Raw genomic sequence first — 50,045 nt, 5'->3', positions numbered from 1 at the left:
CGTGCTTGGATGGCTCCTACGGACCAACCCCACGAAAACTTCATCTTCCCTGAAGAAGTTCTGCCTCGCGGTAACGCACTTTAAAAAAATCTGGATTTGGATTTCAGATTAATTTAATTTTTTTAAATTAATCTGAAATCCAAATCCCTATTCCCCGGGGCAGGTGCGGTACTCCCGTGTCCTACTAGGGAAACAAAAAAACCCAAAATCCAAAATCTAAAATCGTTGGAGGTTCTACCGGGTGGTAACGCTCTCTAATTCCTACGCAAGCGGTCGCGACCAAGAATCCTCCGGGTTCGCTTGGTGGTCTGGCAACGCTCGTTTAATCAATCTCTCCGGCAAACTGCTGGGCGCACACGTCGCTCACGCTGGCTTGATCGTGTTCTGGGCCGGTGCAATGACTTTGTTTGAAGTCGCTCACTTTATCCCAGAAAAGCCCATGTACGAACAGGGCTTAATCTTGATGCCCCACATCGCTACTTTGGGTTGGGGCGTCGGCCCCGGCGGTGAAGTTACGGATATCTTCCCGTTCTTCGTAGTCGGCGTTCTTCACTTGATTTCATCTGCTGTTCTCGGTTTGGGCGGCATTTATCACGCCGTTCGCGGTCCGGAAGTTCTCGAAGAATACTCTTCTTTCTTCGGCTACGACTGGAAAGACAAGAACCAGATGACCAACATCATCGGCTATCACCTAATTTTGTTGGGTGGCGGTTGCTTGCTGCTGGTGGCTAAGGCGATGTTCTTCGGCGGTGTCTATGACACTTGGGCTCCGGGCGGCGGCGACGTGCGTATTATCACCAACCCCACTCTGAACCCGGCTGTGATTTTTGGCTACTTGGTTCGCTCTCCTTTTGGTGGCGAAGGCTGGATTGTCAGCGTCAACAACATGGAAGACATCATCGGCGGTCACATCTGGCTCGGCCTGATTTGTATCGCTGGCGGTGTTTGGCACATTTTGACCAAGCCTTTCGGCTGGGCTCGCCGCGCCTTAATCTGGTCTGGCGAAGCTTACCTGTCTTACAGCTTGGGCGCTTTGTCCCTGATGGGCTTCATCGCTTGCTGCTTTGTCTGGTTCAACAATACTGCTTACCCCAGCGAATTCTACGGCCCGACGGGCCCGGAAGCTTCTCAAGCGCAAGCTTTGACCTTCCTGATCCGCGACCAACGCTTGGGTGCTAACGTCGGTTCTGCACAAGGCCCCACCGGTCTGGGTAAATACCTGATGCGCTCTCCTACTGGCGAAATCATTTTCGGCGGTGAAACGATGCGTTTCTGGGATTTCCAAGGCCCTTGGTTGGAACCCTTGCGCGGTACTAACGGTTTGGACTTGAACAAAATCAAGAATGACATTCAGCCTTGGCAAGCTCGCCGCGCGGCTGAGTACATGACTCACGCTCCTTTGGGTTCTTTGAACTCTGTGGGCGGTGTGGCGACTGAAGTTAACTCGTTTAACTTCACTTCTCCTCGTTCTTGGCTGGCCTGTTTCCACTTTGTGATGGGTTTCTTCTTCTTGGTCGGCCACTTGTGGCACGCTGGTCGCGCTCGCGCGGCTGTCGCTGGCTTTGAGAAGGGTATCGATCGCGAAAATGAACCAGTGCTGTCTATGCCTAATTTGGACTAATCGATCGAATTTATTTCTGATTTGATTGTCTAATCGAAAAAGGCTCCTGCTCGGGCGGCAGGAGCTTTTTTTTTGCTCCAATATCTAGAAAAAGTGGCTTTGCGGTCGATCGACCTTTCTCTGAGTGACTCTGCAAGTCTTAAAACTTGACAAATTTACTCAGTTAGGGTAAAGAGCTTGCACTGCCGGGTCTACAAAGTTTATATTTAAAGTAGAAAAGTTTTAGCTTAATTCACGAGAAGCCCCACGTCTCAACCCAAAGGGTGAGCGTGGGATGAATCGTGGGGCGACGTAGGTACGGAGTCGCCCAATCTCTTACTGGGTAAACTGTCGATAAAGTCTTCTATTATCTGAGTCATCGTTTTTTCTTTTGAAACTGCATATAAACGCAGCTTATTCAATCGTCGCTCTGATGTCCGAATTCTGATGTATTTATCCTTCATTTTGTTTCCTCATTGTTTCCTCGCTTGGTATTATAATACAAGGAGTTTGCATAAGTAAAATGCTGAAAGCATTTAAGGTTAGACTATATCCAACGGCCGAGCAACAAGTGGCTCTATCAAAGTCATTTGGTTGCGCCCGTTGGTATTGGAATTACGCCTTAAATGCCTGCATTCAGCACTACCAGGAAACGGGTAAAACTTTAAAGCTGGCAACTTACAAAGGGATGTTGCCTCAACTGAAGAAAGACTTTCCTTGGTTGAAAGAGGATTGCTACTCTGCTGTATTGCAGTGTGTGGCAATCAATCTCAATAAAGCCTATACAAACTTTTTTCAGGGGATAGCCAAGTTTCCTAGATTCAAGTCAAAGCCGGATAAACAGTCAATTCAGTACCCTCAAAACGTCACTGTTAAAAATGATTTGCTCTGTGTTCCAAAAATCGGTGAAATCAAAGCAGTGTTTCACCGTGAAATCACTGGAATCATTAAGACAGTAACAATCAGTAAGACTCCATCGGACAAGTATTTTGCCTCTATTTTGTGTGAAACAGAAGACTCTTCTTGCCCGGATTCTGGAAACAAAACTTTAGGCATTGACTTGGGATTGAAGGATTTTGCCATTGTTCATGACGGTGAACAAGTAACCAAGTATTCTAATCCCAAGCACTTGAAGCGCCATGCAAAGAATCTTGCCAGGAAACAACAAAAGCTTGCTCGTAAAACTAAGGGGAGTAAAACTAGAGAGAGATATAGAAAACTTGTAGCTAAGGTTCACGAGAGAGTATCAAATACCCGCCAAGACTTTCTGCATAAATTGAGCAGGAAACTGGTAGACGAAAGCCAAGTCATTGCTGTAGAGAATCTCAATACAAAGGGTATGGTTCGGAACCGTAAGCTATCCAAGGCAATATCCGATGTCGGTTGGGGCATATTTGTCAACTTCCTTACGTACAAGCTAGAGCGCAAGGAAGGTAAACTCGTAGAAATTGACAGATTTTTTCCCAGTTCTAAAAAGTGTTCATGCTGTGGTCATGTTGTCGATCAATTGCCGCTTGATATCAGGGAGTGGGATTGTCCTAAGTGTGGAACTCATCATGACCGTGACGCTAATGCTGCATTGAACATCCGAACTGAAGGCATTCGGATACTGACTATCGACGGAGGGAACCCCGTTCTTGCCGTGCAGAGGCGGAGTAAGACCAATAAGCCGCAAGGTGGAAAGGCATCTGTCAATGAAGCCGGAAGCCCACACTTACTCGAAGAGAAGTGTGGGTAGTTCACTCCCACACAATTGAAAGTTGCAATGCTTTTTTGCAATTTTAAGGTAACTCGTTAGCCGTGCAAAACTAATCGACCATCGCCCTCAGAATATTTATATTTTATTAAATGGCGGTGGCCGAATTTTTTAACAGGCACAAAACTTTTGGGCGGCTTACTTTTATTACTGGGAAAGCAAAATATTAATAATGGACTCCTTAAAGATCCAAAATGTCAAGGTGAGTTACGATCGAGCAAATTTGCTCGAACGCATCGCCAACCGAATTCGCCGATCTCTAGAATTGCCAGAAATTCTGAGCGCCACAGCAGCGGAAGTTCAATCGTTCTTAGGAACAGACAGAGTAAAAATCTACAAATTTCATAACGACGGCAGCGGTGAAGTGATAGCCGAATCAATTAACGGTAACCGCTTGCCATCACTATTAGGTCTGCATTTTCCAGCAGACGATATTCCCCCTCACGCCCGCGAAATGTTCGCGCAGGTAGAGGTGCGATCGATCGTCGATATAGATTCCGGGCTGCTAGGCCAAAGTCCCCGCCGCGACGCGGTTTCCGGCCAACTGCTGTCCGACGAAATGCGCTTTCGTGCGATCGACCCCTGCCACGCTGAATACTTGACTGCACTCGGCGTCAAGGCTTCCTTGGTAGTACCAATTTTTCACGGCGAAGAATTATGGGGGTTGCTGGTATCTCACCACTCCGAATCCCGGAGTGTCGCAGAAAACGAACTGCAAGGCGTTCAGATGGTGGCAGATCAGCTCGCCGTCGCCATAGCCCAATCAACCATCCTCGCCCGAACCCAGGCGAAAGCGATGCGGGAAACTGCCGTCAACCGCGTCGCCGCAGCCCTTAACTCCCAGCCGGCAATGGAACTGCAAGCAGCTTTGGCAGAATCGGTAGCAGCACTAGACGCAGCCGGCGGCAGGCTGTGTATTTTCGCCACACCATTCATTTTCGACAGCAGCAAGGTTACGAGTATAGTGCCCTATTCGGAGAACTCCACTCGCGCACTCAAAGTCTACACTTGCGGCGAGGGGCCGAAGATGCAAATTTTGGCAAAATACCCGCACCTGGAGCAATACAGTGTCTGGCACGAATATTTTAAATCCGGCGAGCAACAGTTTTGGGCAATTCCCGACTTGTACAAAATTAGCAGTTTGAGAAGCCTGCAACCTGCATTTCGATCGACAAAAATTCGCAGCATTTTAATCGTACCGCTCAAAACCCGCCACCAACTATTCGGTTACTTGAGCATTTTTAGAGAAGAATTTGACACCGAAACTCTCTGGGCCAGACAGTTTGATAGCGACGAACGGCTCGCCCAATCTCGGATATCTTTTGAAGCGTGGAAAGAATCAAAAACAGCCCAAATTAGCGAATGGAAGGCTGAAGAAATTGAATTATTACAAACTTTTGGCAGCCACTTTGCTCAGGCAGTTAACCACCACCAACTACACCAAAAAATAGAGGCACTTAACACTAATTTAGAAATTCAAGTTCAAGAGCGCACAGCTCAACTGCAGCAGGTGACCCAACAGCAGCGAGTGCTGTTTGAAGTAGTGGCAAAAATGCGGGAATCCCTCGACTTGAACAAGATTTTTAGCACGATGTGCCAGGAAGTGCGGCGGGCTTTAAATGCAGATAGAGTAGGGGTTTACCGCTTCGATCCCGCATCGGAATTTAACGATGGCGAATTCGTGGCCGAAGATGTTTTGCCAGATTTTCTGTCAGCAATGGCAGTCAAAGTGCACGATGGCTGTTTTGGAGAAAGGTACGCCAATCTCTACTCTCAGGGACGAATTCACTCAATGTCCGACATCAGACAGGCCGGACTGCAAGATTGCTTTCGGCAAATATTGGAGCAATTTCAAGTCAAAGCTACTTTAGTTGCACCGGTCATGAAAGGCAACGACCTTTGGGGATTGCTGTGCCTGCACCAGTGTTCGGCTCCCCGCAACTGGGAACCCTCCGAAATTAACTTTGCTACCCAAATTTCCGCTCAGCTCAGCATCGCGCTAGAACAAGCAGATTTGCTGGCTCAAACTCAGCAGCAAACAGTTGATTTGCACTACGCCAGCGAGCAGCAACGGATACTGTTTGAGGTAGTTGCTAAGATTCGACAATCTCTCGATTTAGATACAATTTTTCGCACGACAGCTACAGAACTGCAGCGAATTTTAAATGCAGACAGAGTTGGGGTTTATCGCTTCGAGCCCGACTCAAAGTTTAATGAAGGCGAATTTATTACCGAAGAGGTTTTGCCTGGTTTTTGTTCGGTAATGGATGTGAAAATTCGCGATCGGTGTTTTGGGAAAAACTATGCGAATAAATACAGTCAGGGACACATTCAAGTGCTTGCCGACACCGAGAGTGCAGGACTCTCAGACTGCCACGCTGCTATTTTAGCTCAATTTCAAATTAGAGCCCAGGTGATTATCCCGCTGATTAAAGGCAGCGAACTTTGGGGTTTGCTGTGCGTGCACCAGTGCGGCTGTTCCCGAAATTGGAAAACTTCGGAAGTCCAGTTCGCTACGCAAGTCGCAGCTCAGTTGAGCGTAGCATTAGAACAAGCAGATTTGCTCGCTCAAACGCGCCAGCAAACGATCGCTCTGCAGAGAACCGCCGAGCAACAGCGGATACTGTTTGAAGTTGTAGCCAAGATTCGACAATCTCTCGATATCAAGGCAATTTTTAAGGCGGCAACCCAAGAAGTTTCTCAGTTTATGCAAGTCGATAGAATTGCTGTCTCTCGCTTTAATCCTGATTGGAGCGGCCAATATGTTGCCGAGTTTGTGAAAGATGGCTGGAGAAAATTGGTAGGGGAAGGTATCACTACGGTTTGGGAAAATACTTATTTGCAGTCAAACCGAGGCGGCAGGTATCTCAATAATGAAACTCTAGCAGTTGACGATATCTCTCAAGCTTGTCACTCGGAGTGTGACAGCGGTATTTTAGAGCAATTTCAGGTGAAGGCTTATGCGATCGCGCCGATTTTTGTAGGACAAGAACTTTGGGGTTTGCTGACAGCGTATCAACATTCGGGGCCCCGCTGCTGGGCAAGTTCAGAACTTAACTTTTTAGCTCAGATTGCCAATCAGTTAGGCGTAGCTATCCAACAAGCCGATTTGCTGGCTCAAACCCGACGCCAAGCAGAACAAATTTCTCAAAGCTTAAAGGATTTGCAGCACACTCAAGCTCAATTGATTCAGACTGAAAAAATGTCTGGTTTGGGGCAACTGGTGGCCGGGATTGCTCACGAAATTAACAATCCCGTTAATTTTATTTACGGCAATCTCAATTACGCTACTGAATATACTGAGAACTTGCTTAGTTTGCTGGAACTTTACCAGCAGCATTATCCCTATTCTAGCCCTGAAATTGGCGAATTGACCGAAGCAATTGACTTAGAATTTCTGCTAGAAGATTTGCCAAAATTGCTATTGTCAATGAAGGTGGGAGCCGATCGCATCCGTCAAATAGTTTTGTCTTTAAGGAATTTCTCTCGTCTTGACGAAAGTCAAATGAAGGCGGTTGATATTCACGAGGGCATTGACAGCACGCTGTTAATTTTACAGCACAGGCTGAAATCTAATCCGGACAGTGCAAACATTGTGCTAGTTAAAGAATACGGCATTTTGCCTCTGGTTGAGTGTTATGCTGGACAGTTGAATCAGGTGTTTATGAATGTAATCGGGAATGCGATCGATGCTTTGGAATCGCACAAGTTGCTCCCCGGTCAACCTGTGGCTCCTCAAATTAAAATCTCTACTGCTGTCGGTCAACTTGATGGCAATGTTCCTAGCGCGGTGATTCGGATTTCTGACAACGGCCCGGGAATTTCGGAATCTATGAGACAACGCATATTTGACCCTTTTTTCACTACTAAGTCGGTGGGAAAAGGTACTGGATTGGGACTGTCAATTAGTTACCAAATTGTGGTAGAGAAACACGGTGGCATTTTAAAATGCAATTCGGAATTGGGCAAAGGTACTGAGTTTGCGATCGAGATTCCGCTCCGACAGCAGTCAATCGATTTTAGATTTTAGATTTTAGATTTTAGATTGACCCCACGGATAAATGCTCTTTCTTGAGGATTTTCGATTTTCGAAAAGGGATTGATTCCACGGATAAATCACGTGGCGGGTACCATTAAGAAATTCTTGGTCATTAGTCATTAGTCATTAGTCATTAGTCAGCAGTCATTAGTCATTAGTCATTAATCATTAGTCATTAGTCATATCATGTCCGATCGAGGAACCGCGATTTTTGTAGGGGCGGGTTTACCAACAATACCTGCCAACAATCTCCCATCTCAAAAACCCGCCCTGACCGGGATATTATGGTTAATCGATTGGACATGATATCATTAGCCATTAGTCAGCAGTCATCATAGGAAATCTGGCTTTAATACCCATTTTATTCTTTGAGTCCGCGAAAGCACGTGCCTGCACGCCTGCGCTTGGGCAGACGAGACGCAAGTTTAGGATAGGTTTCAACCGCCGAGTCTCATTTAGCTACCCATGAAATCTTTGAGAAATTTCAATAAGATTACTGTACGTAAGTCGTCTTTCTCGAATGCCTTCAACTATCACACTTATGCCGAAGAGAGGTTTTATCTGCGGGGGTCGCCTGTCGAAAAATGCTAGGGTTTGGCAAAACTGTGAGATTCTTGGACTTGAGATTTTGGAAGATGGTTTCGGCATTCCATTGCTTTTCGGCATCTCTACGAACCTACTTCAAACCATTGTCGATTTTTACTAAGCACGCAAAAGCAATAGCTTTAACAATTTTTCAACCGTGGAATGCGGCGGACTCTGCCCGTTAAAAGAAATCGGCACTCGATGGGCGAAGTGTGTCAATAACATCGAATCGAGCTCGGATGGTCCACATGAGCGAGCAATAGTTCTCCATTGGGTTCATAAATTTTGCTCCAGAAATACCGAAGCTGTCACCAGCCACAAAGTAGGACTTCAAGAATAAATCATTAGAATAAAAAATTAAACAATGTGAATCCTTCTCGCCATCGATGGAAAGCCCGCTCGCACTTATGGTAAATTTAAGAGATACTGGCTTTCCATCAAAGCCAGATAAATAAAGGCTTGTAGTCGATCGACCAATACGCCATGCCCGATTCCGAATTTTCCGACGATCTCAAATGGACGCCTGAAGCCAAGGCAAAGCTGAAAAATATTCCCTATTTTGTCCGGGGACAAGCTCGCGTCCGCATCGAGAACTTAGCCCGCGAAGCCGAAACCTCAGTCATCACCGTTGACTTAGTTGAGCAAGCTCGCATCGAGTTTGGGCAATAAGGGATCGAAAGGTACGCTAAAGCTTTAGACTATTAATTGCGTTGTAAGGACAAGGACTTAAAGAAATAGTGCGCAAAATAGTTATAGCTGGCAACTGGAAAATGTACAAAACTAGGGCAGAATCCCTAGAGTTTCTTCAAGGATTCATGTCCTGCCTGACGGAAACCCCAGAGGAACGGGAAGTCGTGCTTTGCGTTCCCTTCACTTCCTTGGCTGTCCTCTCGAAAAATTTGCACGGCAGCCGGATCAGACTCGGTGCTCAGAACGTTCACTGGCAAGAGTCGGGAGCTTTTACTGGGGAAATTTCCGGGCCAATGCTTAGTGAACTTGGTGTGCGCTATGTCATCGTAGGACACAGCGAGCGGCGCCAGTATTTTGGGGAAACTGACGAAACGGTGAATTTGCGGCTGAAAGCTGCTCAGAAATACGATTTAATTCCGATTCTGTGCGTCGGGGAAACCAAGCAGCAGCGAGATGCAGGGGAAACTGAAGCTCACATTTTTTCTCAGTTGGAAAAAGATTTGGTTGGTGTTGACCAGCAAAAGTTGGTAATTGCTTACGAGCCTATTTGGGCGATAGGGACTGGCGATACTTGCGAAACGAAGGAAGCTAACCGAGTTATTGGTTTGATTCGCAGTAAATTGACTAATCCTGACGTGCCAATTCAGTACGGCGGCTCTGTTAAACCGGAGAATATTGATGAAGTTATGGCGATGCCTGAGATTGACGGGGTTCTGGTAGGCGGTGCGAGTTTGGAATCTGCGAGTTTTGCTCGAATTGTCAATTACAAGTTGTGAAAATTTAAGTAGGGGCTGGTGCTCGAGCCAAAAATTTGTCGGCAGTTGCTTAAATTTGCGCTCTCACCCGCCCTGACTGGGATAGTTGGGCGATCGAATTTGTACTAAATCTGCCCCTAAAAGACCCCTCGAAAGGGCGGGTTTTGTACAAAAATTGTTTATTCAGAGCCAGAGACTTTTTGCTAAACCAGCCCCTAAAAGTTATCTGTTATCTTTTCAAGTAGAGCGATTTAGAATAACTGATGACCGATCGCAAATTAACCATTAGAAATAAATCTTTCGAGTGGGGAAAACGCACTTATTTAATGGGCGTTTTGAACGTCACCCCTGACAGTTTCAGCGACGGCGGAGATTACTATACCATAGAATCTGCTTTAGCGCAAGCGGAAAATATGGTAAAATCTGGAGTTGATATTATTGATATTGGCGGTCAATCTACTCGGCCGGGTGCAGCGGAAATATCCTCTTCAGAGGAGATAGATCGCGTTATACCTGTGGTACAGATACTGCGGCAAAAAGCCGAGATTTTTGGCTCAGTTCCTATTTCGGTCGATACTACCAGAGCGCAGGTTGCCAAAGCTGCGGTTGAGGCGGGAGCTGATATTATCAATGATATTTCGGGAGCAACTTTTGACTCGGCAATGCTGTCAACCGTTGCTCAGTTAAAAGTGCCAATAATTTTGATGCACATTCGGGGAACTCCCCAGACGATGCAAAAACTCACAGATTATCGCGATTTAATTGGGGAAATTAGGGAATTTTTAGAGAGTCGAATTGCGGAGGCAGTGGCTGCGGGGATTGACAAATCTCACATAATTCTAGACCCTGGTATTGGCTTTGCTAAGACTTACAGTCAAAACTTGGAAATTCTGCAGCAGTTGGCCAAATTCCGCGGTTTGGACTGTCCAATTTTAGTAGGAGTATCGCGCAAAAGCTTCATCGGTCATATTTTGAATCAGCCATTGGCGAAACAAAGAATTTGGGGGACAGCGGCGGCTTGTACAGGTGCGATCGCAAATTCGGCAGATATCTTGCGAGTTCACGATGTCACAGAAATGCACGATGTTTGTCTGGTTGCCGACGCCATCTTCCGATATCAATCTTGAGAAGTTTGAGTATCGATAACTTTCATTTCCCCGCCGCGATCTCCCAAAGGGATATCAGGGATAGACTCCATCAAATTGTTGAGAGCTTCTGACATATTCTTCGGGTCCATAAACAGAATTTTGGCATTGTCGCTTTCGCCCAATTTTTCTTGAGCCTGTAAGTATTTTTCGGTGACTAAGTAATTCAAAACTTGCTTGCTATTCGGATGGGAGTCTAAAGCTTCAACTAAGAGCCTCATGTACTCCTTAGTGCCGATCGCTTTATTGACCATTGCTTGCCACTCGCTTTTAGTGGCGCGCTCCAATTCCATCGCTTCTTGCACCCTTTTCGGAGGTGTAATGCTTTGAATTTCCACCCGAATTACTTTGACGCCCCAAGTTTCAGTAGCTTCGTCCAACTTCTTGAGTAACTTTTTATTCATGTCATCTCGGGAAGCCAAGATGTCTTGCATTGGCAATCGAGCAATTTCAGCGCGAAACGTCGTTAAAACTAAGTTGGCGATCGCATTTTCAATTTGATCGATTCCATAATAAGCTTTCTGTAAATTCACAACGCGCCAATACACAACGGCATCGACTTCGAGAGCCACATTATCTCCCGTGATTGCTGACTGAGGTTTAATGTCTAAAACTCTTTCACGGCTTGTGTCCACGCAGACGACTTTTTCGACCAGGGGACTGATAAAGTGGAATCCGGGCTTTAGGGTGCGCTTGTATTGACCCAAACGTTCGACTAAAGCTTCGTCGCCGCCGCTGACTATTTTGAAGCTTGAGTTAACAGCGTAGCCGAGGATGAGCGCAATGATCATGGTGAGAAGAGGCTGCCCCATTTCTACTTTCCTGCTAAGGTTGACTGAGAATCGATCGGAATTCTCCTCTAATTTAACTCAAAATCGGCCACACAGTGCTAAAATATCTCGACTGTTAATAACTAACTATTTCATCGGGTAGACCCCCATCTGCTCCGACTCTTACGGCGCTAGTCAAACCCAGGATATCAACAACACATTTCCACAAAAGACATGAAAAACGATCGAGAGTTTCGCTTGTTCAAACCTTTGAGGTGGATCGCCCCAAGCATTTTGGTGGGTGCAGGAATCTGGAATGGGGCAGCGGCCCAACAGGTACAAGCTGAGCCAATCGCCCTGCAACTAAAGCAAAACTTGCAGTCGCAGAACTTGCAGCCACCGCGCCGAGGACCTGCTGTTCGAGAAGTTCTATCCTACGAGATGAAGGGAGACGAACTCAGGATTTGCAAGCAGGAAGGCAACTCCGAGAAAAAGTGCCAAGTTGTAGGTAAAGGCTACACGGTGGGTTTGAGAACTGCCAACGACCTTTACGGTCAAGGAAATACTGTCAATGCCGAAGCTTTGTACCGGCAACTAATCGCTCGCTATCCCAAACAAGCGGATGCTTATTACAAGTTGGGAACTATGCTGTCGGGCCAAGGAAAAATGAGCGACGCGATCGGTCTATTCCAAAAAGCAATTGAAGCCAACCCGCAACACGCCAAAGCTCACAACGATTTAGGCGTGGCGATGGCAAGTCAGGGGCAGTTGCCCGAGGCAATTGTTCAGTGGAGACAAGCCGTTAAAATTAACAGCCAATATCCCGATGCTTTAAACAATTTAGGAGTCGGTTTGTACCAGCAAGGAGATAAGGAAAACCAAGCGGAGGCAGTAGCCAGCCTCAAAAAAGCTAAGGAGTTATTTATCAAGCAAGGCAGAACTCAAGCCGCTAACAGAATCGATCGAATTTTGGAGGAAATGAATTCGCCCTCGAGCGACTCCTAAACTCAACCGCCGATCGCGGACATTGAAACAAAAAACATCATTGGCGATCGGCGTTAATGGGCGTTCACCGCAGGTTAAACACCCCCAAAAACGAGAATCTAAAGCATTTCCTTCAAAACTTGTATAATCAAATCCCCATCCACCCGATCGCTCACAGCGGCCTCACCCAAGCGCACCGGCAGCACAAACCGCACCTTGCCATCCTGCACCTTCTTATCGAGTTGCAAAGTATGCAAAATTTCCTCAACATCCACACCCGCAGGCAATTTAGCAGGTAAACCCGCTTTTTCAATCAAAGCAGACTGGCGGCGATCGCACTCTTGATCCCACATTCCCAACTCCACAGCCAACCGGCTTGACGCAGCCATGCCGATAGCCACTCCTTCCCCGTGATTGATCGCCTTGTAACCGGTCAAACTTTCCACAGCATGACCGATGGTGTGTCCGTAATTCAAAATCGCCCGCAAACCCGATTCCTTCTCATCCTTGCTTACCACCTCAGCCTTAGCTTGGCAAGACCTGCTCAAAATTTCTGCCAACAAATCCGCCTTCACATAGCGCATTTGATCCAAACGCTTGCACTTCTCCAACTTCCCGAAAAGTTCAGCATCCCAAATCACCCCGTACTTGATCACCTCCGCCATCGCCGAGCGAAACTCCCTCGCCGGCAGAGTTTTGAGTACATCCGGGTCAATCAAAACCAAGCGCGGCTGGTGAAAAGCCCCGATTAAATTCTTCCCCAAAGGATGATTTACCCCCGTTTTGCCCCCAATAGAAGCATCAACCATCGCCAACAGCGAAGTCGGAACCTGCACGACATTAATTCCCCGCAGCCAAGTCGCCGCCGCAAAACCCGTCATATCGCCCACCACCCCGCCGCCCAAAGCCACCATTGTCGAGGAACGTTCTAAACGGTTTGCCAAAGCCGCACCGTAAATTTTCTGCACCGAATTTAAAGTTTTGTACTGTTCTCCCGGTGGTAAGATGCAGCTACTGACTTCCAGGCCTGCCGATTCGAGGGCTGCTGTTGCTCTTTCGCCGTACTGCCGAAAAATCGACTGATTCGACACCACCAGCACTTTTTTGCCCAAACTTAGATCGCCCATCAGACTGCCGAGTTCGTCTAAACCGCCCGATCGCACGCAAACATTGTAAGATTGTGGCCCCAAGTCAACTTTAATTATCGATTGCATATTTATCTAAGTTTAGATATTAGATTTTAGATTATAGTTCTTATATGTCTTTTTATTGATTGTTTTGGAGAAATTGCAATGACTCTTAGCGGAGCAATAACTTATTTTGGGATTTTCGGCGGCATGATTGGCTTGGCGACAGTGCTGATGTTTGGTCTGCGGGCTGTCAAACTCATCTAATTCGCCTGCTTTGTGACTTGGAACTCAGAGATTGAAACCTCTGGTAAAAGTATCGATCGTCCGAAGTCTTTGCACCCCAAAAATCTCTGATTAAACTTGGAGATTTGGCGCGCAAATGCTTCGGTCCCTAGAACCTGAGAGTAAAACTAGCTTAATTAGACTCTTGGCTGACTGACAATTCCTTGACGAACGCTAATTCATCTAATCCCGAAGAAACTTCTTGGCACACAGCAACAGACCCGAAAAATATTGTAAAATGAAAGGAAAGTAAGGCGGGAAGCTGTTGCCAATCAAAAGACTAAGACTCCGACAGTCAAATATGTTACTAAATATACCTAAACCTATTCGTTGCAACAAGTTATAGGTAAAAACTCTCACCCTGGCATCTGAATTAATTGGAATATCCAACTATGTTTGCCATAAAGCGATCGCTCAAATAAAATAACAACAAAGCGGCGCTACCAGGAAGTCAAAGCACAGCAGGTACGGGGAGTAGTCGCCAGTTTATCCATCCTCAGCCGCCGTCGCCTAAGTTCTGTTTAAATATCTGCACCTACTTACACAAAGTCACAATTCTTGCAAAGCGGGCGTTTTAACAAGCGCTATGATAATATTTGACAAGTAACTAGCGACGATCGAGCTTGTGGAGAAATTTATCCCAAACAAGTAAATCCTGCTAATCGGGGAGCACTACAAAATAACTTAAGATTAGCTTAACAAATTATGAATGCGCTCCCCAACTTCCCAGATTATCAAATCACAGAGCAATTGTACACAGGTACGCGCACCCTTGTCTATCGAGGCATCCGTACCAGTGACCAACAACCCGTTGTCATCAAATTACTGCAAAATGAATACCCAAACTTTAACGAAATCGTTCAATTCCGCAACCAATATACCATTGCCAAAAATCTAGACTTTCCTAGTATTATCAAACCCTTAACCCTAGAAGTATATGGCAATGGCTATGCCTTAGTAATGGAAGACTTTGGTGGAATTTCCCTATCTGATTATCTCCAAACAGCCACGGATGAAAAAGCCCAATATCAATACTTACCTTTAGCTGAATTTCTCAGGATAGCTATTAAAACAACAGAAATCCTGCACTACTTATACCAAAATAGAGTCATACACAAAGACATAAAACCGGCTAATATTCTAATCGAGCCCGCCACCAAAAACATCAAATTAATTGATTTTAGTATTGCTTCCCTCCTACCAAGAGAAACTCAAGAGATTCATAATACTAATGATTTAGAAGGCACATTAGCCTATCTTTCTCCTGAACAAACGGGTCGAATGAATCGAGGCATAGATTATCGTAGTGACTTTTATTGTCTGGGAATGACATTTTATGAATTATTGACGGGAACATTACCATTTAGATCGGAAGATGCAATGGAATTGGTACATTGTCACCTGGCGAAACAGCCGACACCCATCCATCAAATTAATTCAGAAATACCACTAGTTCTGTCAGAAATTGTCAGTAAGCTGATCGCAAAAAATGCCGAAAATCGTTATCAGAGTGCCTTGGGAATTAAGCACGATTTAGAAATCTGTCTAGCTCAACTACAAACTACAGGCACAATAGAACCTTTTGAAATAGGAAAGCGAGATATCAGCGATCGCTTCCTAATTCCCGAAAAACTCTACGGAAGAGAAGCCGAAGTTAATCAACTATTAAATTCCTTCGATCGTGTCGCCAATGGCACAACAGAAATAGTGCTAGTAGCGGGTTTTTCTGGGATTGGCAAAACCGCAGTAGTTAATGAAGTACATAAACCTATAGTTCGGCAACGCGGCTATTTTATTAAAGGGAAATATGACCAATTTCAACGGAATATCCCATTTTCGGCTTTCGTGGAAGCTTTTCGCGATTTAATGGGGCAACTATTATCAGAATCAGAAGAACAACTGCAAACATGGAAAACCAATATTCTCGCAGCAGTGGGAGACAACGGGCAAGTATTAATTGATGTAATTCCTGAGTTAGAAAACATCATCGGTAAACAGCCACCATCCCTAGAGTTATCAGGAACAGCCGCCCAAAATCGCTTTAATTTATTATTTCAAAAATTTGTCAAAGTCTTTACCAGTAAAGAACATCCCTTAGTGATGTTTTTAGATGACTGGCAATGGGCTGATTCTGCATCACTGAATTGGCTCTCATTATTGAGGCAACAAGATACAGGACATCTATTGATATTAGGTGCTTATCGAGATAATGAAGTGTCACCAGTACATCCATTTATCTTAACCGTAGATGAACTGCTCAAAACTGGGGCAACGGTAAATACGATTACATTACCACCGTTAAGAGAATCGGATATTAATCGATTGGTAGCAGATACGCTAAATTGCGAACTATCTTTTGCCCAGCCTTTGACAAAATTAGTCTATCAAAAAACCAAGGGAAATCCTTTCTTTGCAACTCAGTTCCTCAAAGCTTTACACGATGACAAGTTAATTACCTTTAATTGGGATATCCAGCATTGGCAGTGCGATATTTCCCAAATCAAAGCCTTGACAATTACAGATGATGTTGTTGAATTCATGGGGTTGCAATTGCAGAAATTACCAATTCCAACTCAGGACGTTTTAAAGTTGGCTGCTTGTATAGGGGCGCAGTTCGATTTGCATAATTTGGCAATAGTTTCACAACAATCAGAAACTGAGACTGCGACGGTTTTATGGAGAGCATTGCAGGGCGGTTTGATTTTACCAATTAGTAATGTTTATAAGTTTTATCAGGTTGAAGGCAATAATAACTTAAGCCCCGAAGATGAAAATGCTAATAAACAAAATGCTAGATACAGATTTTTACACGATCGCGTTCAACAAGCTGCCTATTCTCTGATTCCCAAAAACCAAAAACAGGCAACTCATCTCAAAATAGGTCAACTTCTCCAACAAAAGTTATCAGAGATAGAAAAGGAAGAAAATCTATTTGATATTGTCGGGCATTTGAATTTAGGAAGTGGGTTAATTACTCAAGCTGAAGAACGAGAAGCCTTAGCCAGACTTAACTTAGCAGCCGGACAGAAAGCCAGAAATTCTACAGCCTATTCAGCCGCCAGAAGTTTTGTGCAAATAGGAGTTGAGTTGCTAACCCCAGACTGTTGGCAAACTCAGTATGAATTAACCCTCAATCTGTATGTAGCTGCGGCGGAAACTGCCTACTTGAATGCTGATTTTGATGCTATGGAAAAAATAGCAGATATGGTTTTGCGATCGGCTAAAACAATATTAGATAAAGTCAAAATATTTGAGATTCAAATCAACGCACTGACAGCCCAGAGTCAGATGTTAGAAGCGATCGCAGTAGGCAGAAATGCCCTAACACAATTAGGGGTTGAGTTCTCATCGGAACCTGACGAAGCCTTGATCGGCAAACTACTACAAACCCTTGCCGATCAACTCCAGGGCAAACAGATTGAGGAACTGATTAACCTCCCTGTGATGAGCGATCCTCGGACAATTGCGGCTATGCAACTGTTAGCAATGTTGTTTTCGCCCATTTTTGCGGGAAATCCTGCCTTGCTGCCTCTGCATTGCTCCACAATGGTCAGTCTATCACTCCAATTTGGAAATGCACCGGCATCAACAATCGGGTATGCAAGTTATGGCATGGTGCTCTCTGTCTTTTTGGGAGAAGTAGAAAAAGGCTATTCCTTTGGTCGAGTGGGACTGAGCGTACTCAATCAGTTGAATGTAGGGGAATTTAAGTCCAGAACTTTACTTTTGTTTGGCTGTTTTCTCCAGCATCGTCAAGAAGCACTAAGGGCAGTAATTATAACGGCAAAAGAGGGCTATATGGCTGGAATGGAAACTGGTGATGCCCTAAATGCTGGCTACAATATTAGTGTTTATTTTGACGATAGTTTCTTCGCTGGAGTGGATTTATATGATTGGGAATCAGAAATAGAAAATTACTGTGTTGTCTTAGCTCAAGTTAAGCAAGATTCTCCTCTGGGTTATCTGAAGATGAAAAAACAGATGGTGCAGAGTTTGATAGAAGTTGTCAATCAACCGGATTTATTAATCGGAACAGCCTACGATGAAACGGTGATGATTCCCAAACACTATCAGGATAATGAGTTTACAGCACTCGCTTTTCTCTATATATACAAATTGCTCCTTGCCTATCTATTTGGCAACTACACCACTGCCCTAGAATACCTAGCCCAGGCTAATCTTTATTTGATGGCAGCAGCAGGAGTAATTCATACTGCGGTTTTCCATTTTTATGCCGGGTTAACCTACTGGGCAGTATTTTCTACGCAGTCAGAAATTGAGCGAGCTAACACTCTCCCTTTGGTAGAAACCCATCAAACTACTCTGGCTCAGTGGGCGCGTTATGCTCCGATGAATCACCAACATAAAGTTAACTTAGTAGAGGCAGAAAAATGCCGAGTTTTAGGCAAGAATTATGAAGCAGGAGATTTGTACGATCGCGCAATTGCCGGAGCCAAAGAAAACGAATATATCCAAGAAGAAGCGTTAGCTAATGAACTAGCAGCTAAATTTTATCTGGAGTGGGGCAAAGAAAAAGTTGCTTCTGGATATATGCAGGAAGCATACTACTGTTACACCCGATGGGGTGCGAAGGCGAAAGTTGCTTATTTAGAACAACACTATCCCCAACTACTAGAAGCTATTCTCCAACCGACTAAACGAGCTATCATATCTGAGGGAACAATCTCTCCAACGCTGATCAGAAGCTTAACTAGCACCAGTAACACCAACAGCCAGAATTTATGGTTGGATTTTCCGGCGGTGATGAAAGCAGTACAAGCTATTTCACAAGAAATTGAATTAGAGAAACTATTAGCCACTTTGATGCAAGTTGCCATCGCCCATGCCGGAGCGCAAACCGGAATTTTAGCGATCGATCGAGAGGCAAAATGGTTGGTAGTGGCGAAAGCGGATCAAAACCATACAGAAAAGAGGTATATTTCTTTAGCTGAATGTCAAGAATTACCCCAAAGGTTGATTTATTCTGTAGCCCGAAGTCAAACAATGGCGGTTTTTGATAACTTGAGTGCTTCCACTCAATTTGCAGGCGATCGCTACATCATCACCCAGCAGCCTAAATCAGTTTTATGTATTCCGATTAGCAAGCAGGGAAAATCGATCGCGATTTTGTATTTAGAAAACAATCTAACAGTGGGAGCATTTACAAGCGATCGCGTCGAAACCCTCCAAATTATTAGTGCTCAAGCCGCTATATCCATTGAAAACGCCCGTTTGTATCAACAAGTAGAGAACTACTCTCAAACCTTGGAAGCGGAAGTAGAGCGAAAAACAGAAGAGTTAAGCCAAAAAGCTTTTGATTTAGAGCAAACATTGAAAAATTTACAGCAAACCCAAACACAACTAATTCAGAGTGAAAAAATGTCAGCCCTCGGTCAACTGGTAGCGGGGATAGCACACGAAATTAATAACCCAGTTACTTTTATTCATAGTAATCTTCAGCCGACAGAAAATTATATGAAATCTTTGCTGAATTTGCTGGAACTTTATCAGCAAGAATATCCAAATAAAAGCTCAGCAATTCAAGCAAAGATTGAGGAAATTGAGTTAGCATTTATCAGGGAAGATTTAACTAAGATCCTGGAATCCATGAAAGCCGGAAGCGAACGAATCAAACAAATTATCCTGAGTTTGCGTAATTTTTCTCGCTTAGACGAAGCAGACATGAAATCTGTAGATTTACACGCCGGACTGGAAAGTACTTTACTAATTTTACAAAACGGGTTCCAAGAAAGTGATAATCAACCCAAGGTACAAGTGATTAAAGAGTATGGCAACCTTCCTCATGTCACCTGTTATGCGAGTGAGATGAATCAGGTATTTATCAGTATTATTAGTAATGCTCTTGATGCTCTCAAACAAGTTAGTCAAACTAATAAAAATCCTTGGATTAAGATTCAGACTGAAGTGATAGAAAAAGAGTGGGTAAGAATTGCGATCGCTGATAATGGTAGTGGGATTCCTACCCATATTCAAAAACGCATATTCGAGCCATTTTTTACAACAAAACCTGTGGGGAGTGGTACAGGTTTAGGTTTATCTGTCAGCTATGCTATTATCAAAAAACATCGGGGTAAATTAACCTGTAATTCGACCGCGAGCAGGGGGACAATTTTTGTAATTGAGATTCCGAGCGACTATCTGGTATAACTTGGGCTGGAGAGAAACTCAAATATTGATGTCAAGAGGAAACTAGAATGGGCTTAAAAATTCACCGGGATTTTCGTAATTGGGAAAGGGACGATCGCATTGGGGACACCGAGTGGTAAACAAAGGGTGAGTATCCAGCAATTCCAATTGTTCCTCTCACCTCCACAATCAAAAAATATGGGTGAGAGTTCGTCAAAGATTGCAAAAATCAAGATTAGATATTCAAAACGGCTAGATTAAGGGCGTACTTATCGTCGCCGTTGCTTCTTCTGTTCGTAAGGATAGCAGTCAATCACGCAAGATCTCATGTAACTCCCTTTGGAATCAGAGTCCATCAGTTCTAGATAGACATTATTCGGCACTTCAGAATATAGATAGGTTTTGCCACTATTGAAAACAACCTCCAGATTAGAAGTTGTTTCGTCATAACCCACAGCTTTTATCATGCTGGATTCGACTGGTTGTAGTTTCATGATTTCCCGATAAGTAAGGCTACCTGAAAAAAACAGCATACCCAAATCCCGGACTTTTTAAAGAAGTCAGGAATCTCAAGCCCGATCGCACCTGAATTTCCCCTAAAATAATTTCTACTCCCTCAATCCAAAATCCCAAATCCCAAATCTAAAATCGAAATGACTCACTCCACCGATATCGTCACCCTCGGCCGCTGGATGGCCTCCGACTTCAGCAACCAAGCCCAAGCCTTTGAAAATCCGCCCTTCTTCGCCCACATCCGCGTCTGCATGAGACCTTTGCCCGTCGAACTTCTGGATGGGATCAGTTTGTACCTAGAGCAAGCCTACGATATCGAGCTGAATGTACCGTACCGAGTGCGAGTTTTGAAATTAGTCCCGGCGGGCGATCGAATCGACATCGAAAATTATGCCATAGAAAACGAAGAACAATTCTACGGCGCTTCCCGCGACCCGCAACGGCTTAAAGAAATGAAAAAAGCACAACTGACACTGCTTCCCGGCTGCACCTTTATTACGCACTGGACGGGCAACAGCTTCAAAGGGTTTGTCGAACCAGGAAAAGGCTGCGCGGTGGTCAGAAAGGGCAAAAAAACCTATCTAGACAGTGAATTCGAGATAGACCAAGACAAATTTATTAGCCACGATCGCGGACGGGACCCCGAAACCGACGCCCACGTCTGGGGAGCCCTCGCCGGCCCCTTTGAATTCACCCGCCGCGCCAGTTTTGCCGACGAAATTCCGGTTTAATCAAAAAAAACTGAGTCTCTCCTGGGCGAACACGCTTGATTAAAGGTTCAGAATGCACCAATACCTGGTACATTAACCCAGTATTGGCAAGCAAGATTCACCGTTGATTTATGAAAGTCCTGGTTATTGGTGGCGATGGCTATTGCGGTTGGGCAACCGCACTCTACCTTTCTAACAAGGGTTACGAAGTTGGCATCCTCGACAGCTTCGTGCGGCGGCACTGGGATCTGGAACTGTGCAGCGACACCCTCACTCCGATCGCACCGATTCAGCAACGACTCCAGCGATGGCAAGATTTAACGGGCAAGTCGATCGACTTGTTCGTCGGTGACATCACCAACTACGATTTTCTCAGCAAAAGCATGAGAAAATTTGCACCAGAGGCGATCGTCCATTTTGGCGAACAGCGTTCTGCCCCCTTCTCAATGATCGATCGCGAACACGCAGTCCTCACCCAAGTCAATAACGTCGTCGGGACACTGAACCTGCTGTACGCCATCCGCGAAGACTTCCCCGAGTGTCACCTAGTGAAATTGGGGACAATGGGCGAATACGGCACCCCGAATATTGACATTGAAGAAGGCTACATCACGATCGAACACAACGGCCGCAAGGATACACTACCCTATCCCAAACAACCAGGCAGTTTCTACCACCTGTCAAAAGTCCACGACTCCCACAACATCCATTTTGCTTGCAAAATCTGGGGTTTAAGAGCCACCGACTTAAATCAGGGCGTAGTCTACGGCGTGCTCACAGATGAAACCGGCATGGACGAACTGTTGATCAACCGTTTGGACTACGACGGAGTATTCGGTACAGCCTTGAACAGATTTTGCATCCAAGCTGCGATCGGTCATCCTCTGACAGTTTACGGCACGGGCGGACAAACCCGGAGCTTCTTAGACATTCGGGATACCGTGCGGTGCGTGGAATTGGCGATTGCCAACCCCGCCGAAGCCGGACAATTCCGCGTCTTCAACCAATTCACCGAACAATTCAGCGTCGGCGACTTAGCCTCATTGGTGCAAAAAGCAGGCACGGCAATGGGATTAAAAGTAGAAATCAACCACCTCGACAATCCCAGAGTCGAGAAAGAAGAACATTATTTCAATGCCAAAAACACCAACTTGCTAGAGCTCGGCTTGCAACCGCACTACCTCTCAGATTCCCTGCTTGATTCTCTGCTGAATTTTGCCACAAAATATCAGCACCGCGTCGATAAAAATCAGATTTTGCCGAAGGTTTCTTGGAAGTAAGTTCTGCCCTCTACCTGGGGGGAAAGAGCTTTTTAACGAACCGCGAAGGCGCGAAGGGCGCGAAGTAAGAGAAAAGAAGGGAAGTGAGGAGAAGGGTTCGCAAGTTCTGAATGGATTTCGCTGTATATTAAGACGCTCTATCTTTTTTATCTTTTGCTCTGTGTCCTCTGTGTCCTCTGCGGTTAATTAAAAAATTCCATAAGGTTTTTAATGCTGGCTTTTTGGCAATAAATGCCGTGAAAAGTCGCAGGATTATTCTGTTGCTTTTGGTTGTTAAGTCCGGATTTTTAACCCATGCAGTTTCTGCTTATTATTTAATATCGGAATGGGCTGCACTAACGGCGAGCAATCAAAATTACCGCGCCCGTTAGCGAAGCCCCATCTGCCACTGGAACAGAAATATCAATTGCCAGAACAGCACAGGAAATTCACAGAATTAATTGCTTGGCCGAAGGTGTGGGATTGCTTTGAGGTGGGATAATTGTATCGATCGCAATTCACGGAGTTTGTATGTTGCCCCGAGAAACATCACGAGAGTAATTAGTTGTGGTGAAGCTGCTAACAGAACCCTACTTACACCAGGCAAGTAAATGGCCGAAAACAGGTCGTCACATTCTGGCACAATTTGATGAACATACGGTCGTAGTGTACCAAGCCTACCGTCCGGCGATCGGTCATTTTGCAGCGGAAAATGGTTATTTCGGCGGGGAATTCAGCCTGAATCGCATGAGTTGGATTAAGCCAAACTTTCTATGGATGATGTATCGCTCGGCATGGGGTACTTCATCGGGTCAAGAAGTAATTCTTGCTATTTGGCTAAAGCGCTCGGCGTGGGACGAAATTTTAGCATCTGCTGTTCATTCTAATTTCGTTCCAGCAGTGTATGGAAGCGAAAAAGAATGGCAACAAGCTGTTAAAAACTCGGCGGTACGGCTGCAATGGGATCCGGACCGTCACCCAAATGGATCGAAAATGGATCGGCGGGCAATTCAACTCGGTTTGCGCGGCAGTGTTTTAGCTAGTTACGCGCGAGAATGGATTGTTAAAATTGAGGATATTTCCCAATTCGTACAGCAACAGCGTCAATATAACGGAGGCGATAGCACGCAATTACTGACTCCTTGTGAGACAGTGTATCCTGTCATCGACCCCGACATCTTCCAGAGGCTAGGATTATCGGCTCCCTAAGTAACTTACTGTCAACTACCCACCACTAATCGGAGTACCGATATAGTGGGGGCACAGAAATTGCCGAGTTGACCAGTCAAGCGTGTTAAATCACTACGTTTAAGGTAAGCGTTAAAGTACCTACCAGAGAATGCGTTGCTAGTTCTCTGCCCTAGAACTTAAAAGTTAAACAGGTGTAAGGGTTAAGCCAGTGCTTTTAAGATAGTTACCGACCTTAAACATTGACGAAGCTAACATTACCCCGAAAGGGAGGACTTAAAATGTCTAACTTTGTTTTTGTACTTGATACCCAAAAACAACCGCTCAATCCAATCCACCCAGGAATGGCTCGTAAATTGCTAACTAATGGCAAAGCTGCTGTTTTTAAAAGGTATCCATTCACACTAATTCTCAAGGTAGAGGTAACAGCAACCCAAAAGCCAATCACTCTCAAAATAGACCCTGGCTCTCAAACCACTGGGTTCGCATTAGTGCAAGGAGAAAAAGTAATCTTTGGTGCCGAACTAACTCACCGAGGTCAAGCTATTAAAGCCAGCCTTGAATCTCGTCGTTCATTGCGTAGAGTCCGGAGAAATCGCCATACTCGCTATCGTCCAGCTAGATTCCTAAATAGAACTCGCCTTAAAGGTTGGCTAGCCCCAAGTTTGCAACATCGCGTTGAAACAACTCTAACATGGGTGACTAAATTGATGAAAGTTGCCCCCATTGTTTCTATTGTTCAAGAACTTGTGCGGTTTGACTTACAACAATTAGAAAACCCGGAAATTTCGGGAATTGAGTACCAACAAGGCGTTTTGTGTGGCTACGAGGTTCGGGAATATTTGCTCAACAAGTGGGAGAGAAAGTGTGCTTACTGTGGTGTGACAAATACACCATTACAAGTCGAACATATTCATCCTAAAGCTAAGGGTGGTTCTAATCGCATTTCTAATCTTTGCCTTGCTTGTGAAAAGTGCAATATCAAGAAAGGCACTCAAAATATTGAGCAATTCCTGTCTAAAAAGCCAGAGGTTTTAAAACGGGTTTTGTCTCAAGCAAAGCGTTCTTTAAAAGACGCGACAGCAGTCAATTCAACTCGTTGGGCATTATTTAATCGGCTTAGCATGACTGGTTTGCCTGTTTCTACTGGCAGTGGCGGATTAACAAAGTTCAATCGCACTCGATTAAGTCTAGCTAAAACTCACTGGTTAGATGCAGCTTGTGTTGGGAACGTTGAATCGCTGAAAATTTTAACAAACAAGCCGTTGTTAATTAAAGCTACTGGGCATGGGACGCGCCAAATGTGTCGTACCGATAAGTTGGGATTTCCATGTCGCTTTCCCGACTTAAGTTTGTTAAAGGTTTTCAAACTGGAGATATTGTCAAAGCAATCGTTACGAATGGCAAGAAAGTTGGTAAATATGTTGGGCGTGTTGCCGTTAGAACGAGTGGTTCATTTAATATTTCCGCATCAGAATTGGTGTCAGGGGTTAGCCACAAATATTGTTCAATTATTCACAGAAAGGATGGTTATTCGTATGCAGCATAAACCTTGCCCCCCTTTTCCTCCCACCATTGACCTGAGTACAGGTTCAGTGGGGGTCTCCAAGGGGGAAGACAGATGAAAATTGCTCTTTTCACTGAAACATTTCTGCCGAAAATAGACGGCATTGTTACCAGACTGATTCACACTATAGATCACTTGCAGCGATCGGGCGAACAAGTTCTGATATTTTCTCCAGATTATGGGATTAAAGAATACAAAGGCGCTAGAGTTTACGGTGTGGAGGGTTTGCCTTTGCCGATGTACCCGGAACTGAAAATGGCACTTCCTTCTCCGGCTGTCGGTCGCCAATTACAGCAGTTTAAACCGGATATTATTCACGTTGTTAATCCCGCTATTTTGGGATTGGGCGGTATATATTACGGCAAAAAGTTGAACATTCCGATTTTGGCTTCTTACCACACGCATTTGCCGAAATATTTGCACCATTACGGTTTTGGAGTCCTCGAACCTTTATTGTGGGAATTGCTCAAAGGTGCCCACAACCAAGCAGAACTGAATTTGTGTACTTCTACAGCAATGGTGGAGGAACTTAGAAGCCACGGGATCGATCGGGTAGATTTGTGGCAGCGGGGCGTAGATACTGAAATGTTTGTCCCCCAATTGGCAAGTCGAGAAATGCGATCGCGCCTTTCTGAAAATAACCCAGACAGTCCCCTGCTGCTGTACGTCGGCCGCCTCGGTGCAGAAAAAGAAATCGAACGCATCAAACCAGTCCTCGCAGCGATTCCCGACGCCCGCCTCGCCCTAGTGGGAGACGGCCCGCACCGGCAAACCCTCGAACAATATTTTGCCGGCACCCCCACTAATTTTGTCGGCTACCTCAAGGGGCAAGAACTCGCAACAGCTTACGCATCGGCCGACGCCTTCATTTTTCCCTCCCGCACCGAAACCCTAGGCTTAGTGCTCCTCGAAGCCATGGCTGCAGGGACGCCCGTAGTGGCGGCCCGCAGCGGCGGAATTCCCGATATCGTCACCGACGGCGTTAACGGATATTTATTTGACCCCGCCGACGAAGGAGGATGTCTCGCGGCCACCCAGCGTCTGCTTGCCAATCCTGAAGAACGGGAAACCCTGCGCCAAAACGCTCGCCGAGAAGCCGAACGCTGGGGTTGGGCCGCCGCCGCTGCACAGCTGCAGCGCTACTATCAATCAGTGGTATTTGCCCAGTCTGTACCCACAGCGGCCTAAATGTCCGGATCGGTAGCACCTTTAAACATTACCGCCACCTTAGCTTCTGGGTTCGATCGTCCTTCGATCGTCAGTTGGTAGCGTTGTCGGGATGTCCTCAAAGACAGATCGAACTTTTTTGCTGCATAAATTGCCGTCGCTATCCTGCTGTTGCGTTTACCATTAAACTATGAGTAGTTCTGTCGGAATGCCGATCGCGCTGCTTTCATAGCGCCCTTTACCTGACCGGATACGGTCGCCGAGTGCGCTAAAACAGTCACACCCCGCTCTTGCCGACCACACAGCCTCAAATGCACATTGCACTCTCGATCGAACTAAAGCCTGTCACCTAATTTTCAGGCCTTCAGTTTTGCGGACTCAAGTTCAGCTTGCATCGACCAAGTATCATCAGTCTCGATCCAGAGCCGCACAGCCAAATACTTTGCTAAACTTATCTAAACCTATCCGTTGTAACAACTTTATGTGAAAACTCTCACCCTTGCACCTGAATTAATTGGAGTATCCTACTATGTTTGCCCTCAAGCGAGCGCTCAAATTGAATAAAAACGAAGCGACCTTAATGGTAAAACACGCGGGATTTAGACGGGTGGCGTTTAACATGGATCTGAGCCTTCGGACTCAGATGTACGGCGAGGGTAAGTTTTCCGACTCAAAAGTGATTAATGAAATCAATAAACTTTTGAGCGATCGCATCAAGAAACAACCCGGATTTGCTGGGATGAATCAATTGTCGAGCAGGGTGTATCAAAATGCCTTGATTGACTTAAAAGATGCGTTTAGTAAGTATCGTTTGGGGCAATCAGGTCATCCCAATTTTGCTAGTCGCCGCTGGGGTCAATCGTTTACGGTAGATTCGTCAAAGGGAAAGGTTGTACTTGATGCGGGCTATACAATTAAGATTCCTAAACTTGGGACGTTTAGACTTCACGAACCCTTTGACTGTGGCTGGGTTTCCCAGACTTTTACCATTTCAAACGAAGGTAGTGGTTGGTTTGTTTCGTTCTGTGTTGATGCGGAACGTTTACCAGTCCAACAGCCTAAAAAAATCCTAGGTGTCGATCGGGGAATAAAATCCTTCGCCACCTTGAGCGAAGCCGAAGGGTCAAACAATCAAGTTTTTGAGGCGCCCAAGCCGCTAAAACAAGGGAAAACTAAGCTGGCAACATTGCAACGCCAAGCATCAAGACAAGCGAGGGGCTCCAACAATCACTGCAAAACCTACGCCCGCATCAGCCGCGTTCACGCCGGAATATCTTGCGTTCGTAAGGACTTTTTGAACAAGTTAACAACTTATTTAGCCAAAAGTTTTAAGCTGATTAAGATTGAAGACTTGAACGTGAAAGGGATGATGGCAAATCATAAGCTGGCGCGAGCGATATCAGACCTGGGTTTTTACGAATTTAAGCGTCAACTGACGTATAATTGCCTTATGTATATGGCAACAAGAGTGCTAGTCGATCGAGGGTTTCCTAGTTCTTTGACTTGCTCGAACTGCGGTCAAAAACAAGATCGGCAACTAAGTATTATAACATATAATTGTCAGTCTGGTGGTGTGTCTATTGATCGGAATTTAAATGCCAGTATCAATATTTTGAATGGGGAACCATCGGCAGCTAGGGGGATAGCCTACTAACCTTGGGATAGCCGACTCCCTCCACTACGTTAGACCCAACAGCGTTGCCAGTGAACGTCAATTAGCTTTAGCTAAGTTTGAGTAAGTTTTACGAAGCAGGTTGTCAAAAAACGATGCCTCAATCGAGCATATATAACAAGCAAACAGAAGTTGCGTTCACCACTTTTGAACTCACTATTTATGAAAGCGACAAGCGAGTGTCGGCGCGTTTCCAAACAACTTAAATCGTTTGTACGACCGCAGAATCAAGCGCCGATCGACCTGCGGGTCAGTCTACCCCTCTGAGAAAGCAGTTAATCATGACATTCTCCAATACTGGTAGCGTTCTGGCTACACTGACTCAAGTCAATTTTATGGGGGCATTGACCTCCCGTGTTAAGAGCCTGCCAGTTCCTGAATTAGTGTGCCTGCTCGACTTTATCACGGCTGAATTTCAGCAATTTATCCGGGCGATGGACCTGATTAACAATGAAGCACTCGAAACTCTCTTAGAGCAACTGTTAGATGCCTTCACTGTCAAAATAGGTCAAATTCTGCAAGCAGACCGGACAACAATTTTTTTGGTTGACTCCAACAAAAATCAACTGTGGCACAAAACAGTCGATCCACAGACCGGCGAAGATGTAGAAGTACGTTTGCCGATGGATGTAGGCATTTTAGGCTACGTAGCAACAAACGGAAAATCGATAAATGTCGCGTCGGCTCGATCGCACGAGCATTTTAATGCCGAAATAGACCAACCACCGGGCTATCAGATCGAGAGCATACTCTGTATGCCGATTTTTAGCAGCAAGAAAGAAGAACCCGTAGCGGTGGTCAGACTGTTAAATAAAGCTGGCGATGCCCCCTTTACCGAGGAAGACGAACAGCAGTTCCAGGCTTTTGCAGATTCGATCGGAATTATTCTCGAAAGCTGTCAGTCTTTCTACGTCGTCGCTCGCAACCAGCGAGGGGTTGCCGCACTCCTGAGAGCCACCACGACTTTGGGTCAAAGTCTTGACTTGGAAACAACTTTGCGCGCTGTCATGGATCAAGCTCGCGACTTGATGCAGGCCGATCGCAGCACGCTATTTTTGTTAAATCGGGAAACCAACGAACTGTGGACAAAAGTCGCCAAAGCCGACGGCAAAACGATCGTCGAAATCCGGATTCCTGCTAATAAGGGAATTGCTGGCTACGTGGCTTCGACCGGTCAACCTCTAAACATTACAGATGCTTACGACGATCCCCGCTTTGACCCCTCTACGGACCAGCAAACGGGATACCGCACTCGGACTGTCTTGTGTCTGCCGGTGCATAACGCTAAAGGTGAGCTGATCGGGGTGACTCAGCTAATTAATAAGAACCAAGGTACTTTCACCACTTCCGACGAAGAGTTTTTGCGAGCGTTTAATTCCCAAGCAGGGATGGCGCTGCAAAACTCTCAACTGTTTCAGAACGTGATGGTGGAAAAGCAGTATCAAAAAGATATGCTGCAAAGTCTTTCAGATGCAGTAATTTCCACAGATTTACAGGGACGAGTTGTCACAATTAACGAAGCAGCGCTGGAATTGTTAGGCTGTCCGGTAAATCAAGCTAAAAGCAAACACAATCCCCAAATTTGGGAAGAAAAACTGATTGACCGCTATGTTTGGGAAGTTGTGCCGATCGAAAATTTGCAATTTCGACTCGAAGACAGTCTCCACAATGCCGCCAGACATTACGTACCCGAACAAAGTTTAACTTTGGGACTGTTGGTGGAAAAAACCAGTTGTTCAGCAGAAACAGCAGCAAAAACAGAAGAAGAAGCAGCAGAAGCAACAGAAGAAGAAACTTACATTTTGGCCGTGCCCGATCGCACTGACCCGAATTTATATTACGCTTGGGGCGAAAACAGCGCGTGGACTGAGGAAGTAGCGCTGGCAGAATTAGCTAACGCCCAATCTCTATTTTCGCTGTCCAAAGCAGCCCTGTATCACCCTTATTGTCCGCTGCCCATCCCCGCCTCTCGAATTAAACTCATTGAACGCAGTTTGAATTTGACTGTCAACCCGCTGATCAATCCAGAAGGCGGCGTGCGCGGCGGTTTAGTGGTACTCGAAGACATCAGCCACGAAAAGCGGATGAAAAATACGATGTACCGCTACCTGACTCCTGGAGTCGTAGATAAAGTGATGGCCTTGGGCGAAGGCGCCCTGATGGTGGGCGAACGCAAAGAAGTGACTATTTTATTTTCCGACATTCGCGGCTACACCTCGCTGACCGAAAATCTGGGAGCCTCCGATGTGGTATCCCTGCTGAACGACTATTTTGAGACGATGGTGGAGGCCGTTTTCCACTACGAAGGCACTTTAGACAAGTTTATCGGCGATGCTTTAATGGCGGTGTTCGGCGCGCCCCTGCCGCTGAATCCCCCGGAAAGTCACGGTTGGATGGCGGTGCAGTCGGCTTTAGATATGCGCCGGCGTTTGAAAGAGTTTAATGATTCTCGCCCCGGCGCAGATCCGTTTCGCTTCGGAATTGGGATTAGTTCCGGAGAGGTGGTTTCGGGAAATATTGGTTCCCAAAAGCGGATGGATTACACGGTAATCGGGGATGCGGTGAATTTGAGCTCGCGCTTGGAACAGCTTACAAAGGAGTACGGCTGCGATATAATCTTGAGCGAATTCACCTACAGTTTGTGCCGCGAAGGGATTTGGGTGCGAGAGTTGGACAAGGTGCGGGTTAAGGGCAAAAATCAGCCGGTCGGCATTTACGAGTTGCTGCAAAATAGTTCTGAACCCATCGACGGGGAAACCCTTCGGTTTTTGGAACTTTACAGCAACGGTCGGGATGCTTATATTGCTAGAAATTTTCACAAAGCTATTAGTTGTTTTGAAGCGGCTTTAGCGATGCGACCGAGCGATCGAGCTGTGGAAGTGCACATCGAGCGCTCCCTCAGCTATTTGGAAATACCCCCGCCCGAGGATTGGGACGGCGTGCATACTATGACCAGAAAGTAGAATATTATATCACAGCCGAGTGTTGAAAAGAAAGAAGATTGGATAAAGTTTTGATATATTCCTTATGACAGAGTAAACAAGTGGAAAAATGTGAAAACATAAATCGGATGCCATATTAAAGTTAATATTTATTTCCAGGCTAACAATTAGATGAATTATTTATCTGTTCCCAATGCCACAAAAGCCGATCGGATTCTGGTAGTAGATGACGCACCAGATAATGTTTTGTTGGTGCAGACAATCCTGGAAGAAGAAGGTTACGAAATTAGCACGGCAGAGAATGGCTTTTCTGCCTTGAGCCAAATTGACAAGTCAGCCCCGGATTTGGTACTGCTAGACGTGATGATGCCGGGAATGGACGGTTACGAAGTCACCAAGCGAATGCGACAAAATAAGGAATTGCCCTTTATCCCGATTTTGCTGATCACGGCTCACGACAGTGCCAGCGTAGTCCAGGGATTGGACATGGGAGCAGACGATTTCATTCGCAAACCAGTAGAAATGGACGAACTGCTGGCGAGGGTACGATCGCTCCTGCGGCTAAAACACAGCGTAGACGAGCGCAATTCGATCGCCCTCCAGCGCGAAGATTTTGTCTCCCGCCTCGCTCACGACTTGCGGACGCCCCTGGTAGCAGCCGATAGAATGCTAACTTTAATGCAGCAGGGAGCTTTGGGAGAAATTTCGCCTCAGATGCGCGACGCCTTCGGGACAATGGTTCGCAGCAACAAAAACCTGATCGCGATGGTAAATATGTTGCTGGAAGTCTACCGCTACGAAGCAGGCCGCAAATCCCTAAGTTTCGCTCCCGTGGACTTGCGCCAGCTTATTACAGAAGTAGCTGAAGAACTATCTCCCCTAGCCGATGCTAAAGGTTTGTCGGTAAATTTAGACTTGACAGAAAGTGCAGAAAGTGCTCCGATTGCGAAGTATCCGGGCGATCGTCTGGAACTGCACCGCTTGCTGACAAATTTAATCGGAAATGCAATTAAATTTACCGACAGCGGCTCAATAGATGTCAGCTTAAAAGCTGCTAATTCACCTGCTTATACTAGCTTCAAAAACCAACCCCTGGCATGGGTAATCATAGAAATTAAAGACACCGGTGCCGGCATTTCGCCCGCAGCACAAACGAAGTTATTTGAAAGGTTTGGTCCGGGAACTCACTTGCGATCGGGTACAGGTTTGGGACTACACCTCTGCCGCCAAATAGTCGAAGCTCACCGCGGCACGATCGAGGTAAAATCAGAGTTGGGCCAAGGCAGTTTGTTTACTATTCGCTTGCCTTGTTAGATCGCTATAATTAACTCTCACTTTCGGGCGCTCCAGGCGCACATTAGTACAGATAAACTGTAATTGTAGGGTGTTCCGTGCGTACCTAATCGAATTATAGTTAATTTACCCGATGTCATTTCGCAACCGAATTTATGGCAATATGTCTAACTGTCCAGTGTGCAGTGCTCAATACATAGAAGAAAAAGCAGAGTTTTGCTCGATTTGCGGCTGGGATTTGACTCCCTACCCCCACCGTGCTAAGCCTTCCAAAACTTATTTAAAAAAAGAACAAGTTAGATTGCAGTGGGCAAAACAAATGTGGGAATTGGCCCGCAATCAACAAAATTGGTCAGCGAAATTAGATGAGTTGCAGGGGGAATTGCAGCAAGGTGCGATCGCCCGCACGTACCTTCAATCTCAGTTAGAATGGGTTTTGTACCGCCTCGAACAACTAAACCCCGAATTGATTGTCAGCACTCTAGTGCGGCTGGAAGATAAAATCGGCGCTATACCTGACAAAACTCCGGCTATCTCTGAAGTGGGGATGGACTACCGACAACTGACAAAGCTATTAGAAACCGGAAAATGGCGCAAAGCTGATGAACACACTTGGGAAATCTTGCTGCAAATCGCTGTCAGGGAAGACGAAGGCTGGCTGAGTTGGGCCGATATTGACAGTTTTCCTCCTACAGACCTTCGCACGATCGACCAACTTTGGCAACAATACAGCAGCGGGCGGTTCGGGTTGAGCGTGCAGCAGCAGATTTGGCAAAGTACCGGGGGAAATTATACAGAATTTTGCGATCGAGTCGGCTGGCGAGTCAAGGAAAATTGGAAATATTACAGCGAACTCTCCTTCAGCGAAAATGCTCCCCCCGGACATCTCCCCATCACCGCATGGAGACAGCGCGCCTGTTACGGGGCCGGTAAACTCACCGCAGCAGAAAACTTTGCCCGCATCGCCCAGAAACTTGCAGGTTGCGATCGGTAATCATCCCAAATAAAAAAATCAAAATCGACATTAACTGCTATAATCAAAACGGTTTAGCAACTGGGGCTGTGGCTCAGATGGATAGAGCAAGCGCCTCCTGAAGAATCGGGCACCCTGCGAGGAAACTCCGGGAGTGAATGTGGTCAAACTCGGTGAAACCTAAAGAGCTCGTGGGTTCCTATGACTCTAAGGCAATACCAAGCCAAGCCTGAGTTAATGGCGATTAAACCATCGCCTTTATGGAAATCAGGAAGGTTTAGAGACTAGACGGCCACCACCTAAAGGCTGCAAGCCTATGGTGAAGGTATAGTCCAGAGAGTGGGGAAACTCACACAAATCTGAAGCGCTAGGTCGCCGGTTCGAACCCGGCCAGTCCCGTCAAAAATCCAGAAAAATTAACAGCAGGAGGGGAAAGCCTAAGTTTTTCCCCTCTGTTTTGCATATCCCCTAAGGAATTGGCTCCCAGACAAGTAGAGCAACTGCCTTGGCGGTTGCTATAAAATCTGAAATCGAAAATCTCAAATCACCTGTTTAAGCCCCACCACAAGCGTAGAGTCAATCTAAAATCTAAAATCTAAAATCTAAAATCTCTGATCCCCCGATCCTTTTTTAAATTTTAAATTTTAATTCCTGTTAGTGGGCTGTACGTGCGGTATTTTTTGTTATGGTTCCTTTGTGAGTTACATAAAATTTTTATAGGTTTAGATGTGGTTAAGAATCAATTTAAACAAGCGGCGTTACAAGCGCTTGAAGACTTCACGCAGTTTTTGGTTCCTAGTAGGGCTTTTGATGGCGTGTTGGTTTGGCTATCAGCACCTTAAGAGCGAATTTCAGAGACCCCAAGCTTTGTTAGTTCTAGGTGGGGCTATTGAGCGAGAGGTGTTTGCCGCCAAATTTGCTCGGACTCATCCTGAATTGCCGATTTGGGTGTCGTCAGGCAGCAATCCAGAGTTCGCCGAATGGGTTTTTTCAGAAGCGGGGATTGAGTCCGATCGCGTCCACTTAGACTACAGAGCGGTGGATACGGTAACAAATTTTACTACGCTGGTAGATGAATTGAAAGCTCAAGGGATTGAGAGCGTGTATCTGATCACTTCTGACGATCATATGCGGCGAGCTCAGATTATCGGCGAAATCGTGCTCGGCAGTCGAGGCATTAGTTTTAAGCCTGTGGCAGTTCCGTCTGGGCGAACCCCCGAACCGATGGAAAAAGCTCTGCGCGACGGTGCTAGGGCTATTCTTTGGCTGACAACCGGTTATACAGGTGCTAACTTCACCCAAGCCAGAATTCAATAAATCAAGGGAAGAATTAAGCAAGTTTTAATGTTTTTTCCATTACCTCAGGTTTTAAAACTTGTCTCATCTAGCGATTTAACGAACCGCGAAGACGCTGATGAAAAATGCGTAATAGAAGAGAATAGAAGAGAACGAGTAGTTTAAAATTAGTAGATGAACTTCAAAAGCTAAAGTTAATGACCGACCAAATTCTGCCGCAAGTTCTGGAGCAAATTTTGAGTGGCAGCAAGACTGCGGATGCTGTTTTTTCTGCTTTGTTGCCCGCTTTAGGCGAGGTGTTAAATTGCGATCGCGTCTTTCTGTACCTGCGCAATCCTGAAACCCAAAGGGGCCGAGTACCTTACTGCTGGCGTCGCAACTCAAACTATCCAGATGTTAGCGGCGCGGAATGGAAAAAAGAACCGGAATCTTTAGGGGAAGAAGACCCTTTGTTTGCCGCAGCTTTACGAACTAAACCGTCAATTTTTGTTGAGGATGTTGAAACAGCGAATCCTGAAGTTGTCAACAAAGATTTTGAGGCAAAAGTGTTCGGACATAGAGCTTTGATTCACGCTCACCTTTGTTCTGACGGCTTATTGTGGGGGGTTTTGCAGCCTTGTATTTTCGATCGCCCCAGAGTTTGGACTGACTTCGATCGCCAAGTTATCGCAGCAGTTACAGAAAAAATTTCGCCCTTAGCTGTTGCTTTTGTCACTGCCTCAGCATCAAAAGATCAGCGATAAAAATCAATAATTTACCTGTAGGGAACCCGCGGGCAATGAATTGCTGTCAACTTAAGACTAAAACCACCTCTAGATCGGGGTTGTAGCCGAATCTCAATCCCCCTCGCGTCCCCCCGACGGGGGACGAAAGATTGTTTCCTGTTCCCCCCTTTTTTAAGTAGGGGGGAGCGAGGCGCTAATTTTCACACACAAAAAGTCGGCTACTAAATTTGAGCTGGTTGTTATCAGCAATGGTGGGGTGTCGCCGGCCCTACAGATAGAGCTGGTGGACAATAGCTGTTTAAAAAACGCCCCAATTTTGAATGCCCCGACTGCTGAAAATCCCTTGAGCCCGACTAATATCATCCTCAGTGCCATCTACTACCACCAAATAATCGCCCGCCTGCAGGCGATCCGTGTAAGTTCTAGCTGTTTCTTCGGGAATTCCCAAGTCAGTCAAGGCCTTCACCACTCCACCGAAAGCCGCAGCCGCGACGCCAGTGCTTGCTACACCAGCCACCAGTGAGGCACCCAAAGTCCCCGCTGCAATTATCGGCCCGATTCCGGGAATAGCTAAACTTCCCAGACCCACTAGCACGGTGGCTAAAGCACTATTTGTCAGAGTGTCTGCTACCACTCCTGCTCCTGTGTCTAGATTTTTATCGCCCACCTGAGCGATGGTTTCAGTCTCGCCTACAGCCTCGCCTGCATCCCTAGCAACAACCGAAACTTTATCCATTGGAAACCCGGAAGATTTCAATTCTGTCAGAGCTTGCTCGGCATCTTCGCGGTTAGAAAACAATCCCAAGGCGCGGGTTTGATTGCTTGTTACCATATCTTTCTTCTTATCTCCTGTCCAATTAAATTCAAATTCAAGCCTAATTATTGCGCTTGTTTTCAATCACTTATATTGATATTTTTCGATGTTTATCTTCAGCATTCATCTATCTGTAGATATAACCTGAAAAACAGCAACAAAAGTTATAAAATCAGCGACCCAAATCGTGCATGGCATTAATCTCGGTTGCACATCTTTGAGTCAGCGCTTCCAACTCCTTGCGATCCGATGAACCGGGCGCTTCAATTAGCTTGCCAATTCGCACCGTCAGCGGCACCGGACGCGGCACTGCCGAACCTTTGGACGAAATGGCGTGAGTTCCCCACAAACTAACAGGTAACAGCGGCGCTTTAGCCTTAGCAGCTATCAGCGCAGCACCTAATTTCGGTTCAGTAATTCTGCCGTCTGGCGTGCGAGTTCCCTGCAAAAATACACCCGTCGCCCATCCATTTTCCAAAGAGTTGATAGCCGAGCGAATTGCACTGCGATCGCTACTTTCCCGTTTGACAGGATAAGCGCCGTACAGCGTAATTGCCTGCTTCAAAATAGGAACTTTAAATAACTCTTCCTTCGCCATAAATGCGACCGGCCGCCTCATGCAATTAGACAAAATCGGCGGGTCAAAATCGCTGGCGTGATTGCTGACTACCACCAGCGGCCCTTCTGTCGGAACATTTTCTGCACCGTAGATGCGACCCCGAAAGTACAGGTGCAGCATCGGGCTGACAATTGACCACTTGAATAAATAGTAGAGAAGTAAACTTTCGACTGGTTCGCGACTTTTGCTCACAGAAAACCTGAGATTTTAAATTACATTGAATATTAGCCTATCAGTTCAGCAATGACAAATGAATAGTATTTTGAGTTTTGTAGGGTGCTTGTGCCGCACCATTGGTGTCAACTTAAGGAAAAAAGGTTGCCGGCAGTTGGAAACCGCGCCTACACAAACAAAACCCACCTACGTGGGTTAAAGAAGAAGTCCGCCTTCGCGGACGCAAGCTTGTGTAGCGCTATACTTCAGTCTGGCGAATTCTTTGCCAAGGCTCAATTTTCGGCAAGCATTGCTTTTTGTCCTTCAGGGGAAGTTGCGTAACCCAAGAAATCCTTAACTGTTTGGCTAGGAGGGTTTTTGTAGGCGTAGTACAAGTGCCGCTTGTAAGGATAGTTACCAGCATCCGGCGTCGCACCGTTGACGGAAACAACGCGCACCGTTTTCTGATTGACTACTTGAGCGAAAGTCGCATAGCCAATGCCGTTGTTGCCTAAAGCTTGCAGCAGGGGAGTTGTCGCATCTCGATCGAGCTTAGTGATATTCGGCCCCGTGCCAAAATTAGCGCCAGAGAGCACTTGTTCTTTAAACGTTTGGTGAGTGCCGCTAACTTCGGGTCGATTTATCACTTTAATCGGGCCTGCAGGGCCGCCGACGTTGGACCAGTCTTGAGCATTTCCCTGGAAGATATCTTGAACTTGAGCGGAAGTTAAACCTCCTTTAAACGGGTTGTTAATCCCGACTACGAGGGCGATCGTATCTAGGGCAACGGGCACCGCTGCCAAACCCTGACCTTGTTCTTGAGCCGTCAAAGGTCGCGATATCGCTGCAATATCGACTGTTCCCGCCGCCAAATCCTGAATTCCTTTTTCAGAACCGTTCGCTTTTGTATCGACTCTCGTGCCGGAAAACTTGCCTTGAAAGCCGTTTTTGAGGTTCTGATTGATTGTCACCATGCTGGTGGAACCGTCTATTCTCACGGCTGTACCCGCAGGCACGGAAGCGGGAAGGGCAAAGGAAGGAGCAGCTACAGGCGGTGCTGGGCGGCTTGCTGGGGCGTTCGGCAGGGGCGAAGCACCGCCTGCGGGTGTGGGAGCGGGTGTATTATTAGCATCCTGGGACGCTGGTTTGTTGAGAAAAAAGAACCAACCGCCACCGGCGAGCAAGAGAAATAACAGAATAAAAACTATGGGGGGAGGCCCGCTCTTAGCCATAAAATTTTCCTTAGCTGGGAAGTTCTTCGTTGTTGGAGTCGTCTAACATTTCCAGCCTGCGATTAACTTCCTCGTCTAAGGTCATATTTTCTAATTCTGCCTGAAGTCTTTCTTGCGGGTTTTCAGATATTTCTGCTAAAGCTTGCTGTTCGAGGTGGTGGTTTTGGACGGCGTTTCTGGCTTGCTCAAACTGCGATTGAGCTGAATCGATACTGAGGTCGTTGTTGACTTTGGATATGGCTCGGAGGGCTTCGTTAATCTCGGCCATATCTTTCATATTTTGCATATCAGTTTTGTAGGCTTCCAGCTTCATCCGTTCTCGATTTAGCTTGTCTTTGGAAGCGTTGACGTACTGTTCGGCTTGTTTTACTTGGGATTCTAACTGCGGCAGAATTTGTTCTGTCTGAATTAGTTTGGACATTGCGAAGCGGGCTGCTTCATCGTTGCCGTTGCGCTTGGCTGTGATGGCTTGGCGCTCTACGGTTTGCATTTCCCTAACTTTTTCTTCATATTTCGTTTTGGCGCGCTGGTAGGCTGCAACTTGGGTGGAGACTGCTGCTGCTAGCTTTTGCACTGATTCTTGCATCGATCGCAGCGACTCTTCGGCTACCGCCACCGCCACCGGGCCGCCGGATTCTACGGGCAGTCCCCACATCCAGTTCCAGGCACCTACTATGGTTCTGCCTGCCTTGTCGCCCATCAACCAGTAAAGGACTTTTTTCATATAAAACACTCGGTAAGCTTGGTTTTTACGCCTAGTTTACATCAGGAGTTGTCGAGCGCCCGCTCAGGTCGATCGATATCTACAATTTTAATAAATATTTTCTAAATGTCTGGATCGTCTATCCCCAAGTGGCACAACAGGCAATATTCAGATTTGCCTGTTGTGCGATTCGTTTTTGGGCAATCTTCGGATCAATTAACTCTAAATTTTTTAGCCTGCGTAATAACAGACTAAAAATAGATTAAGCGGGCAAATCTGCAAAACTGCTAACATTTACCAGCGCTAAATCGGGACAAGTCCGTTTGATCAAACCTGTGAGAACTTTGCCCGGGCCAATTTCCACTACGCGATCGATTCCTTGTTGTGGCAATTGCAGAGAAATTTCTCGCCACCGCACGCCTTTGGTCATCTGCTGAGTCAACCGCTGCTTTAAAGTGGCTGCGCTGGTAGTGGCTGAGGGTTCTGCGTTCGAGAGCACCAGCATTTTCGCATCGGAAAACCTTGCAGACTTTAACGCTAGTTGAAACTCTGCCGCCACTGATGCCATCAGGGGAGAGTGAAACGCCCCAGAAACATTCAATTTAACGGCGCGTTTGACTTTGATTTTGGCAAGCAAATCTTCTACTGCTGCGGGCGTTCCAGAAATCACGACTTGTGCTTCGCTGTTGTCGTTTGCCAGCACCACATCTCGGCTGTATTGAATTTGCAGTTCTAGTTCCTGCCTGTCGAACCCGATCAAAGCCACCATTTGCCCGCCGGAGGCGGAGTCCATGAGTTCGGCGCGGCGTTTGACTAAGCGCAATCCGGTTTCAAAGTCAAAGACGCCTGCTGCGTAGAGGGCAACGTATTCTCCTAAACTGTGACCGGCAACCACTGCGGGCCGATCGCTTTTTTCTCGCACTAAGTCGGTCAAAATACTTTCTACTACGAACAAGCAAGGCTGAGTGTAGAGAGTCCGAGATAGTTTTGCTTCTTCTTTTTGGCAAACTTCCGCGACAGACCAGCCTAAAATTTCTTTAGCGAGTTCAAATTTGGCTTTGGCTGTTGGCAAGTTTAACAAGTCTGCACCCATCCCGATCGCCTGGGAACCTTGTCCGGGAAATACCCATGCTGTTTTAGTCATTTTTCCGGTAATCTGCTAATTGGTGGTTGCTAATTGGTGATTGCAAAAATTCTTTGTTTCCCGCTTCTTTCGTTCGCTCGCTGGTATCCGCTATCTTTCGGTTAACGAACTATCTACTGGCGACTCACAATTATAACCTATAAATGCGATTTTTACCAGGTTTATTTTTTTTGCTACTTTAATCAGATTAATAGCCGTAGCACAATGTTAAACCTTCAAGCCTGGGAAAGTCGATCGAAGAATAGAGGATTTTCAATCTCAGGGCGGGCTTGTCAAGAACTCCTGTTCCGAGGGAGTAAGGCTGCGCCCCTTGCCCTATGTATGGCTTGTTAAAGGATTTGTATTATGCAACGGTCGCACTCCCGACAATCATTAGCTAAAGTTTAAAGCCGCCAAACATTATACCAGTTCTCAAAGAGAATAAAATTGCTGGTCCGCGAGCTCAACCCATAGTTCATCAGCGATTCTCTATCGAAAATCAAAAATGGTATTACCGTGATTCCCAAGAGCGAAAATCGCCAATCGAAAATCGAAAATCGCTTTACCTTCCCCATTGAAAGATTGCCGCCCCCCAAGTCAAACCTGCGCCGAAACCAGCCGCAGCAATAGTATCGCCCGTTTTAACTTTACCCTGACGCACTGCTTCGTCCAAGGCAAGGGGAATTGAAGCCGCTGAGGTATTGCCGTAATTTGCCAAATTGCTGATTACTTTTTCCGGGGGAATCTTTAGCCTTTGGGCCACTGCATCGAGAATCCGCTGATTGGCTTGGTGCAACAGCAGCCAGTCAATTTCTGACTGGGTGACATTTGCCCGAAACATAGCTTTTTCTATGACTTCCGGCACTTTTTTCACGGCAAAGCGATAGATTTCTTGACCATTCATTGTGATGGGATTAAATCCGCCAATTCCGACGCTGACGCCTTCAATTAATTCTTTTGACTCGGCTTTGTAAGCCAAATTGAGAGATGAATTTTGCGTGCCGTCGCTGCGAATTTCAAATCCCAAAAAGGAATCGACTTCTGAAGCTTGCAATACCACCGCACCTGCACCGTCTCCAAATAGAATGCAAGTACCCCGATCCGACCAATTCACCCAGCGAGACAAAATATCTGCTCCGATCAGCAAAACATTTTGATAAACCCCTGTCCGAATGAACTGTGAGGCTGTAACTAAGCCAAAAATAAAGCCAGAACAAGCTGCTGTCAAATCAAAAGCCACTGCTTTTGTGGCGCCCAACTGATATTGAATTTTACTGGCAGTGCCAAACAAATCGTCAGGACTTGAGGTCGCCAAAATAATCAAATCAATATCTGTCGGCGAAATTTCTGCCATGGCGATCGCCTGAAGCGATGCTACCGAGGCTAAATCGCACAAAGAAGTGCGATCGTCTGCCAGCCTGCGGGAGCGAATGCCCGTCCGCGCCCCTATCCATTCGTCATTCGTTTCTACTATCTGACTCAAACCGTTATTATCAAGCGAAACCTGCGGTGTACAAGAGCCGCTACCCGTGACGGCAATTCCGAACCCTGATTGCTGCAACATTCCTCTCCATTTACTCGCTGTTCGATCGAGAAATTAAAAATTAAAAACTACCAATTAAAATTATTTTTTAAACTGCTGAAATTACTTTTTTTAAGCAAAAACGCTTGTTTAAGCTGACATTTTTAATTTGACATTTTTAATTTTTAATTTCTACTTACTGCCTTTAATTCACGGCTTCTTGTTCCAGAGCGCTTTGGTGATTGGACGATCGAATTCGCTCCAGCACTTGGTTGTCAATAGCCTCCTTCGCCAAACGAATGGCATTAAAAATCGAGGCAGCTTGAGACGAACCGTGGCTGATAATGCAAACTCCAGCAACGCCCAGCAGCAAACCGCCACCGTGTTCAACGTGGTCTACCCGCTGCTTAAACCCCTTGAGGCTTTCTTGCAGGAGGGGAGCGCTAATTTGATTTTTGAGTCCGGCAGCCAATTCTTCCTTAAGCACTTGCACCACGACTTCGCCCACTGCTTCGGCAAACTTCAACAACACGTTGCCCACAAACCCGTCGCAGACAATCACGTCGAACTTCCCAGACAGCACGTCGCGGCCTTCGGCATTGCCCACAAAAGGAATGTTCGGGTTGTCCACCAATAACTGGTGAGTTCGCACCGCGGCGTCGTTGCCTTTAGAAGGTTCTTCGCCAATGTTGAGCAGGCCGATTTTAGGTTCGGCGACGCCCAGCACGCACTGGCTGTAAATAGTTCCCATAAGAGCGAACTGCTCCAAAAATTTGGGGCGGCAGTCCACATTAGCGCCGACATCGAGAATGAGTACAGAGGTGCCCGGTATCATTGTCGGCAAAACCGCACCGATCGCAGGGCGATCGATTCCGGCGAGCCGCCCCAACCTCAGCAGGGCAGCAGCCATTGCCGCGCCGGAGTGACCGGCGGACACCACAGCATCGGCTTGCTGCTGCTTTACCAAGTTCATCGCTACGTTAATCGAAGCTTTGGGCTTGCGTTTGAGGGCACTCAAAGGTTCTTCGTGCATTTCGACCGCTCCTTCTGAAGGAACGATTTCTAGCTGACCTGTAGAGACGCGGCCGATCGCGTCTTGTTGCCGGAGCGAGTCTTCTATTTGCTGCGGGTCGCCCACGAGCAAAATCTCTACGCCTAATTCTTCTTGTGCCTTAAGCGCTCCAGCTACAACTTCGGCGGGGGCGTGATCCCCACCCATAGCGTCTATCGCAATTCTTGCGCGTGTCGATCCCATTGACCAATGTTTGAGAAACACTAAAAATTCTACCAGGAAGTCAGGAGCGTGAATCCATTCGTCTGAATAAAGAACTAAAATCCGCTCGCGCCCGATCGGACAATTGTCATGGGATGTGCGTTCCGAGTGTCGCGCCCCTAGCGAGCTGCTGGGAAAACGATCCATCGGCGGTTTCAACCGTAAGAAAGCATTACACGGGGATTGTTTGATTGGGTGTAATGAATGTAATGTACTTTCACTCCTGACAATTACCGACTCAAACCTTACAATCGGCGATCGCATAATATTTGGCTTTTTCTAGCCTCCCTTACGGGGTAATGTTAGCTTGCCCCGAAAGTTTACCGTCGGTACTCGATTTAGGACACTGATTTAACCCAATAAATCTGTTTAATCCTAAATGAACCGATTCCAGGAACTAGCCGATCCTCCCTTGGTAGGTCTTTAAACTCTTGCCGTTAACCTAGTACGCAGGGTACGCAAGTCTGGTTAACTGTGGTTTAAGTCAAAGGCCAAAAGCCAAGCGTGTCTTTAGACCCGGGTCGTTGACTTCCGACTACTCTGATAGAGCTTGTTTTGTCACTACTTTACTATTTTTGACTGCAAATTGAAAAAATCAATGAAATACTTTACATGACCGGAAGCACTTTAGTCCGGGGTCCCCGGATTCATTCCGAAAGCAGACTCAGGACGGAGCGAGAAAAAAGCTCCCCATCCCGAGCGCAAGCCTCCGGATTTATCAGCGGGAGCGCTTTCTTCAATCTAAAATCTAAAATCTAAAATCGATTGACTTTAGGAGTAAAAAATGCTGGATTTATTTAGCTCAGGGTTCATGTCTCTGTGGCTGGACATGGCTGGGGTAGGCAGTGCCGCGCCTAATGCTGCCTCAGTGCTGGCTTGGCGGGGAGGGATACCCGGGTTAGTGGTGGCCCAAGATTTGGCTTTTGGGGGAATAGATGCGGCAAATGCAGACTTGCCCGCAGCAGCGACGGTGCGGGAATATTTAAAAGAGTTGAAAGACAAGAAGCTGATTGACGGGAATCAGGGAATTTGGGTGCAAGCGGGAATGGTGCCGCTGGTAAGTCAGCAGGGGAAGACGCTGATGCCTGGGGCTTCGCTGACTAAGATTGCGACTTCTCTGGCGTCGCTTACGACTTGGGGCGCGGATTATCAGTTTGAAACGCGGTTCCGAGCAACCGGGCCGATTAGCAATGGTGTATTGCAGGGAGATTTGGTGGTCAGCGGCGGGGGCGATCCGCTGTTTGTGTGGGAGGAGGCGATCGCCGTGGGCAATGCTCTCAATCAAATGGGTATAAATCGTGTGGCGGGAAATTTGGTGGTGACAGGCAATTTCCGCATGAATTACGAGTCCGATCCTGTGGTTGCGGGGGAGATACTGCGGCAGGCCCTCGATGGCCTCCGTTGGCCTCGGGACGTGCTGGCAATGTATTCTAAGATGGCTCCGGGAACTAGAAAGCCGCAAGTAACGGTGACCGGCAGCGTCATTGCTGAGAAATTTGTCAGTTCGGGGCGTTTGCTGCTGAAGCGCCGATCGCTCCCTTTAGCGGAAATTCTCAAGCAGATGAACGTCCACAGCGACAATGAAATGGCTCAGATGCTGGCAGACGATTTGGGCGGGGCAAAGATAGTGCAGCAGCAAGCGACTTGGGCTGCGGGGGTGCCGGAGGAGGAACTTCAATTAGTTAACGGTTCGGGATTGGGAGTGGAAAATCGGATGTCTCCGAGGGCGGCTTGTGGGATGATGCAGGCGATTGCCCGCAACCTTCAGACTACTGGGCTGACAGTTGCTGACTTGTTTCCGGTGTCCGGGCGCGATCGAGGAACTTTGGAACACCGACACCTGCCGCGATCGGCTGTGGTCAAAACTGGTACTTTGGACACCGTAATTGCTTTGGCTGGAGCAATCCCCACGCGCGATCGGGGTTTAGTGTGGTTTGCAATTATTAATCGCGGCACTGATTGGGACTCTTTGAGAGAACAGCAAGATATATTTTTGCAAAAATTGGTGCAGCAGTGGGGAACTGCATCGATTTTACCATTCGCAATTACACCGCACATTGACGGCGCCAGACCTGCCTTGGGGGCAGCAAATCGCAGTGATATTTTGCTGGGAGGTTAAGAAATAGGGGTTGAGTTGGGGTTCGCACAAAGACGACCGACATAATAGCTTACAATTGAAACACGACTATTCTGCAAGAAGATGATCAAACTGCGACTCAAGAGATACGGGAAAAAACGCGAGACAAGCTACCGGATTGTAGCGATGAACAGTTCTACCCGCCGCGACGGCCGTCCTCTAGAAGAGCTCGGCTATTACAACCCCAGAAATAACGAAACCAGGCTGGATGTTCCAGCGATTGTCAAGCGCCTGCAACAAGGCGCTCAGCCAACTGACACCGTGCGTGACATCCTCAGAAAAGCCCATGTATTTGAACAAGTCGGAGCCGGAGCCAACGTTGAATCCAGCACAACAGCAGTCAGCTAGTCCCAACTACGCAGGACTGGTTAAGTTTTTAATTGGGCCTTTTTTAGAGACCCCAGGTTCTTTGCGGGTAGATTGCGAACTGCACCCGCGCCAATCCCGGGTCTGGGTTAGGCTCGCTTTTGAAGATCCCGACAAAGGCCGGGTTTACGGTAGGGGCGGACGCAATATTCAGGCAATTAGAACTACCCTCGAAGCGGTGGCGCAGACGGCAGGTCAGTCGCTCTACTTAGATATATACGATGGCGAAGCGGGCGATCGTGCCTCGGGACCGCCCAGGGGCGATCGCGATCGCCCGGAGCGCGGCGCGCGCGCGCCCCGCGGGGCCGTCCGACCCCGGATGCCACCTCCGTCGCCGAGTCCCTTAGGTAGCAGAACTCCGAGAGAACAACCTCGCCGTACTAACACACCTACGTTTAGAACGAGCAGAAATACTCCCGGTTATTAACTGCAGAACCCAAAAACAATTTTAGATTTTAGATTGCCTGTTGTAGACTTTGTATTACAAGCCCCGCTGACATTTGAGATTGCCGGTTTTGCGATCGGACACCAATGTAAAATTTAAAATCTCAAATGTCAGCAGGATTAGGTACATCTAAAATCTAAAATCTAAAATCTAAAATCTAAACTTGCCTGACTTGATTGAAAGGAGATTTGATTTGTATCTCAAGCACCAAACTCATTTGGGAGCTAAATCTAAAAGACGCCTTAGATACTAGGTAAAACCTACTAACGGGCGTTTTTTTGTTCGCAAAAAGTGACTGATTTAACTGTTAATTGTTAACTTTTAATTGCTTATTTGGAGGGAGCTTATGTTGGCATGATTGAAAAATTAACAATAGAGTTGCCGAGCACTCAAAGCGCGATGTCACTCTCGGGCCATCAAGAAGAAAACCTGAAAATGATGTCTAAGCAAACCGGCGCTAACCTGGTAATGCGAGGGCAAGAACTGCTGATTTCCGGCACAAAAAGTCAAGTAGAATTGTGTCATAAATTAGTGCGATCGCTCTCCGACTATTGGAAATCCGGCAAAAATATTACCGGAGTTGAAATCCAGACGGCGCGCCAAGCCTTGGATACCAACCGCCAAGGCGATTTACAAGACTTGCAGCGAGACGTTCTCGCCAAAACCCGCCGCGGCGAAGAAATTAGAGCCAAAACCTTCAAGCAGCGGCAATACGTCCAAGCAGTACGCACGCACGACCTGACATTTTGCATTGGCCCCGCTGGTACTGGCAAAACATTTCTAGCAGCTATTTTCGCCGTGCAAGCGCTGTTGAGCAAGCAGTACGAACGGCTGATTTTAACAAGGCCAGCCGTGGAAGCTGGCGAAAAATTAGGCTTTTTGCCGGGAGATTTGCAGCAAAAAGTCGATCCCTATTTGCGCCCGCTTTACGACGCCCTACAAGAAATGATCGACCCTGAAAAAATGGCCGATTTAATGGAAAGAGGCCTGATCGAAGTAGCTCCTTTAGCTTATATGCGGGGGCGCACTCTCAGCAATGCTTTCGTAATTTTGGACGAAGCTCAAAATACGACCCCGGCTCAAATGAAAATGGTGTTGACTCGTCTGGGCTTTCGATCGAGAATGGTAGTGACGGGCGATATCACTCAAACAGATTTGCCACCAAACCAACTGTCGGGATTGTCAGTTGCCCAAAACATCCTGCGCAACGTTGAGGGCATTGCTTTCTGCGAATTTTCTCAGGCGGATGTGGTACGACACCCGCTAGTGCAGCGGATTGTCGCTGCTTACGAACTGCACGAAAAATAGTCCTTAGTCATTAGTCCTTAGTCATTAGTTGTTGGTTGTTAGTTATTATTGTTTTTAATTACCAATTACCAATTACCAATGCCCAATTCCCAATGCCCAATTCCCAAATTAAATTATGCCTAATCTGAAAGAATTCTTGGAAGCTTGCGAACCATTAGGAACGCTGCGTTTAATCGTGACTAGCAGCGCGGCTGTGCTGGAAGTTCGCGGTTCAATTCACAAGCTGTTTTATGCGGAGTTGCCGAAGGGTAAATATGCCAATATGCACGCCGATATATTTGAGTTTCACTTGAATATGGACAAAATCAAACAGGTGAAGTTTGAAACGGGCGAGGCGAAAAGAGGCAATTTTACTACTTATGCAATCCGTTTTCTGGACGAACAAAATGAGGCTGCTTTGAGCGCGTTTTTGCAGTGGGGAAAACCGGGGGAATACGAACCGGGACAGGTAGAAAATTGGCACCAATTGCAGGAGAAATACGGGGAAGTTTGGGAACCTGCACCTGTTGAGGCGCTTTAAAACATAAGCTTTTGCACATTGAAATTGCATATTGGGGGCGGGCTCTCCTGCCCAGATCCTACTCCCCACAAGAATAAAATTGATTTTTGTGGGGAGTAGGATGCCTGTTTCCCAGAAGGGTATAAAATACGATGCTTAACTCGTTTGTTGTCTAATTTTTGAATTAATGAACTGCTGAAGGCGCAGAGAACGCCCAGAAGAGATAAAGAAGAGAAAGAGAGACAGAAGGTTAGTTGTTTGAATGTGATGGGGTATGAAGGTATTTTGGAGTTTTTGTTTGGTTTTGCTGGTGTTGCTGTGGGGTGGCGGTGCGAGGGCGGGGGTTTTGGGCGATCGCCTATCCAGTTTTCCTAATTGGGAAAGCAAGCCTCCTATCGCTGTCGCTAAGGGAGATTTGGTATATCCCGACTGGATGGCCGGCAATTGGAATGTGGCGAGCACTTTGGTGGATTTAGCCGCTCCTTTAGCCCCAAATATTGTCACGCCTGGGTTTGAAAGCAACCGCCAGTATTTGCAGCAGCCAGTATTATTTAAAGTGCGATTTCAACCGGAAAAAAACATTGGTCTTATTTATAATTATACATCTAAAAAAGCTACAAAGATTGTAGCCGATCGCACTTTTAACGGTTTGAATATTGCCAAGGCTTATTTAGGCGACGGTGGCGTACTTTCGGTGAAAGTCGATCCGACCAATCCCAACCGCCAAATTACTATTTTGAAAGGGGAACGCCAATTAATTTCGAGTGTTACCAGTCGGGGAACTGAGACGCCGAATCCTCGCGAGTTTGTGTCTACAGAGATTTCTCAGCAGGTGTTTCGGGGAGAGTCTGATATTTATTTAAACGAGGTGGAAACAACCACGGCTTATCGAGTTGTTGGAGGCGGAGAAAATGGCAATCCTGCGAGTAAAAGAATTGAGGCGGATCAGGTGACAGCGATTTATTTGTCGCCGCAAGACCCGGATTATTTTGCTGCTGGGGGGCATCCTGTGGCTTTGTACCGATATCGCTTGGAGTTATTGCCGGGAGAATAAGCTAATTTATGGTGAATTATTAGTATGGCAACTCTAGGGGGGCGAAGGGCATGGGAACGAATAATACAAGCTATCTCAACTGGCATTAATCCAAAAGCCAGCGACTTTCAAGTGTGGGCGGAGTCACAACAGGGATGGCATCCTACTCAAACACCTAATGGCCCGTTAAAATATTTTGATAAAAACCGAGTAGCTAGGCTAACGCTTAAACAGGGAACTCCAAGAGCTCCGGGAAGCAATCATCCTCATGTAGAGTTGAGAAATCCCAAAGGCAGTAGAATAGATCTACAAGGAAAGCCGGTCACCAGAAAAAGTACAGCTAATCATACTCCTATCGCTTGGGACATTTAACAATGGAACGCTTAAACTACTGCCAGTTGCCGGGATTTGAAAATATTTATTTAGAGGATAGCTATGTACTCAGCATTATTAATGCTAAAATATATATACAAATCCTCTTAGAAGCTGTCCTCACTGAGAATCACCCTCTATACACTCCAGCCTTATCTGGGGAACAGTATTGTTATCGGCAGATGACAATACTGTTCCCCCATCCTCAAACCTACGATTTGGTTCTGACCAACATCAGCGCAATTGCAGATCCAGATGGTAGCGTGGATTACGGGAACATAGACGATTTTTTTATGGAGGATGACAAATACTATTTAAGAGGGGAATGGGGAGAACTTACTATAGTTTCCGATCCACCCCGACTTGTTGATAAAAACTATTTAATTGTCAGAAACGGCGAGAATTTTATTCAAATTAATAAGGATAAAATCAGTCTTTGTGAATGGAAAAGGGAAAGGGGAGGAGTAATCAGCTTAGTTTACGAAAACGATTTTGGAAGTCCTTTATCTGTTCAAATTGAGGCAGAGCAAGATCCCGAAGGCTTTGAAGCAGCTTTGGAGTATATGAACGAACTTGAAACAGGTCATACAAATGATATTACAGGAGGAGGCTAACTGACATTTGACAAAATCAAGCAGTATTATGCCCCTAATTTTAATCAGGAAAATGTGCAAGCATTTTCTGTTAAATATCCAAGCTCAGCGGGTAATCAATATTCGATTTCGGCAATTACTTCCGACCATTAAGGTGAAATCTCGATCTAGGCATGGTGAAGTGAGGATTCAAGAAGTCTCTACTAAATTGTGCTTGTCCTCAACAATCTTAGCTTGATAGAGAAATTCTTCCAACAGTTTGAAGAATTTATCGAGAGCATCTTTTTCATCAACAGAAAAGAAGAGAATGATACTGTCCCATCCGTGAGTTGACGTAATTTGATATCTTTCTTGTATCCACTCTTGAAATCCATCAAGTGCTCTCTGTTTAGCCCGTCCGGGTGATGGTTGTCAAAAATAATTTCTATGTTGTTGATAACTTTGACACTCTCCGGGCTAAAGCCACGGAGATTCTGAAGAAACTACCAAAGGGTAATTCTTAAGGGCGCTGTCAAAACACCTCTACCAACTCCGTCAAGGTCAAGCCCTAACATTGTCGCTACTTTTCTTAAAATGTTGGCAGCCCCATTGCAGTCAGCATTAATATACCAGTTTTTCGCACCCGTCCGGTACAAGCCACGTTTTACTCGCCTACCTGTTTCTTT

The 50,045-nt window shown here is 46.3% G+C and carries 37 protein-coding genes and 3 pseudogenes; 27 read left to right on the top strand and 13 right to left on the bottom strand.

Annotated elements, in window-relative coordinates:
• Positions 1-241 precede the first annotated feature (241 nt).
• Positions 242-1,621, top strand: coding sequence for a photosystem II reaction center protein CP43 (gene psbC / locus QUB56_RS25410; RefSeq protein ID WP_332958972.1), 1,380 nt, complete (start codon positions 242-244; stop codon positions 1,619-1,621).
• A 251-nt stretch (positions 1,622-1,872) separates the two neighbouring features.
• Here psbC and QUB56_RS25405 read toward each other — a convergent pair whose 3' ends face one another.
• The gene (locus QUB56_RS25405; protein ID WP_332958971.1) at positions 1,873-2,064 is read right to left on the bottom strand and encodes a hypothetical protein; all 192 of its coding nucleotides are present in this window, start codon (positions 2,062-2,064) and stop codon (positions 1,873-1,875) included.
• 59 nt (positions 2,065-2,123) lie between these two features.
• On the opposite strand from QUB56_RS25405, the gene QUB56_RS25400 reads away from it, so the two are divergent.
• The 5 genes from QUB56_RS25400 (at position 2,124) to folP (ending at position 10,552) form a co-directional block, all read left to right on the top strand.
• Positions 2,124-3,338, top strand: coding sequence for an RNA-guided endonuclease TnpB family protein (locus tag QUB56_RS25400; protein ID WP_332958969.1), 1,215 nt, complete (start codon positions 2,124-2,126; stop codon positions 3,336-3,338).
• A gap of 190 nt (positions 3,339-3,528) precedes the next feature.
• A complete protein-coding gene (locus tag QUB56_RS25395) occupies positions 3,529-7,386 on the top strand; it encodes a GAF domain-containing protein (protein WP_332958968.1) in 3,858 nt (1,285 codons plus the stop codon).
• A gap of 1,077 nt (positions 7,387-8,463) precedes the next feature.
• On the top strand, positions 8,464-8,649 hold the full coding sequence (locus tag QUB56_RS25390; protein ID WP_332958967.1) for a PCP reductase family protein: 186 nt from the start codon (positions 8,464-8,466) through the stop codon (positions 8,647-8,649).
• A 68-nt stretch (positions 8,650-8,717) separates the two neighbouring features.
• Positions 8,718-9,446 carry a triose-phosphate isomerase gene (gene tpiA / locus QUB56_RS25385; protein ID WP_332958966.1) on the top strand — a complete coding sequence of 243 codons (729 nt, stop codon included), beginning with the start codon at positions 8,718-8,720 and terminating at the stop codon, positions 9,444-9,446.
• Between the two features lie 242 nt (positions 9,447-9,688).
• Positions 9,689-10,552, top strand: a complete 864-nt coding sequence (gene folP / locus QUB56_RS25380; protein ID WP_332958964.1) for a dihydropteroate synthase — start codon at positions 9,689-9,691, stop codon at positions 10,550-10,552.
• Here the strand turns inward: folP and QUB56_RS25375 are convergent.
• A complete protein-coding gene (locus QUB56_RS25375; RefSeq protein ID WP_332958963.1) occupies positions 10,543-11,382 on the bottom strand; it encodes a stomatin-like protein in 840 nt (279 codons plus the stop codon). The genes folP and QUB56_RS25375 overlap by 10 nt on opposite strands.
• A gap of 192 nt (positions 11,383-11,574) precedes the next feature.
• Here QUB56_RS25375 and QUB56_RS25370 point away from each other — a divergent pair, with 192 nt between their 5' ends.
• Entirely contained in the window at positions 11,575-12,345 is a 771-nt protein-coding gene (locus QUB56_RS25370; RefSeq protein ID WP_332958961.1) for a tetratricopeptide repeat protein, read from the top strand.
• 98 nt (positions 12,346-12,443) lie between these two features.
• On the opposite strand, the gene aroB is transcribed toward QUB56_RS25370, so the two are convergent.
• Positions 12,444-13,538 carry a 3-dehydroquinate synthase gene (gene aroB / locus QUB56_RS25365; protein ID WP_332958960.1) on the bottom strand — a complete coding sequence of 365 codons (1,095 nt, stop codon included), beginning with the start codon at positions 13,536-13,538 and terminating at the stop codon, positions 12,444-12,446.
• Positions 13,539-13,616: 78 nt separating this feature from the next.
• Between aroB and petL the strand changes: the two genes are divergently transcribed.
• Positions 13,617-13,718 (top strand): cytochrome b6-f complex subunit PetL, encoded by a 102-nt coding sequence (petL, locus tag QUB56_RS25360; protein WP_006633742.1) that lies wholly within the window; start codon positions 13,617-13,619, stop codon positions 13,716-13,718.
• A 723-nt stretch (positions 13,719-14,441) separates the two neighbouring features.
• Positions 14,442-19,904, top strand: coding sequence for an AAA family ATPase (locus tag QUB56_RS25355; protein WP_332958958.1), 5,463 nt, complete (start codon positions 14,442-14,444; stop codon positions 19,902-19,904).
• Positions 19,905-20,152: 248 nt separating this feature from the next.
• On the opposite strand, the gene QUB56_RS25350 is transcribed toward QUB56_RS25355, so the two are convergent.
• Complete coding sequence (locus QUB56_RS25350; protein WP_332958956.1) at positions 20,153-20,377, bottom strand: KTSC domain-containing protein; 225 nt, start codon at positions 20,375-20,377, stop codon at positions 20,153-20,155.
• A 159-nt stretch (positions 20,378-20,536) separates the two neighbouring features.
• Between QUB56_RS25350 and QUB56_RS25345 the strand changes: the two genes are divergently transcribed.
• From QUB56_RS25345 to QUB56_RS25295, 11 genes and pseudogenes are all read left to right on the top strand, one after another.
• Entirely contained in the window at positions 20,537-21,127 is a 591-nt protein-coding gene (locus QUB56_RS25345; RefSeq protein WP_332958954.1) for a chromophore lyase CpcT/CpeT, read from the top strand.
• A 110-nt stretch (positions 21,128-21,237) separates the two neighbouring features.
• Entirely contained in the window at positions 21,238-22,386 is a 1,149-nt protein-coding gene (locus tag QUB56_RS25340) for an NAD-dependent epimerase/dehydratase family protein (RefSeq protein WP_332958952.1), read from the top strand.
• Between the two features lie 546 nt (positions 22,387-22,932).
• A complete protein-coding gene (locus QUB56_RS25335; protein ID WP_332958950.1) occupies positions 22,933-23,574 on the top strand; it encodes a DUF4291 domain-containing protein in 642 nt (213 codons plus the stop codon).
• A 260-nt stretch (positions 23,575-23,834) separates the two neighbouring features.
• A pseudogene (iscB, locus tag QUB56_RS25330) lies at positions 23,835-25,102 on the top strand (RNA-guided endonuclease IscB).
• A gap of 72 nt (positions 25,103-25,174) precedes the next feature.
• Positions 25,175-26,308 (top strand): glycosyltransferase, encoded by a 1,134-nt coding sequence (locus QUB56_RS25325; RefSeq protein WP_332958948.1) that lies wholly within the window; start codon positions 25,175-25,177, stop codon positions 26,306-26,308.
• A gap of 508 nt (positions 26,309-26,816) precedes the next feature.
• Positions 26,817-27,941 carry a transposase gene (locus QUB56_RS25320; RefSeq protein WP_332958947.1) on the top strand — a complete coding sequence of 375 codons (1,125 nt, stop codon included), beginning with the start codon at positions 26,817-26,819 and terminating at the stop codon, positions 27,939-27,941.
• 299 nt (positions 27,942-28,240) lie between these two features.
• The gene (locus QUB56_RS25315; protein ID WP_332958945.1) at positions 28,241-30,922 is read left to right on the top strand and encodes a GAF domain-containing protein; all 2,682 of its coding nucleotides are present in this window, start codon (positions 28,241-28,243) and stop codon (positions 30,920-30,922) included.
• A 150-nt stretch (positions 30,923-31,072) separates the two neighbouring features.
• A complete protein-coding gene (locus QUB56_RS25310) occupies positions 31,073-32,215 on the top strand; it encodes a hybrid sensor histidine kinase/response regulator (protein ID WP_332958943.1) in 1,143 nt (380 codons plus the stop codon).
• Between the two features lie 142 nt (positions 32,216-32,357).
• Positions 32,358-33,188, top strand: a complete 831-nt coding sequence (locus QUB56_RS25305) for a GUN4 domain-containing protein (protein WP_332958941.1) — start codon at positions 32,358-32,360, stop codon at positions 33,186-33,188.
• Between the two features lie 705 nt (positions 33,189-33,893).
• Positions 33,894-34,484: a YdcF family protein gene (locus tag QUB56_RS25300; protein WP_332958940.1), complete on the top strand. Its 591-nt coding sequence runs from the start codon at positions 33,894-33,896 to the stop codon at positions 34,482-34,484.
• Positions 34,485-34,660: 176 nt separating this feature from the next.
• Complete coding sequence (locus QUB56_RS25295; protein ID WP_332958938.1) at positions 34,661-35,206, top strand: GAF domain-containing protein; 546 nt, start codon at positions 34,661-34,663, stop codon at positions 35,204-35,206.
• A gap of 280 nt (positions 35,207-35,486) precedes the next feature.
• Here QUB56_RS25295 and QUB56_RS25290 read toward each other — a convergent pair whose 3' ends face one another.
• From QUB56_RS25290 to plsX, 7 genes are all read right to left on the bottom strand, one after another.
• Positions 35,487-36,020: a hypothetical protein gene (locus QUB56_RS25290; protein WP_332958937.1), complete on the bottom strand. Its 534-nt coding sequence runs from the start codon at positions 36,018-36,020 to the stop codon at positions 35,487-35,489.
• 154 nt (positions 36,021-36,174) lie between these two features.
• Entirely contained in the window at positions 36,175-36,813 is a 639-nt protein-coding gene (locus QUB56_RS25285) for a lysophospholipid acyltransferase family protein (RefSeq protein ID WP_332958935.1), read from the bottom strand.
• Between the two features lie 254 nt (positions 36,814-37,067).
• Positions 37,068-38,006, bottom strand: a complete 939-nt coding sequence (locus QUB56_RS25280; RefSeq protein ID WP_332958934.1) for a substrate-binding domain-containing protein — start codon at positions 38,004-38,006, stop codon at positions 37,068-37,070.
• Between the two features lie 10 nt (positions 38,007-38,016).
• Complete coding sequence (locus QUB56_RS25275; RefSeq protein ID WP_332958933.1) at positions 38,017-38,730, bottom strand: PspA/IM30 family protein; 714 nt, start codon at positions 38,728-38,730, stop codon at positions 38,017-38,019.
• Between the two features lie 241 nt (positions 38,731-38,971).
• Positions 38,972-39,853 (bottom strand): ACP S-malonyltransferase, encoded by an 882-nt coding sequence (fabD, locus tag QUB56_RS25270; RefSeq protein WP_332958931.1) that lies wholly within the window; start codon positions 39,851-39,853, stop codon positions 38,972-38,974.
• A 541-nt stretch (positions 39,854-40,394) separates the two neighbouring features.
• Positions 40,395-41,396 carry a beta-ketoacyl-ACP synthase III gene (locus QUB56_RS25265; RefSeq protein ID WP_332958930.1) on the bottom strand — a complete coding sequence of 334 codons (1,002 nt, stop codon included), beginning with the start codon at positions 41,394-41,396 and terminating at the stop codon, positions 40,395-40,397.
• A gap of 163 nt (positions 41,397-41,559) precedes the next feature.
• On the bottom strand, positions 41,560-42,609 hold the full coding sequence (gene plsX / locus QUB56_RS25260; protein ID WP_332958973.1) for a phosphate acyltransferase PlsX: 1,050 nt from the start codon (positions 42,607-42,609) through the stop codon (positions 41,560-41,562).
• Between the two features lie 802 nt (positions 42,610-43,411).
• On the opposite strand from plsX, the gene QUB56_RS25255 reads away from it, so the two are divergent.
• The 7 genes from QUB56_RS25255 to QUB56_RS25225 all read left to right on the top strand — a co-directional run bounded on the left by QUB56_RS25255 (position 43,412) and on the right by QUB56_RS25225 (position 49,401).
• The gene (locus tag QUB56_RS25255; RefSeq protein ID WP_332958929.1) at positions 43,412-44,746 is read left to right on the top strand and encodes a D-alanyl-D-alanine carboxypeptidase; all 1,335 of its coding nucleotides are present in this window, start codon (positions 43,412-43,414) and stop codon (positions 44,744-44,746) included.
• 81 nt (positions 44,747-44,827) lie between these two features.
• Positions 44,828-45,112 (top strand): 30S ribosomal protein S16, encoded by a 285-nt coding sequence (gene rpsP / locus QUB56_RS25250; RefSeq protein ID WP_332958928.1) that lies wholly within the window; start codon positions 44,828-44,830, stop codon positions 45,110-45,112.
• Positions 45,084-45,557 carry a KH domain-containing protein gene (locus QUB56_RS25245; RefSeq protein ID WP_332958927.1) on the top strand — a complete coding sequence of 158 codons (474 nt, stop codon included), beginning with the start codon at positions 45,084-45,086 and terminating at the stop codon, positions 45,555-45,557. Before rpsP ends, QUB56_RS25245 begins: the two co-directional genes overlap by 29 nt.
• A 372-nt stretch (positions 45,558-45,929) precedes the next feature.
• Complete coding sequence (locus tag QUB56_RS25240; RefSeq protein ID WP_332958926.1) at positions 45,930-46,883, top strand: PhoH family protein; 954 nt, start codon at positions 45,930-45,932, stop codon at positions 46,881-46,883.
• Between the two features lie 115 nt (positions 46,884-46,998).
• Complete coding sequence (locus QUB56_RS25235) at positions 46,999-47,403, top strand: ChuX/HutX family heme-like substrate-binding protein (RefSeq protein ID WP_332958925.1); 405 nt, start codon at positions 46,999-47,001, stop codon at positions 47,401-47,403.
• Between the two features lie 253 nt (positions 47,404-47,656).
• A complete protein-coding gene (locus QUB56_RS25230) occupies positions 47,657-48,436 on the top strand; it encodes a DUF6816 family protein (protein ID WP_332958924.1) in 780 nt (259 codons plus the stop codon).
• 353 nt (positions 48,437-48,789) lie between these two features.
• On the top strand, positions 48,790-49,401 hold the full coding sequence (locus tag QUB56_RS25225; protein WP_332958923.1) for a hypothetical protein: 612 nt from the start codon (positions 48,790-48,792) through the stop codon (positions 49,399-49,401).
• A gap of 182 nt (positions 49,402-49,583) precedes the next feature.
• Here QUB56_RS25225 and QUB56_RS37390 read toward each other — a convergent pair.
• Both QUB56_RS37390 and QUB56_RS25220 read right to left on the bottom strand, forming a co-directional pair.
• Positions 49,584-49,820, bottom strand: a pseudogene (locus QUB56_RS37390) (hypothetical protein); the annotation flags it as partial.
• A 42-nt stretch (positions 49,821-49,862) separates the two neighbouring features.
• A pseudogene (locus tag QUB56_RS25220) lies at positions 49,863-50,045 on the bottom strand (RNA-guided endonuclease TnpB family protein); the annotation flags it as partial.

Source organism: Microcoleus sp. AR_TQ3_B6, from assembly GCF_036702785.1.
GTDB lineage: Bacteria > Cyanobacteriota > Cyanobacteriia > Cyanobacteriales > Microcoleaceae > Microcoleus.
This window is presented reverse-complemented; position numbering and strand designations above follow the sequence as displayed.

Bases quoted from the DNA above. Each gene is read 5' to 3' on its own strand.
- QUB56_RS25345 (WP_332958954.1), top strand. From the start codon at position 20,537: ATGACTCACTCCACCGATATCGTCACCCTCGGCCGCTGGATGGCCTCC.
- QUB56_RS25340 (WP_332958952.1), top strand. From the start codon at position 21,238: ATGAAAGTCCTGGTTATTGGTGGCGATGGCTATTGCGGTTGGGCAACC.
- QUB56_RS25400 (WP_332958969.1), top strand. From the start codon at position 2,124: ATGCTGAAAGCATTTAAGGTTAGACTATATCCAACGGCCGAGCAACAA.
- QUB56_RS25405 (WP_332958971.1), bottom strand. From the start codon at position 2,064: ATGAAGGATAAATACATCAGAATTCGGACATCAGAGCGACGATTGAAT.
- QUB56_RS25280 (WP_332958934.1), bottom strand. From the start codon at position 38,006: ATGGCTAAGAGCGGGCCTCCCCCCATAGTTTTTATTCTGTTATTTCTC.
- aroB (WP_332958960.1), bottom strand. From the start codon at position 13,538: ATGCAATCGATAATTAAAGTTGACTTGGGGCCACAATCTTACAATGTT.
- QUB56_RS25265 (WP_332958930.1), bottom strand. From the start codon at position 41,396: ATGTTGCAGCAATCAGGGTTCGGAATTGCCGTCACGGGTAGCGGCTCT.
- QUB56_RS25375 (WP_332958963.1), bottom strand. From the start codon at position 11,382: ATGGGGCAGCCTCTTCTCACCATGATCATTGCGCTCATCCTCGGCTAC.
- QUB56_RS25300 (WP_332958940.1), top strand. From the start codon at position 33,894: ATGTGGTTAAGAATCAATTTAAACAAGCGGCGTTACAAGCGCTTGAAG.
- fabD (WP_332958931.1), bottom strand. From the start codon at position 39,853: ATGACTAAAACAGCATGGGTATTTCCCGGACAAGGTTCCCAGGCGATC.
- plsX (WP_332958973.1), bottom strand. From the start codon at position 42,609: ATGGGATCGACACGCGCAAGAATTGCGATAGACGCTATGGGTGGGGAT.
- QUB56_RS25310 (WP_332958943.1), top strand. From the start codon at position 31,073: ATGAATTATTTATCTGTTCCCAATGCCACAAAAGCCGATCGGATTCTG.
- folP (WP_332958964.1), top strand. From the start codon at position 9,689: ATGACCGATCGCAAATTAACCATTAGAAATAAATCTTTCGAGTGGGGA.
- QUB56_RS25320 (WP_332958947.1), top strand. From the start codon at position 26,817: ATGTTTGCCCTCAAGCGAGCGCTCAAATTGAATAAAAACGAAGCGACC.
- QUB56_RS25395 (WP_332958968.1), top strand. From the start codon at position 3,529: ATGGACTCCTTAAAGATCCAAAATGTCAAGGTGAGTTACGATCGAGCA.
- QUB56_RS25315 (WP_332958945.1), top strand. From the start codon at position 28,241: ATGACATTCTCCAATACTGGTAGCGTTCTGGCTACACTGACTCAAGTC.
- QUB56_RS25355 (WP_332958958.1), top strand. From the start codon at position 14,442: ATGAATGCGCTCCCCAACTTCCCAGATTATCAAATCACAGAGCAATTG.
- rpsP (WP_332958928.1), top strand. From the start codon at position 44,828: ATGATCAAACTGCGACTCAAGAGATACGGGAAAAAACGCGAGACAAGC.
- QUB56_RS25230 (WP_332958924.1), top strand. From the start codon at position 47,657: ATGAAGGTATTTTGGAGTTTTTGTTTGGTTTTGCTGGTGTTGCTGTGG.
- QUB56_RS25275 (WP_332958933.1), bottom strand. From the start codon at position 38,730: ATGAAAAAAGTCCTTTACTGGTTGATGGGCGACAAGGCAGGCAGAACC.
- petL (WP_006633742.1), top strand. From the start codon at position 13,617: ATGACTCTTAGCGGAGCAATAACTTATTTTGGGATTTTCGGCGGCATG.
- QUB56_RS25305 (WP_332958941.1), top strand. From the start codon at position 32,358: ATGTCTAACTGTCCAGTGTGCAGTGCTCAATACATAGAAGAAAAAGCA.
- QUB56_RS25225 (WP_332958923.1), top strand. From the start codon at position 48,790: ATGGAACGCTTAAACTACTGCCAGTTGCCGGGATTTGAAAATATTTAT.
- QUB56_RS25390 (WP_332958967.1), top strand. From the start codon at position 8,464: ATGCCCGATTCCGAATTTTCCGACGATCTCAAATGGACGCCTGAAGCC.
- QUB56_RS25325 (WP_332958948.1), top strand. From the start codon at position 25,175: ATGAAAATTGCTCTTTTCACTGAAACATTTCTGCCGAAAATAGACGGC.
- QUB56_RS25240 (WP_332958926.1), top strand. From the start codon at position 45,930: ATGATTGAAAAATTAACAATAGAGTTGCCGAGCACTCAAAGCGCGATG.
- QUB56_RS25235 (WP_332958925.1), top strand. From the start codon at position 46,999: ATGCCTAATCTGAAAGAATTCTTGGAAGCTTGCGAACCATTAGGAACG.
- QUB56_RS25255 (WP_332958929.1), top strand. From the start codon at position 43,412: ATGCTGGATTTATTTAGCTCAGGGTTCATGTCTCTGTGGCTGGACATG.
- QUB56_RS25295 (WP_332958938.1), top strand. From the start codon at position 34,661: ATGACCGACCAAATTCTGCCGCAAGTTCTGGAGCAAATTTTGAGTGGC.
- QUB56_RS25370 (WP_332958961.1), top strand. From the start codon at position 11,575: ATGAAAAACGATCGAGAGTTTCGCTTGTTCAAACCTTTGAGGTGGATC.
- QUB56_RS25350 (WP_332958956.1), bottom strand. From the start codon at position 20,377: ATGAAACTACAACCAGTCGAATCCAGCATGATAAAAGCTGTGGGTTAT.
- QUB56_RS25290 (WP_332958937.1), bottom strand. From the start codon at position 36,020: ATGGTAACAAGCAATCAAACCCGCGCCTTGGGATTGTTTTCTAACCGC.